Origin of the sequence: Amycolatopsis australiensis, from assembly GCF_900119165.1 — a bacterium.
Taxonomy (GTDB): Bacteria; Actinomycetota; Actinomycetes; order Mycobacteriales; family Pseudonocardiaceae; genus Amycolatopsis; species Amycolatopsis australiensis.
The window spans coordinates 4,335,855-4,392,236 of the sequence record NZ_FPJG01000006.1; the positions used below are offsets into that span (position 1 = coordinate 4,335,855).

The following is a 56,382-nucleotide window of genomic DNA, read 5'->3' on the forward strand; positions in this document are numbered from 1 at the left end:
CCGCAGATGTTGGAGATCGTCGCGGTCGGCGCGATCGCCATGACGTTGGAGTTGCGCATGCCGACGGTCTTGACGCGCTCGCGCAGCGGCGCCCAGTCCAGTGTGGTCGACAGGTCGACGTCGAGGTTGTCACCCCGGCGCGCGTCGATGAGCAGCTGCATCGAGTCGATCGGCAGGATGCCCTTGCTCCACAGCGAACCCTCGAACGACTGGTACTGGCCGCGCTCCTCGGCCAGGTCGGTCGACGCCGAGATCGCGTAGTAGGAGATGTGCTCCATGCTCTCGTCGGCGAACTGCACCGCGGCCTCCGACGACAGCGGCACGCCCAGCTCGAACAGCGCGTCCTGGAAGCCCATCAACCCCAGCCCGATCGGCCGGTGGCGCAGGTTGGACCGGCGCGCCTCCGGGATCGTGTAGAAGTTGATGTCGATCACGTTGTCCAGCATGCGGACGGCGGTGCGCACGGTCTTCTCGAGCCGCCCGGTGTCCAAACCGGACGGGGTGACGTGCTTGAGCAGGTTGACCGAGCCGAGGTTGCAGACCGCGACCTCTTCGCTGTTGGTGTTCAGCGTGATCTCGGTGCACAGGTTGGACGAGTGCACGACACCGACGTGCTGCTGCGGCGAGCGCAGGTTGCACGGGTCCTTGAACGTGATCCACGGGTGGCCGGTCTCGAACAGCATGGTCAGCATGCGGCGCCACAGGTCGACCGCGCGGACGCGCCGGAACACCTTGATCTCGCCGCGGTCGGCGGCGGCCTCGTACTCGCGGTAACGCCGGGCGAACTCGTTGCCGTACAGGTCGTGCAGGTCCGGGGTCTCGTTCGGCGAGAACAGCGTCCACTCCGCGTTGGCCTCGACGCGGCGGAGGAACTCGTCCGGCACCCAGTTCGCGGTGTTCATGTCGTGGGTGCGGCGGCGGTCGTCACCGGTGTTCTTCCGCAGGTCGAGGAACTCCTCGATGTCCACGTGCCACGTCTCGAGGTACGCGCACGCCGCGCCCTTGCGCTTGCCGCCCTGGTTGACCGCGACGGCGGTGTCGTTGGCGATCTTGAGGAACGGCACGACACCCTGCGACTGGCCGTTGGTGCCCTTGATGTGCGCACCGAGGCCGCGGACCGGGGTCCAGTCGTTGCCGAGGCCGCCGGAGTACTTGGCCAGCAGCGCGTTGTTCTTGTAGGCCTGGAAGATGGAGTCCAGGTCGTCGTCCACCGTGGTCAGGAAGCAGGACGACAGCTGCGGGCGCGTGGTGCCCGAGTTGAACAGCGTCGGGGTGGACGCCATGAAGTGGAAGCTCGACAGCAGCTCGTAGAACTCGATGGCGCGCGCTTCCCGGTCGTCTTCCCGGATGGCGAGACCCATGGCGACGCGCATGAAGAACGCCTGCGGCAGCTCGAAGCGGGTGCCGTCGTGGTGCTGGAAGTACCGGTCGTACAGCGTCTGCAGGCCGAGGAAGCCGAAGTCGAGGTCGCGCTCCGGGCGGATCGCGGCGGTGATCTTGTCCAGGTCGAAGCGCTGCAGCTCGGCGTCGACCAGCTCCAGCTCGATCGCGCGGCGCAGGTAGGCGCGGAAGTACGCGGGGTACTCGGCCGCCATCTCGTCCTGGCTGGCCTGACGCGGCTTGCCGGCCAGGTAGCTCAGCGCCTCGCCGCGCAGCTTGTCCAGCAGCAGCCGGGCCGAGACGTAGGAGTAGTTCGGCTCCTGCTCGACCAGCACGCGGGCGGCCATGATCTGGGCCAGGGCCAGCTCGTCGGCGCTGATGCCGTCGTAGAGGTTGCGCTTGGTCTCGGCCAGCACCGGCTCGGCGCTCACGTCTTCGAGACCGGCGACCGCCTCGCCCACGACGTGGGACACACGCGCCCAGTCGAGCGGACGCAGGACGCCGTCAGCGCCCTTGACGTTCAGCGCGGCCTCGGTCGCAGCCGGCTTCGCGGCCTCGCGGGCCTTCGCGCGCTCCTCGCGGTAAAGGACGTAGGCGCGGGCGACCTTGTGGTGCTCGCCGCGCATCAGTGCCAGCTCGACCAGGTCCTGGATCTGCTCGATGTGCAGGGCGGTCTCGGGGCCGGCGTGGCGCAGCAGGGACGCCTCGACCTGCTGGGTCAGCTCGGCGACGACGTGGTGCACGCGGGAGGACGCGGCGGCGTCGCCGCCCTCGACCGCGAGGAACGCCTTCGTCAGCGCGACCGAGATCTTCCCGGCGTCGAACGGCGACACGCTGCCGTCCCGCCGGATGACCCGGATCGCGGTGGGGGTGTCGGCGGCGGACGGCCGCTGACCGGTATCGACTGACATGCGTGTCTCCTGATTTCGGGCGCGTTCGATCGCCACACGGCCTCACGAGGCCGTGCGCAGGGGTTTCTCCAAAGCTGCCCGGCGACCCTCCGCAGCGGTCTCCCCGTCGCTGGGGGCTGCCGGTTCCCAGAGACTACATGTTGGGGTCGGTGTGTGCGCGGGACCCCAGATGGCGTGTCGCAAGGTCACCCTGGCGGGTTACGTGATCACCGAGAGGCGCTGCTCAGGCGCCCGGTGGTTCCACGGATCAGGCCGGTCCGACCGGTCCGACCGGAGTGAGGCTGGCGATCGCCCGCCGTACGTACTTCACCGAGCGGGTGGTCTCGGCGTATTTCCGGGAGATCTGCGGCAGCAGCTTCGGCCCGGCTTCGGTGGTGGTGAGCTTGCCCCGGGCGTGCCGGACCGCCAGGTGCGCGGCGGTCACCAGGGTCTCGGGATCGCTGGGCCCCAGGGTGCTCGCTCCGGCGGCCATGGTGGCGGCCAGGACGGCTTCGGCGTCCTCGTACCGGGCGAGTTGCTCGAGGACCCACCCGTGGCAGTAGCCGGCGGTCCTGGCGTGCTCGGCCGCCGGGTCGAGGAGACGGCCGAAGGTCTCGCTCACCGCCCGCAGCTCGGCCTCCGCTTCCTCATCTCCTCGAGCGCTTCGTCGTCGCGGTGGAGTCTTCGGAGCAGGTCGCCGCGTTCATGCCGGACGCGCAGCACGAAGTCGGCCGCGAGAGGCGCCGGGGATCTCAGGATGCGTTCGTAGACTGAGTTGGCGTCGCCGAGGCGTCCCAGTTCACGGAGGTTCGGGCGTAGCAGAGCTGAAGGTCGTGGAAGAGCCTGCCGTCCGTCTCGTTCCGCTCTTCCAGCTCTTCGAGAAGTGAGCGATACTCGTTGTCGGCCTCGGTCACGTCCGCCCGGACATGGTGTTCGAAACACTAACTGTCGAACTGCTCCGGGAACTGCGATCGCTCGAGAAGGAGCCGACCGCGGAAACCCGGCTCAGACCCCGAAGCGGAGGCTCGTCGAGGGCAGGGCGAGGCTCACGAACGGGCGCCGTCCGGCCAGGTAACCGAGCGGGCCGCCGGCGTTGATCGTCCAGTCGGCCGCCGCGAGGCGGGGGCGGATCTTCGCGGTGACGGGCGTCCGGACGGGCGTGCCGTCGCGGTGCTGGAGGACGTCGAACCGGCTCGGGAGCGCGAGCGGTGCACCCGGGCGACGGGTGAAGGCCGCGGTGGCGATCCAGTCGTCTCCGGTCGCCGCGGTGTACGTGCGGTCCGTGAACCGGAGTGCGGCGAGGTCCTTCGGGATGGCCCACAGCTCGCGGCCGCCGGCCAGGGAGACTTCGGAGTCCACCCAGATCTGCGTGATCGTGCACGTGGTGCGGCGCCCGCGGACCGGGACGGCGGCGAGCAGCTCGTGGTAGCTGAGCTGGCCGGGCTCGCGGTAGGCGATCCAGGCGGTGAACACGGTCGTGTGCCCGGCGACGGACAGGGCGGCCGGGTGCACGTCCCGCGCGGGGACGCGCCAGACCGACACGTGGGCGTCGGCGACCAGGTTCCAGGGCTGTGGCGGGTACGGGCTCATTTCTCCAGCCAGGGCAGGTAGTCGGGCAGGTCCTTGTCGACGCGCATGCCGAACGACGGCGGCCGCTTCTGCAGGAACGACATGACGCCTTCGACGGCGTCCGGGCTCGCGCCCAGGCCGCCGATCAGCTTCGAGTCCAGCTCGTGCACCGGGAACGGCGACTCGGCGCTCGCCATCCGGTAGAGCAGCTGGCGGGTCACCGCGACCGACACCGGCGCCGTCTTCGCCACGATCTCCCGTGCGAGCTCGTGCGCTTCCCCGAGCACGGTTCCGGCGGGGAAGACCTGGTGCACCAGCCCTTTTTCGAGGGCCTCGGCGGCGGGGAAGACGCGTCCGCTGATCATCCAGTCGAGCGCGGTGCCCATCCCGACGAGCCGGGGGAGGAACCACGCGGACGCGCCTTCGGGGTAGATGCCGCGGCGGGTGAACACGAAGCCGAACCGCGAGTCCTCCGAGGCGAGCCGGTAGTCGCAGGCGAGGGTGATCGTGATGCCGCCGCCGACGGCCGCGCCGTGCAGGGCGGCGATGACCGGCTTGTTCATGGTGAAGACCCGCTTCGAGCACCGGCCGGCGGGCTCCTGCCACGCGGCGCCGGGCCCGGTCGACGAGTCGAAGTCGAAGCCGCCCTGCGAGAGGTCGGCCCCGACGCAGAAGTCCTTGCCCGCGCCGGTCAGCACGACCACGCGGACGTCCTCATCGCGGTCGGCGCGGTCGAGCGCGTCGCCGAGTTTGTCGGCCATCCGGATCGTGTAGCCGTTGCGCGCTTCGGGCCGGTCGAGCGTGACGGTGGCGATCCGGCCGGCGACGGCGTACGTGATCTCGGCGTAGTCGGCCATGCCGACGAAGCTATGGCAACCGGACGCTACTGGCAAGGTGTCAATAGTGGGTCCGCAGCGTCCGCGGCGAAACAATCAGGCGTGCTTGATTTTTCTCCGGACCGGTGCGACGCTGGCCGCAGGACGCAAGGAGGCGGCGGATGGCGGATCTCGGCGTGATCCTCGGGGATCTCGACGCGGAGACACGGACGATCGACGACGTGGTGGCGGACCTGCCGGCGTCGGACTGGGCGCGCGCGACCCCCGCCGAGGGGTGGACGATCGCGCACCAGATCGCGCACCTGGCCTGGACCGACCGGAAGGCCCTGATCGCGGCCGCCCACCCGGAAGACTGGCAGGCCGAAGTCGAAGAGCTGCTCAAGGCGGGGTCGACCTACGTCGACGACGGCGCCGCGGCCGGGGCCCAGCGGCCGCCGCGGGAAATCCTCGAAGACTGGCGGTCCGGGCGAGCGGCGCTGGCCGAAGCCCTCGCCGCCGTACCGGACGGGCAGAAGCTGCCCTGGTACGGGCCGCCGATGAGCGCCGCCTCGATGGCGACCGCGCGGATGATGGAGACCTGGGCCCATGGCCAGGACGTCTTCGACGCGCTCGGCCTGACCCGCGAGCCGACCGCGCGGCTGTGGCACATCGCCCGCTTCGGCACCCGGACCCGCGACTTCGCCTACAAGGTCCACTCCCTCGCGCCGCCGGCCGAGCAGTTCCGCGTCGAGCTCACCGCGCCCGACGGCTCGACCTGGACGTTCGGGCCCGAAGACGCCGAGCAGAAGCTCACCGGCAGCGCCCTGGACTTCTGCCTGGTCGTCACGCAGCGGCGGCACCCGGCCGACACGGACCTGGTCGCCCACGGCGCCGACGTCGAAGAGTGGCTGGGCATCGCGCAGGCTTTCGCCGGCCCGCCGGGGAACGGCCGGAAGCCGGGGCAGTTCGCATGACCTACCGCATCGGCAACGCGTCCGGGTTCTACGGCGACCGGTTTTCCGCCGTCCGCGAGATGCTCACCGGCGGTCCGCTCGACGTCCTGACCGGCGACTACCTGGCCGAGCTGACCATGCTCATCCTCGGCCGCGACCGGATGAAGGACCCGAACCGCGGCTACGCCAAGACTTTCCTGCGGCAGATGGAGGAAAACCTCGGGCTCGCACGGGAAAAAGGCGTCAAGATCGTCGCCAACGCGGGTGGCCTCAACCCCGCCGGCCTCGCGGACGCCCTCCGTGAACTGGCGGCCGAGCTCGGGCTCGACGTCAAGGTCGCGCACGTCGAAGGCGACGACCTGGTCGCCCGCGCCGAGGAGCTGGACCTCGGGAAACCGCTGACCGCCAACGCCTACCTCGGGGCGTGGGGCATCGTCGAGTGCCTGAACGCCGGTGCCGACGTCGTCGTCACCGGGCGGGTGACCGACGCCTCGGTGATCGTCGGGCCGGCCGCCGCGCACTACGGCTGGGCCCGCGACGACTTCGACGCGCTGGCCGGCGCGGTCGCGGCCGGGCACGTCATCGAATGCGGCGCCCAGGCCACCGGCGGCAACTACGCCTTCTTCACCGAGCACTCGCTGGGCGTTCCCGGCTTCCCGATCGCCGAGATCGAGGCCGACGGCTCCAGCGTCATCACCAAGCACCCGGGCACCGGCGGGGTGGTGAACGTCGGCACGGTGACCGCCCAGCTGCTGTACGAGATCACCGGCGCCCGGTACGCCGGGCCGGACGTCACCACGCGGTTCGACACGCTTTCCCTGACGCAGGACGGGCCCGACCGCGTCCGCATCTCCGGCGTCCGCGGCGAAGCGCCGCCGCCCACGCTGAAGGTCGCGCTGAACACCCTCGGCGGGTTCCGCAACGAGACGACGTTCGTCCTCACCGGGCTCGACATCGAGGCGAAAGCCGCGCTGGTGCGCGAACAGCTCGAAGCTTCCTTGACGGACCGTCCGCCCGCCGACGTGCGCTGGACGCTGGCCCGCACCGACCACCCGGACGCCGGCACCGAGCAGACGGCCAGCGCGCTGCTGCACGTCGCCGTGAAGGACGCCGACCCGAAGGTGGCCGGACGGGCGTTCACCGGTGCCGCCGTCGAGCTGGCGCTGGCCAGCTACCCCGGCTTCCACGTCACCGCGCCGCCGTCCGACGCCTCGCCGTACGGCGTCTACACCGCGGCCTACGTGGACGCCGGGAAGGTGCCGCACGTCGCCGTGCTCCCGGACGGCATGCGTGTCGACATAGCGCCATCGGCGTCCACCCGCGAGCTGTCCGAAGTGGACGAACCGGCCCTGCCCGAACCCCTTGACCGCGGGCCGGTCCGGCGCGTGCCGCTCGGCCGGATCGCCGGTGCCCGCAGCGGCGACAAGGGCGGCAACGCCAACCTGGGCGTCTGGGTGCGTTCGGAAGAAGCCTGGCGCTGGCTGGTGCACCGGCTGACCGTCGCCGAGTTCAAGCTGCTGCTGCCCGAAACCGCCGGCCTGCCGGTGACCCGCTACCTGCTGCCCAACCTGTGGGCGATGAACTTCGTCGTCGAGGGCATCCTCGGCGAAGGTGTCGCGTCGCAGGCCCGGTTCGACCCGCAGGCCAAGGCGCTCGGGGAGTGGCTGCGGTCACGCGAGATCGACGTCCCGGAGGTCCTGCTGTGACCGATCCTTTCCGGACGCCCGAACGAACCGAGCTGCGCAAGACCGTCCGCAGGTTCGTCGAGCAGGAGATCCTGCCGCACCTCGACGACTGGGAACGCGCCGGTGAGCTGCCCCGGGAGCTGCACCGGAAGGCCGGGGACCTCGGCCTGCTGGGTGTCGCGTTCCCCGAGGAGGTCGGGGGCGGCGACGGCAACTACCTGGACGCGCTGGTCGTCGCCGAGGAGATGCACTACGCGGGCGGCTCCGGCGGGCTGTTCGCGTCGCTGTTCACCTGCGGCATCGCCGTGCCGCACATCGCCGAGGCGAACGACCCGGTGCAGATCGAACGCTGGGTGCGGCCCACGTTGGCCGGGGACAAGATCGGCTCGCTGGCCGTGACCGAGCCGGACGGCGGCTCCGACGTCGCCGGGATCCGGACGACGGCCGTCCGCGAGGGCGACGAGTACGTCGTCAACGGTGCCAAGACGTTCATCACGTCCGGCTGCCGCGCGGACTTCGTGACGACGGTCGTGCGCACCGGCGGCGACGGCGCCCACGGGCTCTCGCTGATCGTCGTGGAACGCGGCACACCCGGCTTCACGGTGTCGCGCAAGCTGGAGAAGATGGGCTGGCTCTGCTCCGACACCGCGGAACTGTCCTACGTGGACGTCCGGGTGCCGGTGGAGAACCTCGTCGGCCGCGAGAACAGCGGGTTCGCCCAGGTGGCCACCCAGTTCGTCACCGAACGGCTGTCGCTGGCGGTGCAGGCGTACGCGCACGCGCAGCGGGCGCTCGACCTGACGCTGGACTGGTGCCGGCTGCGCCAGACGTTCGGCCGCCCGCTGATCTCGCGGCAGATCGTGCAGCACAAGCTCACCGAGATGGCGCGGCGCGTGGACGTCGCCCGCACCTACACCCGGCAGGCCGCGATCCGGCACGTGTCGGGCGAAGAGGTCATCGCCGAAGCCTGTTTCGCCAAGAACACCGCCGTCGAGGCCGCCGAATGGGTGGTGAACGAGGCCGTCCAGCTGCACGGCGGGCTCGGCTACATGCGCGAGTCCGAAGTGGAGCGGCACTACCGCGACGTCCGGATCCTCGGCATCGGCGGCGGCACCACCGAGATCCTCACCGGCCTGGCCGCGAAGCGATTGGGATACACCTCGTGACTACTCTGAGGTCCACTGTGGACACGCGGGCCGCCGGGTTCGGCGCGAACCGCGAGGCGATGCTGGAAAAGCTCGCCGAGATCGACGCCGAGCACGCCAAGGCGGTGGCCGGTGGCGGCGAGAAGTACGTCGAGCGCCACCGCAAGCGCGGCAAGCTCCTCGCGAGGGAACGGATCGAGCTGCTGCTCGACCCGGACTCGCCGTTCCTCGAGCTGTCGCCGCTGGCGGCGTGGGGCACCGACTACCGCGTCGGCGCCAGCCTGGTGACCGGCATCGGGGTCGTGGAAGGCGTCGAGTGCCTGATCTCGGCCAGCGACCCGACGGTCAAGGGTGGCGCGAGCAACCCGTGGACGACCAAGAAGAGCTTCCGGGCCGCGGACATCGCCGCGCAGAACCGGCTGCCGACGATCAACCTCGTCGAGTCCGGCGGCGCGGATCTGCCGACGCAGAAGGAGATCTTCATCCCCGGCGGCCGGATCTTCCGCGACATCACACGGGCGTCGGCCGCGGGCTGCCCGACGATCGCGCTGGTCTTCGGCAACTCCACCGCCGGCGGCGCCTACCTGCCGGGCATGTCGGACTACGTCGTGATGGTCAAGGAACGCGCCAAGGTGTTCCTCGGCGGCCCGCCGCTGGTCAAGATGGCGACCGGCGAGGAGTCCGACGACGAGTCGCTCGGCGGCGCCGAGATGCACGCGCGGACGTCGGGCCTGGCCGACTACCTGGCCGTCGACGAGGCCGACGCGATCCGGCTGGGCCGCACCATCGTCAAGCGGCTCAACTGGACCAAGCACGGGCCCGCGCCGAAGCCGGACTACGAAGAGCCGTTGTACGACGCCGAGGACCTGCTCGGGATCGTGCCGACGGACCTCAAGGTGCCGTTCGACCCGCGCGAGGTCATCGCCCGCGTCGTCGACGGCTCCGACTTCGACGAGTTCAAGCCGCTCTACGGGTCGTCGCTCGTGACGGGCTGGGCGAGCATCCACGGCTACCCGGTCGGCATCCTCGCCAACGCCCGGGGCGTGCTGTTCGGCGAGGAGTCGCAGAAGGCCGCGCAGTTCATCCAGCTGGCCAACCAGATCGACACGCCGCTGGTGTTCCTGCACAACACGACCGGCTACATGGTCGGCAAGGAGTACGAGCAGAGCGGCATCATCAAGCACGGAGCGATGATGATCAACGCGGTGTCGAACTCGAAGGTGCCGCACCTGTCCGTCCTCATGGGAGCGTCCTACGGCGCCGGGCACTACGGCATGTGCGGCCGTGCCTACGACCCCCGGTTCCTGTTCGCGTGGCCGAGTGCGAAGTCCGCGGTGATGGGCCCGGCGCAGCTGGCCGGCGTGCTGTCCATCGTGGCCCGCGCCGCCGCCGAGAGCCGCGGCCAGGAGTACGACGAGGAGCACGACGAGGCCATGCGGGCCATGGTCGAAGGCCAGATCGAAGCCGAGTCCATGCCGATGTTCCTCTCCGGCATGCTCTACGACGACGGCATCATCGACCCGCGCGACACCCGCACCGTCCTCGGCCTGAGCCTGTCCGCGATCCACAATGGACCAGTGAAAGGCGCCGAGGGCTTCGGCGTCTTCCGGATGTGAGTGAGCGATGATCCAGAACCTGCTGGTCGCCAACCGCGGCGAGATCGCCCGCCGCGTCTTCCGCACCTGCCGCGACGCCGGCATCGGCACGGTCGCGGTGTTCTCCGACGCCGACGCGGCCGCCCCCCACGTCCTCGAAGCCGACGCGGCCGTCCGGCTGCCCGGAAACGCGCCGTCCGAGACGTACCTGCGTGCGGACCTGCTGGTGAAGGCCGCGGCCGACACCGGCGCCGACGCCGTCCACCCCGGCTACGGCTTCCTGTCCGAGAACGCCGCCTTCGCCCGCGCCGTCCTCGACGCCGGGCTGACGTGGGTCGGGCCGCCGCCGGCGGCCATCGAGACGATGGGCTCCAAAGTGGAGTCCAAGCGGCTGATGGCCGCGGCCGGTGTTCCCGTGCTGTCCGAACTGGACCCGGCGTCGGTCACCGAAGCGGACCTTCCGTTGCTGGTCAAGGCTTCGGCCGGGGGTGGTGGCCGCGGGATGCGCGTGGTCCGCTCGCTGGGCGAGCTGGCCGAGGCGGTGGAAGGCGCGAGCGCCGAGGCCGGGTCCGCGTTCGGCGACCCGACCGTCTTCTGCGAGCGGTACCTGGAGACCGGCCGGCACATCGAGGTCCAGGTCCTGGCCGACACGCACGGCACGGTGTGGGCGGTGGGGGAGCGGGAATGCTCGATCCAGCGCCGCCACCAGAAGGTCGTGGAAGAAGCGCCGTCGCCGTTCGTCGACGTCGCCATGCGCGAAGAGCTGTTCGAGGCCGCGCGCAAGGCCGCCAAGGCGATCGACTACGTCGGCGCGGGCACGGTCGAGTTCCTCGCCGGGCCCGACGGCCGCTTCTACTTCCTGGAGATGAACACCCGGCTGCAGGTCGAGCACCCGGTCACCGAGAACGTCACCGGCCTCGACCTGGTCGCGCTGCAGCTGCGGATCGCCGAAGGCGAGCGGCTGCCCGCCGACCCGCCGCCGTCGACCGGTCACTCGATCGAAGTCCGGCTCTACGCCGAAGACCCGGCGGCGGGCTGGCAGCCGCAGAGCGGCACGCTGCACACGTTCGAGGTGCCCGATGTGGACCGGGCGTTCACCCACGGGCCGGGCCTGCGGCTCGACTCGGGCTTCGAAACCGGGTCCGTCGTGGGCGTCCACTACGACCCGATGCTCGCCAAGGTGATCACGTGGGCGCCGACCCGCGCCGAAGCGGCCCGGCGGCTGGCGAAGGCGCTCGCGGCGGCGAAGATCCACGGCGTTGTCACCAACCGCGACCTCCTCGTGAACGTCCTGCGCCACGAGGCCTTCCTGGCCGGCGAGACCGACACGGCGTTCTTCGACCGGCACGGCCTCGACACCTTGGCGGCGCCGCTGGCCACTGCGGACACCGAACGGCTCTCCGCGCTGGCCGCGGCGCTGGCCGACGCGGCGGCGAACCGGGCGGCGGCCACCACGCAGGGCAGGCTGCCGAGCGGCTGGCGCAACGTCCGCTCGGCCGGGCAGCGCAAGGTCTTCACCGTCGCGGATCGCGAGTACGAAATCGTCTACTCGCTCACCCGTTCCGGGCTGGCGGCGGACGGCTTCGAGGCCGACCTGGTCAGCGCCGAACCGGGGCGGGTCGTCCTGGACGTCGCCGGGGTGCGCCGCGCCTTCGACGTCGCCCGGCACGACGCAGTGTCCTATGTGGATTCCGTGCTCGGGGCGGTGGCGCTCCAGGCGCAGCCGAGGTTCGCCGATCCGGACGCGGCACTGGCCGCCGGGTCGCTGGTCGCGCCGATGCCCGGCACGGTCGTCCGGCTCGCCGTCCGGGCCGGGGACCCGGTGAAGGCGGGCGACCCGCTGCTGTGGCTGGAAGCGATGAAGATGGAACACCGGATCGCCGCCCCGGCCGACGGCGTGGTGGCGGAACTGCCGGTGACGGTGGGACAGCAGGTCGAAGTGGGCACGATCCTCGCGGTGGTGGGAGACGAAGCATGAACGCCATGAACTTCATCGAGCCGGAGGAGCGGATCGCGCTTCGCAAGGCCGTCGCCGAGCTGGGCGCCAAGTACGGGCACGACTACTACGCCCGCAAGGCCCGCGCGGACGAGAAGACGCACGAACTGTGGGACGAGGCCGGGCGTCTCGGCTACCTCGGCGTCAACATCCCCGAGGAGTACGGTGGCGGCGGTGCGGGCATCGCCGACCTCGCCGCGGTGCTCGAAGAGCTGGCGGCCGCGGGTTCCCCGCTGCTGCTCATGGTGGTCTCGCCGGCCATCTGCGGCACAGTGATCTCCCGCTTCGGCACCGAGGAGCAGAAGAAGCAGTGGCTGCCGGGCATCGCCGACGGCAGCAAGCGGATGGTCTTCGCGATCACCGAGCCGGACGCGGGGTCGAACTCGCACAAGATCACCACCACCGCCCGCCGGGACGCCGGTGGCTGGGTCCTCAGCGGACGCAAGGTCTTCATCTCCGGCGTCGACGAGGCCGACGCCGTGCTCGTCGTCGGCCGCACCGAAGACGCCAGGACGGGCCGGCTCAAGCCCGCGCTGTTCATCCTGCCGACCGGCACGCCGGGCTTCGAGTACACGAAGATCCCGATGGACATCGTCGCGCCGGAGAACCAGTTCTCGCTGTTCCTCGACGACGTCAAGCTCCCGGCCGAGGCGCTGGTCGGCGAGGAGGACGCGGCGATCGCGCAGCTGTTCGCCGGCCTCAACCCCGAACGCATCATGGGCGCGTCGTTCTCGCTCGGCATCGCGCGGTACGCCCTCGGGAAGGCGGTCGGCTACGCGAACGAGCGAAAGGTCTGGGGTGCGCCGATCGGCACCCACCAGGGTCTCGCGCATCCGCTGGCGGAGATCAAGATCGAGCTGGAACTGGCGAAGCTGATGACGCAGAAGGCGGCGTCGCTCTACGACTCGGGCGACGACTTCGGCGCGGGCGAGTCGGCCAACATGGCCAAGTACGCCGCCGCCGAGGTGGCGATCCGCGCCACCGACCAGGCGGTGCAGACCCACGGCGGCAACGGCCTCGCGACGGAGTACGGCCTCGGCACGCTGGTGACGGCGGTCCGGCTGGGCCGGATCGCCCCGGTCAGCCGCGAGATGGTGCTCAACTTCGTCGGCCAGCACAGCCTCGGCCTCCCGAAGTCGTACTAGGGGCCGGCTTGACCGGCATCCGCGAACCCCAGCAGGAACGCAGCCGCACCACGCGGCGGCGGCTGATCGAGGCCGCGCTCGGCAGCTTCGGCGAGCGCGGCTGGCACGGCGTGACGGTGGCGGGCATCGCCGAGCGCGCCGGCGTCTCGCGCGGGGCGGCCCAGCACCACTTCCCGACGCGGGAGGACCTGGTGGTCGCGGCGGTCGACCTGCTGGGCCAGGCCCAGATCGACGAGCTGCGCGCCCAGGCGGCGGACCTGCCGAGCGGGGCGTCCCGCATCGAGCGGGTGGTGGAGATGGTGCTGAACCTGTACACGGGCCCGCTGTTCCGCGCGGCCCTCCAGCTGTGGTCGGTCGCGGCGACGGACGAGGCCCTGCGCGACGTGCTGGTGCCCTTGGAGGCCCGGGTCGGGCGGGAGGCGCACCGGGTGACGGTGGAGCTGCTGGGCGTGGACGAGTCCCGGCCGGGGGTCCGCGAACTGGTCCAGGCCACGCTGGACCTGGGCCGGGGCCTGGGCCTGGCGAACCTGTTGACCGACGACACCCGGCGGCGGCGCCAGATCGTGCGCGAGTGGGCGCGGACGCTGGAGCTGCGCCTCGGGGACGGCTGAGCGCCGCCCGGGCAGGGCCGGTGGCCGCGGGGTGGCGCGGAGTGCCGACCGGCTCGTGACTCGCGCCCCGTCCGCAGGATCCACGGCTGGTGCTCATGGGAAGGAGGGGCGGCCGGACGCGAGCCCCATCCCGTCTCGGCATGCGCCTTCCGGCGCAGCCCAGCGGCCGTTCGGCGCGTCTTCGTCACCCCACGGAACCTCATCCGCGGCCGAAGCGTCATAGTGCCGTAAGTAACACAATCGGCCCAATGGGCGAATGACTGGTTGTAGTGGTTTCGCAGAGGAAGGCAGTCCGGTGTCCGGATCAGCAGTCGAGCTCACCCACCGCGCCATGGCGATGCTGAAGGCCGTCGCCGAAGGGCGTGCGCAGATGTCGCGCAGCTGCGAGCCCGACCTCTTCATCGACGGATTCGCCTGTTGCGATCAGATCACCGCGCACGCCCTCGCGCACGGTGGCTACCTGCGTCCCGCCGTCGAAGGCGCCACCGGGCGCGTTCCCGCCGAGCTGACCGAGGCCGGCCGCGCCGCGCTGGAGGTCACCGCCGCCGCCTGAGCGTCACGCATTGTCGGGAGATCGAACAAGTGTTCGATCTCCCGCGCGTGGTCTCGACCTGGCAGGCTTGAGCCATGGCGGAGCACCCACCACCGGTGGACGACGAGGCGACGGTCTTCCTCCCCAGCGAGCTGCGCGGACCGCACTGGCCGACCCGCGACCCCGACGTCTCCCGGCGGCCCTACGACGAGTTCGCCACCCAGATCGTCGCCCGGCCGCCCGCCTCGCCGGTCACCGCCGGCCGCGGGGAAGGCGCCGGCTCGTCGCTCGCGCGCTCGAGCGGGCGGATGGCCGTCGCGTCGACCGTCAGCCGGATCACCGGGTTCGTCGCGAAGCTGCTGCTGGCCGCGGTGGTCGGCACCGGGGTCGTCAACGACTCCTTCACCGTGGCGAACACGCTGCCCAACATCGTGTTCGAACTGCTCTTCGGCGGCGTGCTGGCCAGCGTCGTCGTGCCGCTGCTGGTCCGCTCCCAGGACGACCCGGACGGCGGCCGTGCCTACACGCAGCGGCTGATCACCATGGCGCTGGTGCTGCTCACCGCCGGCACGGCCGTCGCGGTGGCGATCGCGCCGCTGTTCACCGCCGTCTACGTCGACAAATCGGCCGCCACGGCCAATCCGGGGCTGACGACGGCGCTGGCGTACCTCCTGCTGCCGCAGATCCTGTTCTACGGTCTCTTCGCGCTGCTCTCGGCGATCCTCAACGCGCAGAACGTCTTCGGCCCGCCGGCGTGGGCGCCGGTGCTGAACAACATCGTCGTCACCGGCACGCTGGTCGTGTTCGCGGTGGTGCCGGGCGAGCTGACGCTCGACCCGGTCCGGATGAGCGACCCGAAGCTGCTGGTGCTGGGCCTCGGCACGACGCTCGGCATCGTCGTGCAGGCGGCCGTGCTGATCCCGGCGCTGCTGCGCACCGGGTTCCGGTTCCGGTGGCGCTGGGGCTTCGACCCGCGGATCAAGGAGTTCGGCGGGCTCGCCGCGTGGATCCTCGGCTACGTCGTGGTCAGCCACGTCGGGTTCGTCGTCACGACCCGGGTGCTGACCCACGGCTCCACGGGCGGCGTCACGGCCTACAGCTACGCGTCCCTGCTCTTCCAGCTGCCATACGGGATTCTCGGCGTCTCCCTGCTGACGGCGCTCATGCCGCGGATGAGCCGTGCGGCCGCGGACGGCGACACCGTCGCGCTGGTCGGTGACCTGTCGCTCGCGTCGCGTGTCTCGACCGTGCTGTTCGTGCCGATCTCCGCGGTGCTGGCCGTGGTCGGCACCCCGGTCGGCATCGCGATCTTCACCTGGGGCCGCGGCACGCTGGAAGACGCCGAGCGGCTCGGCCAGACGCTCGCCGTCTCCGCCGTCGGGCTGCTGCCGTTCGCGCTGGTCATGTTGCAGCTGCGCGTGTTCTACGCGATGAAGGACGCCCGCACGCCGACGTTGATCATGCTCGTGATGACCGCGGTGAAGATCCCGCTGCTGCTGCTGTGCCGCGGCCTGCTCGACGGCGAGCACGTCGTCTACGGAGTGATGCTGGTGAACGGCGCCGGGTTCATCGTCGGCGCGGTGCTGGGCCAGGTGTGGCTGTGGGTCCGGCTCGGGCACCTGCGCAGCAAGCGGTCGCTGCGCGTCGGGCTGATCACGTTGGGCGCGAGCGCGCTCGGCGGCGGGGTGGCGGTGCTGGCGGGCTACGCGGTGCCCGGCTCGCTCGGCGAGATCGCCGGCGCGTGGGTGAAGCTGCCGGTCCAGACCTTGCTGGGGATGGCGGTGCCGTTCGGGTTGCTGGCGGTGCTGAAGCTGCCGGAGTTCACCCCGGTGACCCGCCGGGTGGGCGGATTGTTGCGGCGCTTCGCGGCTCGTTGACGACTACGGCCGGGAACGCGATCCGGATGTCTCGGAACGATAACGAGACCGCTGCGATCAGCGCGTTTACATTTCCGGCGCCGGTTTCTACGATCCACCCGGATCGGCGAAGGGGGTCGTGCATGACGCGCAGGGCGCGCAGACGGGACCGCATTTCGGTGGACGAGCTGCTGCGGCGGACCGGAACGCGGCCCCGACGGCCCGGCTCACGCTCGGCCGAGGCCGCGCGCCGCGACCCGGGTTTCGAGCCGCGCGGAGGTGTGGATCGGCGCGAGCTGCGGGGTGGTGTGGCCGGGCAGGCCGCCGGTTCCGGGCGGCTTGGTGGCGCGGACGGGCGCGATCCCGGCGGGGAGGTGCGCGGTGGGGCGGCCTGGCAGGCCGCCGGTTTCGGGCCGTTCGGTAGCTCCCACCGGGACGATCCCAGCCGCGAGCAGTGCGCCCCCGCGCGGCGTTCCCGCTTCGAGTCGCACCGCGCCGCCGTCCGGGATTCCGGCTTCGAACCCCGCGGGGCCGCCGGGCGGATCGCGCTCGCGTCGGCTGTCTTCGTCGTGCTCGGTGGGGTCGTGCTCGCCCTTGCCACGCGGCCCGATCCCGTTCCCGGGTCCACTCGGTTCCCGCAGCTGCCGCCCGCCACCGGCCTGCCGACCTCGACCGCCGTCGCCGCGCCTACGCGCACCACCACTCCCTCGCCGGTCGTCATGCATGCGCGGAAGACCCCGACCCCCACGCCGACCGTCACCGTGCTGCTACCGCCGTCGCCCACCACCACCGTCACCCTGCCGCCGCCGACCTGGGACTACGGCTGCCATCCCTACGGCTGCCGCAGCGGCGGCACCCCGGTGCGCTGACGGCGCAGCCCCCAGTACGTGGCGGCCGCCAGCACGAATCCCGCCGCGAACGTCAGGTCGCCCACCGCGGGGACCGCCTTCGGGATCGGGGCCGTGTACAGCGCCTGGTTCGCGAACAACCCGACCGACACCACCAGCCCGGCGGCGAACGCCGTGAACCCGGCGACGTTGCGGTGCGCCCGATCCGCGAGCAGCTCGCCGAACTCGCTGCCCCGGCGCAGGTGGTGGTCGACCAGCAGCACGCCCAGCCACGGGCCGATCCAGTAGGCGATGACGAGCAGGAAGTTCTCGTACGCCTGGCCCGCGTCGGCCAGCCCGAACCACGCCAGCACGAACCCGATCGCGCCGAACGCCAGCGCGACGGCGGCGCGGCGCCACGCCAGCGGCAGGCGGACGCCCAACGCGAGAAACGCGAGCGCGCCGGAATAGACGTTGAGGACGTTCGCGGCCACCGCGCCGAGCGTGATCGCCAGCAGCGTCGCCGCGGCGAGGAAACCGGGCAGGTGGCCGGTGAACGCCGTCGCCGGGTTCGCGTCCGCCGCGCCGCCGAGGGTCGTCGATGCCGCGCCGACCAGCATCAGCAGGGTCGTCGAGACGAACAGGCCGCCGCCGGCGTGGAGGCCGATCGCGCGCTTCGACGCCGTCTTCGGCAGGTACCGCGTGTAGTCCGCGGCATACGGGTTCCAGCCGGCGGTGTAGCCGAACGCGGTGCCGACGGCGAGGAGGAAGCCGCCGCCGCTGCCGGTGTTGGCCGTCGGCCCGGACTTCGCGAAGATCACGACGCTCGCGGCGGCGAACACGACGGCGAGGACGACGAAGACGTACCTCTCGTACGCCTGGACGAGGTTGTGCCCGAAGAAGGCGATCACGATCTGCAGCGCGACGACCAGCACCAAACAGGACACGGTCGGCCACCCCGTGAGGCTGGCCAGCGCGAACGCGCCGCTGACGCTGTTGACGGCGAACCAGCCGACACCCGCCATGACCGACATGAGCGCGGCCGGCAGCAGGTTCCCGCGGTAGCCGAAGGCGGCGCGCCCGAGCACCATCTGCGGCACGCCGTAGCGCGGGCCGCGGGCGGAGAGGACGCCGTGCGCGACGGCGCCGAGCCCGTTCCCGATGACGGCGGCGAGCGCGGCCTGGGTGAAGGAGAGCCCGAACGCGGTGACGGCGAGGACGCCGACGAACACGGTGGCGAACTCGAGGTTGGGGGAGGCCCAGGTCCAGGCCAGCTGCCGGGGCGTGCCGTGCCGGTCGGCGTCGGCCACGGGCTCGATGCCGCCTGGCTCGACGGCGACGACCTTGTCGCCGTAGCGGGGTTCGCTCGTCATGCGAAGACGGTAGGCGACCGACATTGCGGCCGTGTGACGCTTGTCCCGGTCACCGGGAAACCCGGACCCGCGAAGGCCCCCTCACCGGCCCCGATGCCGGTGAGAGGGCCTCCGACAGCCCCACTACGGGCCCGATGTCAGCCGGTGTAGCCGGCGACGATCTTGGTGAACGCGTACTTGTCCTGGCTGATGCCGCTGCATTCGCCGCCACCGCCGCAGTCGCGGTTGGTGGCCCAGAACGTGAAGCGGGCCAGGTGGTGGCTCGCCGCGTAGCTGCGGATCGAACTGAAGTTGGCCACCGTGACCGTCTCGCCCGGGTTGTCGGTCTTGCCGTTCATCGAGGAGAGGCCGCTGTGCCGGTAGGCGGTGTCGTCGCTCCAGCCGAAGGTCGACTTGAGCTGGTTCTTCAGCCCGTCGACCGCGGACTTCGTGTGCGCGGCCATGTCGCCGCCGCTGGAGAAGTCGAACGGCATGACCGACCACACGTCGACGTTCGCGCCGATCGCCTTGGCTTGGCTGATCAGGCGCTTGCCCCAGGTGTTCGGGCCGGTGGTCTCGGTGCCGATCGTGATCACCACGCGCAGGTTCGGGTTCTTCTGCTTGGTGAGCTTGACCGCGTTGAGGATCCGGTCCTGCACGGTGGCGTTTTCGAACTCGTCGGTGTTTTCGATGTCGAGGTCGATCGCCTTGAGGCCGTAGGCGTCGATCACCTTCTGGTACGCGCCCGCCAGCGCCGAGGCCGACGTGCACTTCGAGCCCAGCTTCGTGCCGGACCAGCCGCCGAAGGAGGGGATCACGTCCCCGCCCGCGTTGCGGATGTTCTGGATCATCGTCTTGTCCGAGCCGGTCAGCGAGCGGGTGCCGTCCCACTTGGGGTTGCAGCCGCCGTCCGACAGGACGAACGCGAGGGTAAACGCTTTCACGCCGGTGGCGGACATCGCCGCCGTCGGGCTGGTCTGCCCGCCCCACTGGTACAGGTAGGGGGAGGCGAGCACCGGGTCGACGGCGGCCATCGCCTGCGGGGCGAGGCCGACCGCGGTCGCCAGCGCGGCCGAAGCCGCGGCGGCGAGGGTGACCAGTCGGCGCACTGTTTTCATGGGGGTCCTCCAAACGTGCAGGGTGGAGCACCTCCGGTTTGAGGCGGCGGGATCAACCCTGGAGGAGCACTGTGTGCCACCACACAGTGGACTAGACCAATGTTGTGTGTCAACCCTTCTTCCGGTCGGAAAATGACCCACGGCGGCGGAATGTGAAATTCCCCTGAAGGCGGAGTGACAGCGCCCGCCGTTCCGGCTACTTTGCCGAAATGGTGGGGGATTCGGTCGCCGCCGGCGGAGGACGCCGCGCCGGCCGGTTCGTGCCCGCTGTCGTCCTCGCGCGCTGGGCGCTGTGGCGGCTGCCGCGCCGCGGCCACGTGTGCTACCTCGTCGCGATCGACGCCGTCGCCGTCGTGGCCGTCGTGCTCGCCGCCGTCCGGTACCCGCCGCTCGCCGCGATGCTGCCGCCGTTCGCGCTGCTGCTCGGCGGGATGCTGGTGTCCGCGGAACTCGCCAGGAGCGTCGAGCGCCACCGCGAGGACACGCTGCTGGGACCGGGGGTCGACACGCCGTGGATCTTCGCCGGGGTCCTGGTGCTGCGGCCCGGCCTGGCCGCTGCCCTGATCGTGGTCTCCGCGCTGCACCAGTGGTTCCGGGTCCGCAGAAGACCGGTGTACCGCCAGGTGTTCGGCGCCGCGGCGACGGCACTGGCCTGCCTCGTCGCCGGTGCGTTCCGCACGGCGACCGGCGCCGGGCCGCTGAGCACGGTCCTCGACACGCGCACGGTCGCCCTGCTGGCCGCCGCGGGCGCGGTGTTCCTCGCGGTGAACGCCGCGCTCGTCACCGCCGCCGACGGCCCCCGCCGTCCCCGCGAAGCCCTGCCCGGGCTCGCGTTCGACGCCGCGATGACGGCGTCCGCGCTGCCGCTGGCGTGGGCGGCCGAAGCCGCGCCGGCGCTGGTCCCGCTGCTGGCCGGCGCCACCGTGGTCCTGCACCGCGGCGGGCTGGGCCGCGGCCGCCGCGACCACGTCACCCTCGATCCCGGCACCGGCGTGCTGACCGCGGCGTCGTGGCGCGGCGCGGCCGAAGCCGAGCTGGACCGGCTCGGCCGCCACGGTCCCGGCCCGGCGGTGCTGCTGCTCGACCTGGACCACTTCCGCCGGCTCAACGACCGCTACGGCGTCCGCATCGGCGACGCGGTCCTGCGCGCGGTGGCCGACACGCTGCGCGACGAGGTCCGCGCGGCCGACTTGGTCGGCCGCTCCGGCGGCGAGGAGTTCGCGGTGCTGCTGCCGGGCACGGGCCGTTTCGACGCGATGGCGATCGCGGAGCGGATCCGGCTGCGGGTCGCCTCGACGCTGGTGGCGCTGAAGGCCTCGGGAGACGGGCCGCAGTTCGTGGGCGTGACGGTGTCGATCGGCGTGGCGGACTGCCCCGATGGCCTACTCGAGGACGCGCTGCTGGCGGCGGAAGCGGCCCTGCTGCGCGCGAAGGCGGCGGGCCGCAACCGCACGATCTGCGCCGAACCGGAATCGTGAGTGAGAGCGCTCAGGTGACCGTGATCGCGGTCAGTTTCTCCCGCAGGTAATCCGACGCGATGACCTCCGGATACACCGTCTTGCCCAGTGGCGGGGCCAACGACGTGATCCGGGCGTCGTGGTCGGTCTCGTAGAAGAAGATCAGCGAGACCAGGTCCTCGTCCGGTGCCGAGGCCGCCGGTGGGAGGACCCGGTGGCGGGTCGAGCGCCAGCGGTCGCCCGTCCAGCGGGCCATCAGGTCGCCGATGTTCACCGTGAACGCCGCCGGGTCGAACGGGGCGTCCGCCCACTCGCCGTCGGCCGTGTACACCTGCAGGCCGCCCACTCCGGCCTGGCGGTCCAGGACCGTCACCGTGCCGAAGTCGGTGTGCGGGCCGATCCGGAACTGCTCCGGCTCCGGGGTGCCGACGCGGGTCATCGGCGGGTACCAGTTGATGTTGAACGTGTACGTCGGATGCCCGGTGTGCCGGGTGAAGTGGCTCTCGGCCAGGCCGAGCGCCGCGGCGAAGATCTCCAGCAGGTGGTCCGACAGCGCGCGCATCCGGCGCATGTACTCGGTGGCCGTCTCCGCGAAGCCGGGCACCTCGTCCGGCCACACGTTCGGCTGGAACCAGAACCCGTCGATCTCGGCCACGCCCACCCCGGCGTCCGCGCCCGCGGAGAACGACTCCTTCAGGTCCGGCGGCGTCTCGGTGCCTTCGGCGTAGCCGTTGGCCTCGACACCGGGCGGCAGCCAGCCGCGGCCGCCGACCGTGACGGCGTAACGCTGCTTGACGTCCTCGGGCAGCCCGAAGAACTCCCGCGCCAGCTCGCGGGTGCGGCGGCGCAGGTCGTCCGGGACGCCGTGCCCGGTGACCAGCAGGAACCCGGACTCGCGCAGCGCGCGGTCGATCCGCGCCGCCACCTCGGCCCGGCCCTCGGAGGTGCCCGCGAACCACGGCGACAGGTCGACGAGCGGAACGGTTGACGGCATACCGGCTCCTATCCGGGCTTCTCCGCCCCGATGTCTTCGAACCACAGATCCGGGCGCTCGGCGATGAACTCCGTCATCAGCGCGGTGCAGGCCGGGTCGTCGAGCAGGGTGATCTCGACGCCGTGCTCGGCGAGCCAGTCGTGCCCGCCGTGGAACGTCGCCGCTTCGCCGATGACGACCCGCCCGATCCCGAACTGACGGACGAGCCCGGAGCAGTACCAGCACGGCGAGAGCGTGGTGACCATGATCGTGTCGCGGTAGTGCGGGCGGCGCCCGGCGTTGCGGAAGGCCGCGGTTTCGGCGTGCATCGACGGGTCGCCGTCCTGCACGCGCCGGTTGTGCCCGCGGCCGAGCAGGGTGCCCGCGGTGTCGAACAGCGCGGCCCCGATGGGGACGCCGCCTCCGGCCTTGCCCAGCTCGGCTTCTTCGCGGGCGACGGCGAGCAGGGCGTGCGGGTCGATCGGCATGCGCCACTCTTTCCGGCCGGGGGCGGTGGCCGCAAGGGCGCCACCCCGATCGAGGACCGGAACTGTCCGCGATCTCTGGCACACTGCGTCCATGTACGGGACCTCGGAACGGCTGCTCAGGCTGCTCTCACTGCTGCAGGCCCGCCGTGACTGGCCGGGCGCCGACCTGGCGGCGCGGCTCGAGGTCGACGTCCGCACGATCCGCCGCGACGTCGAACGGCTGCGGTCGCTCGGCTACCCCGTGCACGCGACACCGGGGGTGGCCGGCGGCTACCGGCTGGGTGCGGGCGCCGCGCTCCCGCCATTGCTGCTGGACGACGACGAGGCCGTCGCGGTCGCCGTCGGCTTGCGCACGGCGGCGAGCGGCACGGTCAGCGGCATCGAAGAGGCGTCCGTGCGGGCGCTGGCGAAGCTGGAGCAGGTGCTGCCGGCGCGCCTGCGCCCGCGGGTGGGCGCGCTGCACGCGGCGACGGTGTCGCTGCCCGGCGGCGGCCCGACGGTCGACGCCTCGGTGCTGACGGCGATCGCCGCCGCGTGCCGCGACCACGAGCGGCTGCGCTTCGGCTACGGCGACCACGCGGGCGCGGAGACGGAACGGTCGGTCGAGCCGCTGCGGCTGGTCCACACGGGACGGCGCTGGTACCTGGTCGCGTTCGACCTCGACCGCGCGGACTGGCGCACGTTCCGCGTCGACCGGATCACCGGCGTGCCGGTGGCGGGCTTCCGGTTCACCCCGCGCGAACCGCCGGCGGAGGACCTGGCCGCCTACGTCTCCAGCCGGATCTCGACGGCGCCGTACCCGCACCGGTTCGTGCTGCGGGTCGCCGCGCCGGCGGCGGTGCTGGCCGCCCGCATCCCGCCCACGTCCGGTGTCGTCGAGGCGGTGGACGAGCACAGCTGCCGCGTGCGGACCGGGGCGAGCACGCTCGACACGGTGCCGTACTACCTCGCCCAGTGGGGGTTCGACTTCGTGGTGGAGGAGGCGCCGCCCGGTCTGGTGGAGCGGTTGCGGGAGGTGGCCGCGCGGTTCGCGCGGGCGGTCGGTTAGCCGGCGATGCGCAGGCGGTCGTGCTCGCCGTCGGAGAGGAAGCGCGCCAGTGCGCTGCCCTCCTCCGTGACGTCCCGGCTTTCGGTCTTGGCCAAGCGCCGCACCGGCGTGACGACGACCGCTCCGGCGTCGACCGTCCACGTCCCGGCGACCCGGCCGTCCACCAGGACGACCCGCTCGCCGGCGACGGAGAGGCCGCGGTGGGCGTCGTCGACGATGCGGGTGCGGTCGGCGTAGCCGAGGATCGCGTTGTCGAACGCGGGCAGGAACCGCACGGGCGCGGGTGTCGCGGGATCGGGCCGCGGCGCGCCGGGCAGGTCGAGCAGCTCGCGGCCCCGCTCGTCGCGGAACACCACCAGCTCGTCGCGCACTGCCCGCACCGCGGCGGGCAGGCCGGGCAGGCCGCACCACGCCCGCAGGTCGGCCGACGCCGCCGGGCCGAACGCGGCCAGGTAACGCCGCACCAGCGCCGGCCCGACGCTGTCGCTGTCGCCGTCCGGGGCGGGTTCGCGGCCCAGCCAGTCCGAGAGCGGGCGGTTGCGCACGCCGGCCTTGACGCGCCACAGCCCGCGCGGCGGCAGCTGCGCCATCGGGATCAGGGCCGCGACCAGCATCTCGCCGAGCGCGCGGGTTCCCGAAGCCGGCCAGCGGTCCGCGACCGCCCTGGCGAGCTCGGTCATCGAGCGGGGCTCGCCGTCGGCCAGTACCTCGCGGCCGGCCGCCGCCAGCTCGTCGAGGTCGACACCGTCGAGCTCACGGCGGTAGGTGCCGAGCACGCGCCGGCGCAGCATCGGGCCGAACCGGGTCCGCCAGGCGAGGACGTCTCCGGCGGTGAGCAGGTGGACGGTCCGGCGCATGAGGTGCGTCCGCACCACGCGCCGCTCGGCGAGCAGGTCCGACAGCACCGCCGGGTCGAACCCGCGCAGCCGCGACCACAGCCCGGTGAACGGTTCCTGCGGCTCCTGCGCCTGCAGGCCGCAGAGGTGCGCGACGGCGTCGTGCACGGGCAGGGTGGCGCGCTCCAGCAGGAGCTGCCGGGCGAGCGTCGCGCGGTTGAGCGTCCGGACGTCCAGCACTTCGGTCATGGGACCACTCTGGCCGAAGTAGCGGACAGGATGTGTCCGCTACCGCGGGCAGAATGCGCGGCATGCCGAAAACCTCAGCGCGCCTGCTGGCGCTGCTCTCGCTGCTCCAGGCCCGGCGCGACTGGCCGGGGCCGCTGCTGGCCGAGCGCCTGGAGGTCAGCGCGCGCACGGTCCGCCGTGACGTCGACCGCCTGCGAGAACTCGGCTACCCGATCACGACGACCAAGGGCCCCGAGGGCGGCTACCGGCTCGGCGCGGGCACACAGCTGCCGCCGCTGCTGTTCGACGACGAGCAGGCGGTCGCGCTCGCGGTGGCGTTGCGGACGGCGACCGGCGCCGGGCTCGGGGACGCCGCGGCGCGCGCCCTGAACACCGTCCGGCAGGTGATGCCGGCCAGGCTGCGCCACCGCGTCGACGCGCTGCAGGTGACCGCCGTCGCCGCGGCGGGGCCGTCGGTGGACCCCGCGGTGCTGGCGGCGCTGAGCGCGGCCGTCCACGCCCGCGAGGTGCTGCGGTTCGGCTACGCCGCCGCGGACCCGCCGCGGCGCGTCGAGCCGCACCACCTGGTGACGCGCGGCGGCCGCTGGTACCTCGTGGCCTGGGACCTCGACCGCGGCGACTGGCGCACGTTCCGCGTCGACCGGATCACCCCGCGGATCCCGACAGGCCCCCGGTTCGCGGCGCGCGACCTGCCCGGCGGCGACGTCGCGGCGTTCGTCGAGGCGCGGTTCTCGGGCCGGGACGCCGGCGGGGCCTGGCCGTGCCGCGGCGAGGTGATCCTCGGCCTGCCCGCGGACGTGGTGTCGCCGTACGCCGGCGACGGCGTCGTGGAAGCACTGGGTGCCGGCCGCTGCCGGCTCGTGCTGGGGGCCTGGTCCTGGACCGGGCTGGCGGCCGGCCTCGGCCGGTTCGACGCCGGCATCGAGGTCGTCGGGCCGCGGGAGCTCAAGGACGCGTTCGCGCTCCTGGCGCGCCGCTACGCCGCGGCTAGTTCGTGACCGCGGGCTCCGCGACGCCGAGCATGCGCAGCACCAGCCCGCCGTACTCCTTGCCGAGCGCGGCCGGTGTCTGGCGGGCGCGGTCGGTGTACCAGCGGGCGACGTCGACGCCGAGGGAGAGCACGGCGCGGGCCGCGACGTGCGGGTCGGACACCGTGAACGCGCCGGACGCGACGCCGTCCGCGATGACCTCGCGCACGATCCGCTCGATGCGCCGCCGCAGCTCGGCGACCACCTGGAACTCCTGTTCGGGCAGCGCCTGCAGCTCGTACTGCACCACCCGGGCGACGGTGTGGCGCCGCGCGTGCCAGGCCACGAAGTCCTCGACGATGAGCCGGATCCGCTCGACCGGGTCGGCTTCCTTGGCGACCACGTTCTCGACGAGGGCCAGCGTCTGCTCGTGCCCGTACCGGCTGATCGCGAACAGCAGCGCGGCCTTGGAGGGGAAGTGGACGTAGAGCGCGGCGGGACTCATCCCGGCGGCCCCGGCGATGTCCCGCGTGGTCGTGGCGTGGTAGCCCCGCTGGGCGAAGGCCTCCACCCCGGCGAGCATGAGCCGCCGCGCGGTCTCCGGCTGCACGTCCGGCCACAGTTCCGCCGACAGCGACATCGTCATCCGGTGATCCTCCCAGATCGCCCCGCCGGGTAGCCGGCTCCGATCGCCACCATTGTAAGCGGCCGCTAAGTGCGCAGGTCGGGTCAGCTGCAGCCCGCCGGCCGGGTGATCCGGGCGGCCGGCCGCCCGGTGGCGCCGGTGCAGGTCGGGCGGAGGAACCGGCGTGCGGCGCACCCCAGGCCGAAGTGCCCGCGGCCGATCCGAGGGTCAAGCGGTTCGCGCGGCGGGAGTCGCCTCACCGGCGAGCACCCGCTCGGCACGCAACGCGATCCGCAGGCTGAGCCGTTCCTCGGGATCGTCCAGACGCGTCCCGAAGAGAGTGCGCAGCCGGCGGAGGCGGTTGCGTGCCGTCTGCGGGTGGATGCCCAGGCGGCTCGCGACTTCGGGGGCGCCGCCGCGGGCGTCGAGTGTTGCGCCGAGGGTTTCGGCGAGCTTGCCGCGCTGGTTCGGCGACAGCCCGTCCAACGGCGCCAGGCTGCGCGCGGCGAGCGCGCTCGTCAGCAGCTCGTTCGTGAGCAGCCAGTGCGTGGTCAAGTGGTCGGGCCAGCGGACGAGGCCGTCACGGGGCAGGACGCCGCGGTCCCGCAGCTCCCACGCCCGCCGGGCCCAGCGCAGCGACGTGGCCGCTTCGACCGGCGGGACGGCCGGTCCGGTCGCCGCCGGGCCGTGGCCCACCAGCCGCGTGACGTCGGCGTCCGCGGGGAGCAGCAGGTACGGGGGCTCGGCGGCGAGGTCGGCGAGCATATCCGGGTGGAACGCCGCGATCCGCGCACCCGCGGCCACGACGACGGCCACCACGCGCTCCGGCGGCGTCCAGCCGGCGCGGGCGGCCAGGGCGGGCCACGGGCGGCCGGTCATCAGGTCGCGCAGCAGGTCCTGGCGCAAGCCCGCGGCAGACGGCGTCTGCGCGGCCCGGAACGCCTCGGTGGACAGGCGGATCAGGACGTCGACGCACCGGAACACCGCTTCCACCCCGGTACCGACGACACCCTCGTCCACCCGGCGGCCCAGCTCCGCCAGGATCGGGAGGGCCCGGCGCGCGCCCGCCTGGTACGCACGGGCGAGCCGGTCGGGGTCGCCGCCTGACGCGTGCTCCGCGACGCCGGCGCGGCGGAAGACGTCCGCGCCCGGCGCCGGCCGGGACCCGCTCAGCAGCGCCGCCACGAACTCCGTGGCGCCCGCGTCGAACAGCGCGGCGTGCTCGGGAAGGGCGTGCCGGATGCCGGCGACGACGCCACGCGCGATCGGCGTCGCGGCGCCGCCGGGCACGGGCTGGGGGACGGTCATCCTCGACCTCCGGAGCGGGCGGGCATCGCTGGAGCGCCGAGTCTGGCCCGCCGTGGCCGCCGGGCGCGTCGGCAGAAACACGTAAACCCCGCGTGCGTACCGTCGCCGCCGAGACCCGCGCCGGGTGCCGGGCCGCGTGGACAAGGGGTCCGGGACAGATCAAGATGTGTGCCGGTGATGGGATGACGACGGACGACCTGACGAGCTACGTGGGCCGCGCCGGAGACGAGACCGAGGTGCGGCGCCTGCTGGGCGAGGCCCGCCTGGTCACGTTGACCGGCCCCGGCGGAGTGGGCAAGACCCGGCTCGCCGGCCGCGTCGCCAGCTCGGTGACCCGGGCGTTCCCCGACGGCGTGATCGTGGCCGGCCTCGCCGAGCTGCGCGACGGCACCCTGGTCACCCGCACCCTCGCCGACTGCCTCGGCCTGCACGACACGGCCGCCCGGACCGCGCTGGACACCGTGCTGGCCCACCTGCGTGACCGGCGGACGCTGCTCGTGCTGGACAACTGCGAGCACCTCGTCGGCTGGTGCGCCGAGCTGGCCGGCGTCCTGCTCCGGCAGTGCCCGGACCTGGTGGTCCTGGCGACGAGCCGGTGTTCGCTGGGGGTCGCCGGGGAGCGGGTCATGCCGATCGCGCCCCTGGCGGTGCCGCCCGAGAGTGCCCGGACCGTCGGAGACGCGATCGCCTACGACGCGGTCCGGCTGTTCGTCGACCGGGCGACCGAGGTGCTGCCGTCGTTCCGGCTGACCGAGGACAACGCGGCCGCCGTGGCGGGGTTGTGCCGCCAGCTGGACGGCCTGCCGCTGGCCGTCGAGCTGGCCGCGGCGCGCATCCGCGCCCTTTCGCCCGGCCAGATCGCCGACCGGATGAGCGCCGGCCTGGCGCTGCTGACCACGGGTGCGAGGTCGCTGCCCGCGCGTCAGCGCAGCTTGCGGGCCACCATCGAGTGGAGCCATTCCCTGTGCACGGACGCCGAGCGAGCGGCCTGGGAGTGCTGTTCGGTGTTCGCGGGGGCGTTCGACCTGGCCGCCGCCGAGGACGTCTGCGCGGCCCGGCTCGACGGCTTCGCGGTGCTGGACGCCGTGGACGGCTTGGTCGACAAGTCGGTTCTGCTGCGCGTCGAAGGCGCGACCGGGGTCCGGTTCCGGTTGCTGGAGGCGCTGCGCGAGTTCGGCCAGGAACGGCTGGCCGCCGCGGGAACCGCCGGGTCCGTCGCCCGGCGGCACCGCGACCACCACGCCCGCCTGCTGGCGCAGGCCGATGCGGAATGGTTCGGCCCGCGGCGCGACGAGTGGTTCGGCCGCCTGTCGGACCGGCACGCGGACATCCGCGCGGCGCTGTCGTGGTCCCTGCGCGAGGCCGGCGAGGCCGTCGTCGCGCTCCGGATGGCGAGCAGCGTGATCGAGTACTGGTTGGCCCGCGGCGCGGCGTGGGAGGTCCGGGAGTGGCTCGACCGCGCGCTCGCCGTCGCCGCCGAAGACGCCCCGGGGCGGGCGACGGCGCAGGCCAGGGCGGCGCTGTGCGCCGCACTGCACGCGGACCTGGAGGGCGCCAGGCAGCGGCTGGAGCTCGCCGAAGCCATCAGCGACGAAGACGCCGTTCCCTATGTCTGCCACGCGCGGGCCTTCGTGGCGTTGCTCGCGATCGAGCCGCACGCGCTGGAGAACGCGGCCGAAGCCGTGCGGATCTTCGGCGAGCGGGGCGAGGTGCGGAAACAGCTGCACCCGATGTTCATCCAGGCGGTGGCCACGGCGTTCCGCGGCGACCTCGCCGGCGCCCGGCGCCTGCTGGACGTGATGCTGCACCTGTGCGAATCCGCGAAGGACGAGTCCTACCGGTCCATGGCCCTGTTCGGGCTGGGCACGGTGGAGATCTTCTTCGGCGGCGACCTCGGCGTCGGCGAGCAGGCGATGCGCGACGCGCTGGAGATCGACCTGCGGGGGCCTGACGTGCTGTCGGCGGCGTACCGGGTGGACGGGCTGGCGTGGGCGTCGGCCCGGCGGGAAGACTGGCCGAGCGCGGCGAGGTTGTTCGGCACGGCGGCGACGTTGTGGGAGCGCTGCGGAGCGGAGCCGGACATCGCCGTGTCGCTGGCGCACCGGGAGCTGCTGGCGGCGACGCGCGGCGCGCTGGGCGAAGCGCGGTTCGAGGAAGCGTTCGCCGAAGGGCGGCGGCGGAATCCGCACGACATCCTGGCGGCCCCGGCGTGCTCGGAGCCGGCCGGAACCGCTGTGCTGCCGCCGCTGACCCGGCGCGAGTCGGAGATCGCCCGGCTGGTCGCGACCGGGCTGAGCAACCGCGAGATCGCCGTCCGCCTGGTCATCGCCCAGCGCACCGCGGAAACCCACGTCCAGCACATCCTGAACAAACTCGATCTGGCGAACCGGACCCAGGTCGCCATCTGGGTGAACGAGCGGGCCGAACCCGGGTCCGGTCCGGCGTGATCAGTTCAGCGGGCAGGTGCCCCGGTACGTGGCGATCGCCGGGTCACCCGTGGGCAGCGGGCAGAGGAACTGCTCGTACCGGGCGTCCTGGTCGACGAAACGCTTCAGCCAGGAGATGCTGTACTCCGCGATCGTCGTGTTCGGCCTGGTCGGGGCGAGGTGCCCGGCGCCGGCGAGCAGCAGGTACGCCTTGTCCAGCGAAGCCGGCAAGCTCTGGTAGAACGGGCGTGAGAACGTCCCGTCCGGGGCGATGAGGTCGTTCTGGGCGCTCACGACGAACGTCGGCACGCTGACATCGGAAAACGTCGTGTTCGGGCTCCAGCCGGTCAACGGGATCGCGGCTTTCAGCGTGGGCGTCTTCCGCGCGGCGATCAGTGTCCCGCCACCGCCCATCGAATGCCCCATGACGGCCAGCCGGTTCCGGTCGACGCGTCCCTTGGCCTGGCTCGCATCGGTGACGTAGCGCAGTGCGGCGAGCAGTTCTTCCGAGCGGGCGTCCGGGGTGTCCCACACGCTGTTGGTGGAAATGGTGATGACGACGAAGCCCTGGGAGGCGAGCCGCGGGCCGTACCAGGCAATCGCGGACTCGCTCTCGAGAAACCCCGGAGCGACGGCGACAGCGCCGAAAGTGCCCTGGCTGGTGTCGGTCGGGAAGGAGATCGTCCCGCCACCGAAACCCTGACCGGCACCGACCGTTTCGGTGGCGACCGCGAACGGGCCGCGTTCGGCCCGGACGGAAGCTTCGGTCGGGGCGGGTCCGCGCGCGAAGGGGCTGTCACCGCCGAGGCCGGGTGACGCGAGAGCGGTACCGGTCATGCCCGACGCGGCGAGCAGCACAGCACCGAGGGCGACCGATGACTTCCAGCGTGGTTTCCGCAGCATTGCGAACGTCCTCTCGGGAATCCTCCCGCTGAACACGGGAGGCCCAGGTATAGCGATCGCGTCGCCCGCTGCGCGTCGGCGAAATTACGTAAACGCGGGTGAGCCGGATCCGGGGAATGTGTGAATTGTGTGCCTTGTGACGGGCGGATTGGCGCGTTTTGTCATGGCCGTGCGTTTTCGAGGTCGCTTTGTGACCGCCGGATGGACATCCGCTTGAACGGACCGGCCATTGACCCGGTCCGGGCCGACCTCGGCCGGCTGACCGTTCCGCTCGCGGTGATCCTCCGCGGCCGATGCGTGCGCGGCCGTCGTTGACGCGCAGGGTATGAGAGCCGCCTAGTACTTTCGGCCGATGATCGCACGTCGAAAACCCGCCGAACGACGTGCGCCATTCCGGCGTTCCTGTCCCGGTGCCGGTTCGGTGGCCGATCACCGTCCTAGTGTGGCGGTGGTTGGTGATCTTGGACCGGACCAGAAGAGGGGAACCACCTTGCCGAACCGCACCCGACTTCTCGGCAGAACACTCATGGCAGCGGGCACCGTGGCGGCGCTCGCGCTCGCCACCGCCGTTCCCGCCGCCGCGGCGGAACCGCCCACTGTCGACCAGGACGTCGCGCAGCTGTACCAGGACGTCGTCGACCTCTACAACGGCCTGCCCGCGGACGCGCTGCGCGATGTCGACCGGCTCGTCGAGTCGCCGATCCCGCGGATCGGTCCCCGGACCCAGGCCGCGCAGGACCCGATCCCTGGCTGCACCGAGGGTTCGCTGCTGACGTACGCGAACAAGCTCGCGGCCCAGCTCACCCCGCTCGAGAACAAGGCGTTCGACGCGCTGTCGGGGCTCAGCCAGCTCTACGTCCAGGGGGTCGCTTCGGACAAGACCCCGCAGGTCTTCGGGACCGACGGCCAGTACACCCCGCGCGCCACCGAAACGATCGACAAGCTGCGCGGCTTCTGGGACATCGAAAGCTGGAACATCCAGCTCGTCGCCTGGAAGGGCACCGATCTCGGCAGCCAGGCGAAGATGGCGCAGACTTTCAGCCTCGGCCTCGCGCCGGCGAAAGTGAAGAACGCGGCCGCGCTCGCCACCAAGGTGCTCTACGAAATCCCGGCACTGCAGGGCGGCCGCCACCCGCTGCTGACCCTGAACGCGTTCTCCGCTCCGGCCGGCAGCCTCGGCGGCAAGCGCGTGGCGCTCGGCGACGGCCTCCTCGACACGGTCGATCTCCTCGGCTTCGACGACGTGTCGGTCGAGTCCGTGATCGGCCACGAGTACGGCCACCAGGTCGACTTCGCCCACGACAACCACCCGCGCAACGAGTCCTCGGAGATGGGCCCCGACGCCTACGGCGGCTACTTCGTCGCGCACGCCAAGGGGTACGCCTGGAACGCCCGCACCCAGCAGGAGGTCACCTACCTCGACGCGTCGATCGGGGATTGCTATCACAGCCACGGCACCCCCGACCAGCGCAAGGCCGCCGGCGCCTGGGGCGAGAAGCAGGCGACGAGCCAGGCCGACCCGAACCGGATCATCCCGTCCGCCACGATGATCGAGAAGTTCCAGAGGGAATACCCGAAGCTGATGCCGCCGGCCACGGACCAGCCGGCTGCGGCGGCGGTCGCCGCGGCTCGCGGCTGATCTCCGGCGCCGTTCCGCGGGCCGTCTCCCGTGAACCGGGGAGGCGGCCCGCTCGGCGAATACCCGCGTTACTTGCCCGCGGCCGCGTCCGCGGCACGGTCCAGCAGCTCGGCGGTCGCCTCCCACAGGCGCCGCTCGCGGTCGCGGTCGTGGGCCACCGGCCGGACCTCCGTCAGCTTGGTCTTCACCACGAACGCGCCGTCACGCAGGTGCGCCCACCGGTCGTCGAGGGCCATCGCCGCCAGCAGCGGTCCCGAGCGCCGCGGTGTCGAGACACCGGGAATCCGGCCCAAGGCGCGGCTCATCGCCTGGAACACCGGGGGAGCGCCGCGGCCCAGCGCGGTGCCGGGCATCCACCCCGGTTCGAACACGGACACGGCGATCCCCGGGCCGGCCTGGCGCTGCAGTTCGTGGGCGTAGTAGAGGACCGCGAGCTTGGCGTTGGAGTACGCGACGCCCGAGGCCGCCATGCCCGGGTTCTGTTCGCCGCCGGCCGGACGGGCGAGTTCGACGGGGTCGGCCCACTGGGCCTCCGGCACGTGCAGCAGCTTGCGCCAGAAGTTGGCCTGGTAGGTGCTCGAGCCGACCAGCACGACCCGCGCCGGGGCGGTGAACGACGCGAGCAGGTCGCCGATGAGCTGCGCGTGGGCGAGGTGGTTGACGGCGAAGGTCAGCTCGTAGCCGTCGGCCGAGGCGCGGCGCGTGTCGGCCGACATGGTGCCGGCGTTGGCGACCAGGGCGCGCAGCGGACGGACGGCGCCATCGGCGAGCAGGCCGCGGGCGGTGGCCGCCGCGGCACGGACGTCGGCCAGGCTCGCCAGGTCGCAGCCGATTGCGCGGACGCGCGCCCCGAGGGCGCGAGCTTCGCCGGCGACCGCGGTCAGGTCGCGCCCGGCGCGGCCGACGAGCAGCAGGTCGGGACGCTGCCCGTCCGGGCGGCCGGCCATGGCCAGCACGGCGTGGCGCCCCAGGTTGCGCGTGGGGCCGGTGATGAGGACGGTTCCGGGTTCGGTCATGGCGCCAGCCTGCGAGCCCTGCCGGGGCACAACCAGCCGTCCGGTTTTCGTAGGACTGCCAGGACCAGGACACGCGGTGCCTGATCGTCCAGAATGGACAGCGTGGAAACGTGGGAGTTCGGCCGGGCGGTGCGCCGCTGGCGCGACCGGCTGGCCCCGGAGGCCGTCGGCGTCCCGGCGGGCGGGCGGCGCCGGGCCAGCGGGTTGCGCCGCGAAGAACTGGCCGCGCTCGCCGGCATCTCGGCCGACTACCTGACCCGCCTCGAGCAGGGCCGCGCGACGGCGCCGTCGACGCAGGTCGTGGAGTCGCTGGCCCGCGCGCTGCGCCTGACCGGCGCCGAACGCGACCTGCTCTACCGCCTGGCCGGGCACGCCCCGCCCGGCCCGGACGTCGTGCCGTCGCGGATCACGCCGAGCGTGCAGCGGCTGCTCGACCGGCTCTCGCACACGCCGGTGGTCGTCTACGACGCAACGTGGACGCTCCTGCTGGCCAACGCGCCGTACCACGCGCTCATGGGTGACACGACGACGTGGCGCGGGCTGGAACGCAACGCGGTCTGGCGCAACGTCACCCGCTTGCCCTCACGGGTGGTGCACACCCCGCAGGAACAGGCGGACCACGAGGCCCGGCTCGTGGCCGATCTGCGCCTGACGGCGTCGCGCTACCCGGCGGACCGCGCGTTGCGGCGCCTGATCGCCGAGCTGACCGCGGGCAGCCCGCGGTTCGCCGAGCTCTGGGACGCGGAAGCCCCGCCGTCCCTGGCCGACCCGTCCCGCCGCAAGACGATCGACCACCCGGCGGTCGGCCCGATCACGCTGGACTGCGACACACTGCTCGTCGCGTCGGACGACTTGCGGATCAGTGTGTACACCGCCGAGCCCGGCACCGAGGACGCCGAACGCCTGGCTCTCGCTACGGTCCTGGGCACCCAGTCGCTCCGGCTCTGAGGCAGCGACTTCGCAGGGCTCACCGGTGCACTTTGGACCGCAGCCCGTCGAGCAGCAGTTCGATGCCCGCCTCGAAATCGCCGCCGCCGGCCGGCTCCCAGTCGATCGCGCCCGCTCCCGCGGCCTGGAGTGCCGCCTGTTCCTCCGCCGTGTAGCCGAACGTCAGGTGCAGCAGCGCGCGCGTCCCCACCTCGGCGACGTTGCCGCTCAGCCCGCCTTCGCGCAGTGCCTCCCGCAGTTCGCCCGCCGGTTCGCTCGCGCCGAGGCCGAACGTGTACGCCGTGATCACCACGTCGGCGCCGTCCCGGTAGGCCAGCATCGCGTCCCGCAGGTTCGCGCAGACCTCGACCGCGCGCCTGTCCCAGTCCGCGGCCCGGCGTTCTCGCCGGCCACGGCGGAGGATTTCGTCCGCGATCGCCGCCAGCAGCGTCTGCTTGTTGGGCACGTGGTGGTACAGCGCGCTCGGCTGCAGGCCGAGTTCGGCGGCGAGCCGGCGCATGGTGAGCGACTCCAGGCCGTACTCGTCGAGGACCTCGATCGCTCGCCCGACGACGTCTCGCAGGTGATAGCCCACCCCCGGCTCCTCCCGTTGACCCGTCCGCGGCGGCCAGTGTAGCGTCAGCGCCCGCCGACAGAACACCGTTCAGGTTGTAGTCACGTGATCACGCCAAGTCAGGGAGAAGTGATGGGCTCCAGGTTCGAGCAGCTGGCCGACGCCGTCCTCGCCGGGAGTCCCGCGACGCCGGAAGACGCCCTTGCCGTCCTGCGGGCCGACGACGCCGACGTCCTGGCCCTCGTCGCCGCGGCCGGCCGGCTGCGCCGCGCGCACTTCGGCAACACCGTGAAGGTGAACTACCTGGTCAACCTGAAGTCCGGGCTGTGCCCCGAAAACTGCAGCTACTGCTCCCAGGCGCTCGGTTCCGCCGCGCCGATCCTCAAATACTCGTGGCTGTCCGCCGAGGAGGCGCTGAAGCAGGCCGGCGCCGGGATCGCCGGCGGCGCCGGCCGGGTCTGCCTGGTCTCCTCCGGCCGCGGGCCGTCGAACCGGGACATCGACCGGGTCACCTCGATGGTCGGGGCGCTGAAGGAAGAACACCCGGACGTCGAGGTCTGCGCCTGCCTCGGCCTGCTGTCCGACGGGCAGGCCGAGCGCCTCAAGGCCGCCGGGGTCGACGCCTACAACCACAACATCAACACCGCCGAGAGCAACCACGACAAGATCGTCCAGACCCACACCTACGCCGACCGCGTGGACACCGTCGAGAAGGCGAAGCGCGGCGGGCTTTCCCCGTGCTCCGGCCTGATCGCCGGGCTCGGCGAGTCCGACGAGCAGCTCGTCGAAGCCCTGTTCGCGCTCAGGGAGCTGGACGCGGACTCGATCCCGGTCAACTTCCTGATGCCCTTCGACGGCACTCCGCTCGAAGACACCTGGGAGCTGACGCCGTTGCGGTGCCTGAAGATCCTCGCGATGGCGCGGTTCGTCTGCCCGGACAAGGAGATCCGGATCGCCGGCGGCCGCGAGCTGCACCTGCGGTCGCTGCAGCCGATCGCGCTGCACGTCGCCAACTCGCTGTTCCTCGGCGACTACCTCACCTCGGAAGGGCAGGCCGCCGAGGCGGACCTCGCGATGATCCGGGACAACGGCTTCGTCGTGCTCGGGTCCGAAGAGGACCGCGTGCGGACCGAACCCGCCGATCCGGCGATCCGCCGCCGCGGCGCCGGCACCGGCCTCGTCCCGAACGCCTGAGCCGATGACGCCGGACCAGCTCCTCGCCTTCGACCGCGAGCACCTGTGGCACCCGTACACCTCGATGACCGCCCCGGCGCCGACCCGGCTGGTCACCGGCGCCGCCGGCAGCCGGATCACCCTCGACGGCGTCGGTGCCGTCGTGGACGGGATGGCGTCGTGGTGGTCGGCCATCCACGGCTACCGGCACCCGGCGCTCGACGACGCGGCACGCCGCCAGCTCGGCAAGATGGCGCACGTGATGTTCGGCGGCCTCACCCACGAGCCTGCCGTCGAGCTGGCCGCGCGGCTGGTCGAGCTCACCCCCGCCGGCCTCGAGCACGTCTTCCTCGCCGACTCCGGGTCGGTGAGCGTCGAGGTGGCGATGAAGATGGCGATGCAGTACCAGCGCGGCGCCGGCCGTCCCGAGCGGTCCCGGTTCCTCACGGTCCGGGGCGGCTACCACGGGGACACGTTCGACTGCATGAGCGTCTGCGATCCCGAGGGTGGCATGCACACGATGTGGTCCGGCGTGCTGCCACAGCAGGTGTTCGGCGAGCGTCCGCCGCGGCTCGACGAGGACGTCGACGCCTGGGCCGCGGGGTTCCGCACGCTCGCGGCCGAGCACGCCGGGCGGCTCGCGGGGCTGATCGTGGAGCCGCTGCTGCAGGGCGCCGGCGGCATGCACCCCTACTCCGCGCGCTGCCTGCCGGTGTTCCGCGAGGTCGCCGACGAGCACGGCCTGGTGCTGATCTTCGACGAGATCGCCACCGGGTTCGGCCGCACCGGAACCCTGTTCGCCGCCGAAGCCGCCGACGTGGTGCCGGACGTGCTGTGCGTCGGGAAGGCCCTCACGGGCGGCTATCTGTCGCTGGCCGCCGTGCTGGCGACGACGGACGTCGCGCGCGGGTTGTCCGCGAGCGAGTCCGGTGTTCTCATGCACGGCCCCACGTTCATGGGAAACCCGCTGGCCTGCGCGGTCGCGTCGGCGAGCCTCGACCTGCTGTCCACAGGGGACTGGGCGGCCGACGTGCGCCGGATCAACACGGGATTGCAGGCACTGCACGAAATCGAGGCCGCCGATGTGCGCGTGCTCGGTGCGGTGGGCGTGGTCCAGCTCGACCACGAGGTCGACGTCGTCAAGGCCACGGAAGCGGCGCTGGCGCACGGCGTGTGGCTGCGCCCGTTCCGCGACCTGATCTACACGATGCCGCCGTACGTGTGCACCGACGACGACGTCGCCCGGGTCTGCGGGGCGATCGCGGCCGCGGCGGCGGTCGCATGAGCGGCTGGGCGGAGTGGTTCGCGGCGCAGCGGGCCGCGCGGGAGACGGCCGGCCTCCAGCGCGCGCTGCGGCCGCGGGCGGCCGGCGACGACCTGATCGACCTGGCCAACAACGACTACCTGGGCTTGAGCGGCCGCCCCGAGGTCCGGCGGGCGGCGGCCGGCGCCGCCCTCCGGTGGGGTGCCGGCGCGGGTGCGTCCCGCCTGGTCACCGGCACGACGACGCTGCACGCGGAACTGGAGCGTGAACTGGCCGGGTTCACCGGCCGCCCGGCCGCGCTGGTGTTCTCGACCGGCTACCACGCCAACCTCTCGGCGGTGTCCGCGCTGGCGGACCGGGAGACGCTGATCGTGTCGGACGCGCATGTCCACGCCTCCCTGATCGACGCCGCGCGGCTGTCCCGGGCGACGATCCGCGTGGTCGCCCACAACGACGTCGCCGCGGTCCGTGACGCGCTGTCCGCGGCGGGCGGCCGGCGCGCGCTGGTGCTCACCGAGTCGGTCTTCTCGGTGCTCGGTGACGCCGCACCGGTGGACGACCTCGCCGCGGCGTGCGCCGAGCACGACGCCCTGCTCGTCGTCGACGAGGCACACGGGCTCGGCGTGCTCGGCGACGGCGGCCGCGGCCTGCTGCACAGCCGCGGTCTCGGCGGCCACCCGAACGTGGTGATGACCGCGACGCTGTCCAAGTCGTTCGGCGCCATGGGCGGCGCGGTCCTCGGCTCACCGGCGCTGATCGACCACCTCGTCAACCGCGCGCGGCCGTTCATCTTCGACACGGGCCTGGCGCCGGCGGCCACCGCGGGAGCGCTCGCGGCGCTGCGCGTGCTGCGGGCCGAGCCCGGCCTGCCGGCCCGCATCCACGAGCGCGGTGCCGCGCTGGCCGACCGGCTCGGCGTCCCGCGCTCGGCGGGCGCGGTGCTGTCGGTGCCGATGCCGTCCCCGCAGCGGGCCGTGGCGGCCCAGGCGGAAGCCCTCGCGGCGGGTGTGCGCGTCGGCTGTTTCCGACCCCCTTCGGTGCCGGACGGCATTTCCCGGCTCCGGATCACCACCCACGTGGGCCTCGACGACGCGCGCTGGGCGCACGCCGTCGACGTCGTGGCGCGGGTCGTCGAGAGCCGGCCGGCCCTGGTCTGATCCGGCGGTCAGCCGACGTCCGCCGACGCGCCGGGGGCCAGCCGCACGTAGGGACTGCCGGTGCCGGGGCCGTTGCCGCCCAGCAGGCCGCCGACCATCGCGCCGCCGACGTCGTTGAGGGCCCCGTCGTGGACGCCGACGACCTGGCGCGGGGCCACTTCCCGCACGTAGTCGATCAGCTGGCCGGTGGTGGACCAGGGGCCGTGGACGGGCAGCAGCAGGGTGTCGACGGCGGTGTCCGGGACGGTGAGGGCGTCGCCGGGATGGAACAGGGCGCCGCCGACCAGGAAGCCGATGTTGGGCACGCGCGGGATGTCGGGGTGGATGACCGCGTGCCAGGTGCCGTGGACGCGCACTTCGAGACCGGCCGCGGTGAAGACCTCTCCTTCGCCGACGACGGTGACGCGCGCGCCGAGGTCGGCGAGGTCCGCGCCGACGGCGGTGTTCGTCCAGACGTGCAGGCGGGGGTTCTGCTGGAGAGCCTGGCGCAGGGTGTCCGCGGAGTAGTGGTCGAAGTGCTCGTGGGTGATCAGGACGGCGTCGGCGCCGTCGAGCGCGCGGGGGTCGGTCAGCCCGCCCGGGTCGATGACCAGGCGGTGCCCGGCGGATTCGACGCGGACGCAGGCGTGCCCGAACTTGGTGAGCTGCACGGTGAACCTCCGGAAATATACAACCAAATTGTACAACTAGACTGTACAACTTGGCTGCGCGCAGGAGGTAGGCTGGGGAGGTGGACGACACACTGGCGGAAGAGCTGCGCCAAGCGATCGGGACGCTGGTCCGCGCGGTGCGCGCGGTCGACACCATGCCGGGCGGCGAGGCCGCCATCCTGGGTTACCTGGACCGCGACGGCCCGCAGACCACGGCGGAGCTGGCCCAGCGGCGGATGGTGAGCCACCAGTCGGCGGCGAAGTCGGTCAAGGAACTGCTCGGCGCCGGCCTGGTGCGCGCCGAGCCGCATCCCGGCGACGGCCGCAAGGTGCTGCTGGCGATCACCGACGCGGGCCGGACCCGCCTGGGCCGGGAACGAACCCGGCGCGCGACATCCCTGCACGAGGCGATCGACGAGACACTCACGGCGGCGGAGCAGCGAAAGCTGCGTGACTGCGTACCCCTGCTCACCCGGCTCAGCGCGCACCTGACGGGCCGATGACGGTGCGGGCCGTGGTCGCCACGGCCCGCACCGTCCGGGTTGATCAGGAGCAGGAAGTCCCGTTGAGGGCCGGCGACGCGAACGGTGGCGTGCCGCCGTTGTAGCTCGCGTTGTACCCGATCGTCGTCGACGCGCCGGTGGCCAGGTTTCCGTTCCACGACGCGCTGTCCACCTTGACCGTGTCGCCCGTGTCGGTCCAGGTTCCGTTCCAGCCCTGGCTGACCGTGACGCCCGGGGCCGAGAACGTCAGCGTCCAGTGGTCCAGCGGGCCCGCCAGGTTCTGGATGACGATCTCGCCCGTGTAGCCCGTCGGCCACGAGCTGACCACCCGGTGCGTGACCTTGCAGCTCCCGGACGGCTGCGGGGTGGTCGTGATCGGCGTCGTGGGTGTCGTGGTTGTCGTCGGCGTGGTGGGTGTGGTCGGTGCCGTGGGCGTGGTGGTCTGGACCGGGCCCGCCGCGATCGCGAGGTCGTAGGCCCGCTGGGGCACGAACTGGCCCGCCGCGGCGATGCAGCCGTCCGCTTCGCCCGGCGGCTTGACCCAGAGGAACGCGGCGATCTGGCTGTCGCCGGTCTGGTCGGTGCTCGGCGTGCCGATCGCGCGGCCGGCCGGGTCGCACCACTCGCTGCCCTGCGGGCCGTTGCCGTTGCGGCTCGTGTCGACCACGGCCTTCAGTCGCCCGTCGCCGAGCTGGCCGAGGATCGCCTTGTCGTAGGACACCTCGTCCGAGGTCGCGCGGTAGTTGGACACGTTGGTGGAGAAGCCGTCCGCGCTGTTCGAGACGTCGGCGGCGCGCAGCCGGGCGGCGGCGTCGCCCGGCGACAGCCACGCCGAGTGCCCGATGTCGAAGTACACCTTGGCCTGGGCCGAGCCGGCCTTGAGTTTCTTGCCCGCGTAGGCGATCGAGGCGGTCGTCTGGCTTTGCTGGTCGCTGCTCTGGCAGCTCGTCATGAGCGCGAGCACGTCGGGTTCGAGCACGATGGCCGCTGGCCGGCCGGCCAGGCCCGCCGCGACCTGGTCGATCCACGCGCGGTAGGCGTCGTGGGACGGCGCGCCGCCGCTGCTCGCCCCGCCGCAGTCGCGGTTCGGGATGTCGTAGACGACCATGATCGGGATCTTCCCGGCGGCGGCCGCCGCGCCGACGTAGGAGTCGACTTCGCCGCGCACGGTCGAGGTGTTCGTGGTGGTGAACCACCGCGCCTGCGGCACCGCGGCGATGCGGTCGCGGATGACCGCGGCGCGCGAGTCGCCGGGGTTCGCCGCGACCCACTGGGCCGCGTTGGTGCCCGGATCGACGTAGAACACCGACCCGGTGGCTTGCGTGCCGGCCCACGTCGTCGTGACGACGACGCCGCTCGCGGCCAGCGCGGCGAGCGCACCGGCGGCCACTGTCCTGCTTCGCATGGAACGTTCTCCTTAACAGCTGGGTGGCGCTTCGGACTCGGCTGGGAGCGCTCCCAGTGCCCCGGGACTGTAGCCGGGGAAGCGAGACGGGGAAAGGGGCCGTTCCGGTGTCTGCGTCGTGCCGCCGGCCGTCGGCGCGCTCACGACGAGCGTGTGTTCTTCCAGCCGGTCGCCGTCCAGGTGATGCCGTGAACGCGTTCTCGTTCGGCACGAGCAGCCAGACGTCGTTGCTTTCGTTGCAGTTGTCGTAGAAGAAGGCGCCCGCGGTGTAGTTGTCGGTGACAGCCGCGAAGATGCCGGTGTCGACTTCGGGCCGTCCGCGACGGCCGCCGGATCCTTGCCGGCACCCAAATGCTCAGCAGAATGGCGCCGCCGCCGACGATGGCCGGCAAGATCTGGCGGGGCACCGAAGAAACGACGGAACGTCGACCCCGGCGGCCGCTCCCAGGCACCGCGGCGCGCTGGTGCGATTCTTCCAGGTTCCGGGCCTGCGGTGGGAAGACCCGGTTTCCGGAATCAATTCCTCGCCCCCGGGCAGGCCCGGGTGCCCGTCACGTACCGGCGGGTTTCGCACTCCCGCGCGAGAGGTCCTCGCGGTAACGTCCGGGGGCGACGCCGAATTCGCGCTTGAACGCGTGCGAGAACGCGAACGGCGAGGCGTACCCGACCCGGCGGGCGACGGCCGCCAGGCCGAGGTCGGTGTCGTGCAGCAGGCGGGCCGCGAGCGTCATGCGCCAGTGCGTCAGGTACGTCATCGGCGCCTGGCCGACCAGTTCCGTGAACTTCCGGGTGAGCGTGGTGCGGGAGAGACCGGCTTCCGCGGCCAGGTCTTCGATGCGCCACGGGCGGTCCGGCGCGCCGTGCATCGCTTCCAGCACCGCGGTGACGGCCTGGTCCCGGAGCGCGCGCGGCCAGCCCAGGTCCGCGTGGTCGTCGAACCAGGCGCGGATCAGGTAGACGAGCAGGAGGTCCAGCAGGCCGGCGAGCGCCGCGTCCCGGCCCGGGCGCCGGGTCGTCGTCTCCGCGGCCAGGAGGTCGAGCGCGGCGCGCAGGCGGGCGTGGCCGCCGGTGTGCGTCGGCAGGTGCACCACGGCCGGGAGCGTGGCCAGCAGCGGATGCGTCCGCCGCCGGTCCAGCCGGTACTTCCCGCACAGCATCTCGATCGTGCCCGCCGGATCCGGCACCGCCGTCTCGAACGGCACGGGGCGGGCCGCGCGCCGCGCCTCCGACAGCACGTGCTCCTGCCCGGCGGGCAGGAGCACCGCGTCGCCGGGGCCGAGCTGCACCGGGTCCCGGCCGGGCATGAGCAGCCAGCCCGAACCGCGCAGCAGCACGTGGAAACCGGCGCCGTCGTACGGCGCGAACCGGTACGACCACGGAGAGCCGACGCGCATCCGGTTCGCCGAGGGGCGCCCGGTCCGCATGACCCCGATGATGTCGCTGAGCAAGTCCACCTCATGCATGCTACTCCCACGCGATGGTACGAACGCGTATGTGATCGGGCCGATCGATCATTCAACGACCCACCAGATCGGCTTAGCGTGGAGTCATGAGTGATTTCACGATCGGTGCCGTCGAAGTGACGAAGGTGCCCGAATGGACCGGCGAGATCGCGGCGGCGCGGTTCATCGTCCCCGACAGCACGCCCGAGATCTGGCGGGACAACGAAGCCTGGCTCGCGCCCGACCACTGGAACCCGGCGACGGACGCCTACCACGGGGCCGTGCAGACGTGGGTGCTGCGCAGCGAGGGCAAGACAGTACTCGTGGACACCGGGGTGGGCAACGGCCGCGACCGGCCGCAGATCCCGCTGTTCGACCACCTCGACACGGACTTCCCCGACCGGCTCGCCGCGGCCGGGGTCCGGCCGGAGGACGTGGACGTCGTCGTCAACACGCACATCCACTACGACCACGTCGGCTGGAACACCCTCGGCGGCGCCCACGGCTGGGAACCGGCCTTCCCGAACGCGACCTACCTCATCCCGGCGGTCGACCAGCGCTACTTCGCGCCCGAAAACGCCGGCCGCCGCCCGGTGCCCCGCAACGACCACGAACGCTTGCGGCGCAAGGGAAGCCTGCTCGTCTACGCCGACAGCATCGCGCCGGTGCTCGGCCGGGCGACGCTGTGGGAGGACTCGTACCGGCTGGACGCCGACCTGACGCTCGAACCGGCGCCCGGGCACACGCCGGGGTCGTCGGTGCTGCGCGTGCGTTCGGGCGGCGACAAGGCGGTTTTCGTGGGCGACATCCTGCACAGCCCGGTGCAGATCCTGGAGCCGTCGTGGAACAGCTGCTTCTGCGAGGACCGTCCCCAGGCGGCGGCGACCCGCCGCCGGCTGCTGGAGCAGGCGGCGGACGAGCGGGAGATCGTGGTGCCCGCGCATTTCGCGGGCGCGGGCGCGCTGGAGGTCAAGCGGGACGGGAGCCGGTTCAAAGTGGACCGCTGGGTCGGCGCCTGAGCACGTCAGCCCAGCGACGCCGTCGCCGCGCGCAGATCCTGCAGGGCGGCCAGCGCGTACGGAGCCAGCCCTCGTCGGTCGTCGCGGTCGGCTTCCGACCACTGGGTGTAGCCGCGCTTGAACGCGAGCACGCCCAGTTCCGCGGCCAGGTGCGCGGTCGCGTCCGGGACGCCGCGGGCGGTGAGGGCCGCGGTCATCGCCGCCGCGAGCCCGACGTTCTTGAGGGCGTCGCGCTCCTGCAGTTCGGTGCTGGCCGCCACCGCCGCTTTCAGGCGGGGGCCCAGCTCGCGGTTCGCCGGCCCCATGGCGCCCGACGCGCGTTCGAGGCCGGCCGCGACCGCTTCGAGCGGGCTCGCGTCCGCCGGTGCCTCGGCGATGCCCTCGGCGAGCAGCCGGCTCAGGGTCTCCTGGCCGGCGACCAGCAGCTCCCGCTTGTCGGCGAAGTGCCGGAAGAACGTGCTCTTCGTGACGCCCGCGCGTTCGGCGATCTGCGCGACGGTGGTGGCGTCGTAGCCCTGCTCGGTGAACAGGTCGACGGCCGCGACGACGAGCCGCTGGGTGGTCTCGGGTTGCCATCGGGCCATGCCGCCATCATAGGTGATGGGACAAAGGTCCCGTCGATGTGTAAGGTGATGGGACAAAGGTCGCATCACTTCGGGAGCATCGCATGCAGGTTTTCGTCACCGGCGGTACCGGCACCATCGGCTCGGCGGTCGTCGCCGAGCTGCTCGACGGCGGGCACACCGTGCTCGCGTTGGCCCGCTCGGACAAGTCCGCGCAGGCCCTCACCGACGCCGGCGCCCGGGTGCTGCGCGGGCAGCTGGCCGATCTCGACGTCCTGCGGGCCGGGGCCGCGCAGTCCGACGGCGTGATCAGCCTGGCGTTCGGCAGTGACTACAGCACCGCGGACGCGCTCGCGCGGTCGATCGCCGAGGAAAGCGCGGCCATGGCCGCGCTGGGCGAGGAACTCGCCGGCAGCGACCGCCCGATCGTCACCGTGTCGGGCACGCCGTGGGTGCCGGGCCGCGCCGCCACGGAGTCCGACCCGCTGCCCACCGACGGCCCGGTCGGCGGCCGCGGCCGGTCGGTCAACGCGCTGCTGGACATGGCGTCCCGCGGAGTCCGTGCGACGGCGGTCCGCATGCCCCGCACGGTGCACAACGAGGGCAAGGGCGGGTTCGCGGGGCTGCTGACGGAGCAGGCGCGCCGAACGGGCGTGGCGGGTTACCCGGGCGACGGCACGCAGCGCTGGCCGGCGGTTCACGCCCGCGACGCGGCGGTGCTGTTCCGGCTGGCACTGGAGTCGGCGCCGGCGGGAACGTCCTGGCACGCGGTGGCCGACGAGGGTGACCAGGTCCACGCCATCGCGGCCGTCATCGGGCGGCGCCTCGGCCTGCCGGTCGAGCCGGTGCCGCCGGAGAACTTCGGGCCGTTCGGCCCCATTTTCGCCATGGACCAGCCTGCTTCCAGTGCCCGCACCCGCGAGGTCCTCGGCTGGCGGCCCACCCACCCGAGCCTGCTGGAAGACCTGGAGAACATCCGGCCGTGAGCCTTCGCCGCCGGGCGCGCGCCTGATCGGCCGGCTTCCACCACGGCTCGCCGGCCGTGTGCTCGGCGTCGGCGACGTGCGGCACCTCCCGGATGCACGTCGCTCCCCGCGTGACGACCGGCGGCGCCCTGGCGCGGCTCGGGGGCCGCCGGGCGCTAGAGTTGCTCGTCCCGCAGGAATGCCTCGATCAGTTTTTGATCACGGCCACTGCGGGCGCCGGTGATTTCCAGCGATCGGCCGTCCTTGCGGATGATCAAGGAACGGTCTTTCGCCCGGCCGACCCAATCGCGCAGGGTGCGGCCGAGGATGATCAGCACTGGGGAGGAGCTGAGGGTGACGACGAGGGACAACGTCGAGGCGTCGACCCCTTTCGCGCCTTCGGGCGGCGTCCGGCCGGGGCCGAATTCGACCGAATCCACGTCGAGCCCGAGCAGTTCCTCGCGCAGTTGCCGGAGCTGCTCGTCGGCGAGCGCGGGATCGTCTTCGACGACTGTCACCGAAATGTCCGTCACGCTCCGCACGATATCCCACGCGCGGGTGTTCCGGTGACGCCTGGCGGCCGGCGCCTGGCCCTGCTCGTCGCCACCGGCGAGTACGCCGACCCGGGCCTGAAGCCGTTGCGGGGACCGGTGAAGGAAGCCGGCGAACTGGCGCGGTTGCTGGCGGATCCGGACATCGGCGGCTTCGAAGTGCAGGTCGTCGCGGACGGGTCCAGCCAGCAGCTCCGGGTGGCCATCGGCCGGTTCTTCACCGAGGCCACCCGGCACGACCTGCTGGTGCTGCATATTTCGGGCCACGGCGTCAAGGACACCCGCGGCCGGCTCCACTTCGCGGGCACCGACACCAGGCTCGACCTGCTGAACGCCACCGGCGTCCCGGCGGAATTCGTCCGCGACGAGGTCGACCGCAGCCCGGCGCGGCAGGTGGTGTTGTGGCTCGACTGCTGTTTCAGCGGCGCATTCCCCGCCGGGCACGTCCCCAAATCGGGACGCCGGGTCGACGTGGTGGACCAGCTGTCGGCGAAATCGGGCCGTGGATGCCTGGTGATGACGGCCTCGACCCACCTCGAGCACGCATTCGAGACGGGAACCGGCCATTCCCCGATCGGCCCGGAGGTTCCGTCGATCTTCACCGAAGCGATCATTTCGGGATTGCGAAGCGGCGACGCGGACCTGGACGCGGACGGCCGCATCGAGGCGGCCGAGCTGTACAACTACGTCTACGAACGAGTCCGTTCCAGGACGCCCCACCAGACCCCGACGCGGAACGACCGGGGCAGCGGGCCGGTGTACCTGGCGCACAGCCGCAAGGGGCTGTCGTTGCCGCATGGGTTGGACCCGGACCTGCGGGCGGCGCTGCTCAGCAAGCGGGACAGCCTCCGGAGCGAGGCGTGGAAGATCCTGCGCGGGTCGGCGGCGGCCGGTGACCCCACGGCCATCGAGACGTTGCGGAGGCTGGAGAGCGACGAGCGCGCCCGGCTGCTGGCGCCGGAGCCTGCCGGGCCGGAGCCGCCCGCGCTGGAGCCGGCCGGATCGGGGCTGGCCGGGCCGGGGCTGGCTGGGCCGGGGCTGGCTGGGCTGGAGCCGGCCGGATCGGGGCTGGCCGGGCCGGGGCTGGCTGGGCTGGAGCCGGCCGGATCGGGGCTGGCCGGGCCGGGGCTGGCTGGGCTGGAGCCGGCCGGATCGGGGCTGGCCGGGCCGGGGCTGGCTGGGCTGGAGCCGGCCGGATCGGGGCTGGCCGGGCCGGGGCTGGCTGGGCCGGAGCCGGCCGGATCGGGGCTGGCCGCGCTGGAATCGGCTGGATCGGGGGCGGTCGCGGTGGAGTCAGCCGGATCGGAGCCGGTCGAACCTGAGCCGGCTGGGCCTGGCCGAGACAAGGCGCCCGCCGAGTCGGCGGTGGCCGCGCCTGAGCCGGTCCAACCGGGGCCGGTCCAACCGGGGCCAGCCCTGCCCGGGCCGGCCGGGCCGCAGCCGGCCGTGCCCGAACCGGGCGGGCCGGCCGGCCGGCCGACCTCCGCCGACCTCAGCCGAGCCGCGACCGCCTTGGTCGGCCTGCCTTCCCCGCCGGCCAAACGTCCTCGATGGCTGCCCGGCCGCCGGCCTGACCTGCAGCGAGAACTCGACCAGCTCCACAAAGCGACCAAGCCCCCGATCCTCGGCACCCGTCGCAAAGCCCGGCTGATCGCACGCAGCGCGTTACTGATCGCAGCACTCCTAGGCGCCGCCGGGATGATCGGGCTCAGCCTGTACCTGTCCGCCGACGACGGCCCCGTCGTCCCCGAGAACGGTTACGAGCTGACCTGGGCGGCCGGCGGCACCCCGGACGGGCAGACCGCCGGCGCGACCGTCGACCGGCACGTGCCCGTCACGCTCGGCTCCCCGACCGACCGGCCCGAGCTGGCCATGACCCTCCGGGCGCACGGAACCCCGCCGTCCGGCCCGTATCTGCGAGGCACCGTGAGCGTCGACGAAAAAGCCAAGCTGTGCGGCCCGGTGACCATCCTCCTCGGAACCGGCAAGGCTCTCGTCACGCTGCACGTCGGAATGGGCGCCGGCACCAGCGTCGCCGTGCCGTCGTCGATCGGGCCCCTCGCGGGCAGCGACCGGATCTCCATCACGATCGACCCCTCGGCCGCGACCGCTCCGCCGTGCGGTGCCGTGACCCTGAACTTCGACAACTTCGTCGTGACCGGCTGACGACCCGTCACCGCAGCACCGGATGCGCACGGATCCGGTCGGCGAGTTCGCGCGCTTCCCGGGAACTTCGGAAGGGCGGGCTGTCGAGCGTCTCGCAGATGCCGGACAGCCGCGTGGCCAGGTGGGCGACGCCGGCGGTGGCGGACGTCCCGATCACCGGGTCGAGCGCGACGTCGGCCGCGTCCAGCTCCCGCAGGGCCAGGTACCCGTCGGTCATCTCCAGCCGGGTCGACGCCTCGCCGCCGTACCGGCGGGTGCGCTCGGCTTCCGACGCGTACAGGCGCAGGGCACGCTCGGCGGCTTCGACCGCCAGCACCGGCTTGCCCACCTGCACCCAGGCACCGGCGTTGCAGAAGGACTGCCGCGCCTCGTCGAACCCGAACTCGCCGCCGACGACGTCGTGCAGCTCGTCGGGCTCGGTCGCCTGCTCCCGGGCCCGGTGGCCCATGCCGATCACCCGCTGGGTCTCGCGGACGTCACCGAGGTGCGCCCACGCCCGGCTTTCGATGTTGCACAGCCGCACGAAACCCGTGCCCTGCCGCAGGTGCTCGCGGCCGGCCTCGGCCAGCTGCGCCGCCTCCCGCGGGTTGCCCGACCAGAACGCGATGAGCGCCTGCGTGCCGCGCAGCCACGCCTTGAGTCCATTGTGGCCGATGATCTCCGCGTAGACCCACGCGGCGCGCGACTGCTCGGCGGCCGCGCCGTAACAGCCCAGCTCCATGCTGGCGCTCGCGAGCAGCCCGCACGTCTGGCCGGCCAGCAGGTACAGGTGCGTCTGCTGGGCCGGGTGCGCGCGCCGCCGCAGCAGCTGGAAGACGCGGTCGCGCACGCGGACGAGCTCGCCGAAGATCTCGGCCGGCTGCAGGTGCATGGCCGTGCGCGCGAGCTGGACGACGTCGTGGTCCAGCTGCTCGAGCGTGATCGCGCCGACCTCGGTGACCTCGGCGAGCTCGGCGTGCGCCCCGGACGCGTGGGCGGCGGCGCGGACCGCGGCGGCGCTGAGACCGCCGGCCTCGGGTTGCGGGGCGGCGGGCTCCGCCGCCGGAAGCTGGTCGAGCACCAGCCGCTCGGACTCGGGCAGCAGCGGCAGCTCGTCGTCGGCGAGCAGAGCGCGGGGCACGGTGCCGTAGACCCGGGCGAGCAGGGCGAGCACGTGCACGGTCGGGCGGATGCCCCGCTGCGGCCACGCCTCGTATTCGCTGATCCGCTTGCCGGTCATCGGTGCCCGGCCGTCGCCGAGCAGGTCGTTGCAGCGGGCCGCGACCGCCGTCTGCGACAGGCCGTGGGTGTAGCGCCAAGCCTGACGCGGGTTGAACTGCCAGCGGCCGGCCATCTCGGCCGCGATCCGGGCGGGGTCGCAGCCGGCGGCGAGCAGCTGGTGCCGCAGCCGTTCACGGTCCGGTTTGCTCCCGGGCTTCGCTCCGCTGGTTCCCATGATGCCGCTCCGAGACCGAATGGGGTGACCGCCGACGGGCCACCGTAGCGCATCACGGCTTTCCGGCGCAGCACGGCGATTTTCTCCGGCGGGCGCGGGCGAAAATCCGGCGGAAACTCCCGTCCGGCGGGAATCCGCCGGTCCGGTCCGGTCCGGGATGCTGGTCCGCCGTACCGAGCCCCGTGGAGGATCCGTGTCCCGTCGTCGCGACACCGCCGGCCCGTGGAGCCGGTCATGACCGTGCGCTGGGTCGAAAACGCCCGCGGCGGCCGGGCCCCGCGCGACCGCACGCCGTCGACGCCGGACGCGCTCGCCCGCGCGGCCGCACCGGCGTCCGGAACGGCCCGGCAGGCCACGGCCGGGCGGGACCGCCGGTGACGAGCGTCGAGGCCGGGTTGCGGTCGCTGGTCGCCCGCGGGTTCCGGTTCCAGCACATCGCCGACCGGCAGGGCGAGCTGACCATCATCGTCGGCACGTACGGCTGGCCGGGGTGCTGCGACCGCATCGAGATCCACGGCGAACACGAGGCATCGGCGGTCCGCACGAGCGCCGAGACGGTGGCGTGGAGCCAGGACGGCGACACGCTGTCGGTGATCGCGGCCCTGCTCGAGCTGCCACCACCGGCGGAGCCGTCCTTTGTGGACAGCGCAGGCCGCGCCGGCTCGCCGTGACTCAGCCGCGCAGCGCCTCCACCGGCTCGATCGACGCCGCCCGCATCGCCGGGTAGGCCCCGGCCAGCAGGCCGACCACCGCGCCGACCAGCGGGGCCGGGAACACCGCCAGCGGGTCGAGGACCGCCGTCCAGTCACGGGCCAGTGCCACGAACACCACCGTCAGCACGCCGATGCTGGCGCCCGCCAGCCCGCCGAGCAGGCCCAGCACCCCGGACTCGGCCACGAACTGCACGGCGATGTGCCGCCGCCGCGCCCCGAGCGCCCGGCGCAGGCCGATCTCCGCCGCCCGTTCCATCACCGAGACCAGTGTCGTGTTCGCGATCCCGACGGCGCCGATCACCAGCGCCAGCCCGGCCAGCAGCAGGAACAGGCTGTCGACGTCGGCCGTGACGCTGTCGCGCAGCGTCCGCGGGTCGGGCGGGGCCGCCGCCGAAAGCAGCTGCGGGGCGTCCGGGCGCAGCGCGAGCGGCAGCTGGCCCGCCACCAGCTGCGCACTGCCCAGCCGGGTCTCGACCAGCATCTTCGCCGGGTCGTCCGGCGACGGCACGCCGTAGCGCGCCACCGCCGTGCCCGCCGGGATCAGCACGCCGAGCCCGGCCTGCGGCAGGCGCTGCGGGGTGCCGACGATTCCGATCACCGTGTACGCGTCGTTCCCGACGAACACCGCGGGCTGCGAATCCAGCCTGCTGATCCCGAGCTGGGCCGCGGCGGCCGCGCCGAGCAGCGCCACGCGTTCGGCGCGCCGCTCGTGGAACTCGTCGAACAGCGCGCCCGCGGTCACCGGCGTGTGCGCCGCCCGCAACGCGCCGGGGGAGACCGCGTAGACGTCGAGCCCGCGGGCGTCCCGCGCGGCGGGCAGGGCCCGGGCGCTCACCTGCGTGCCCGGCGGCACGGGCACCTTCCAGTACCGGCCCGCGTCGACGACGCCGTTCAGCGCCCGCGCCCGCTGGTCGGCGTCGGCCGGGAAGTCCAGCACGGGCTCCACCGTGCGGGTCTTCGCGCCGGCGTCGGTGACGGTGACCTCGGTGGCCGACAGCACCGTGAACCGGGCGCTGATCTGCCCCGCCGAAGTCGCGGTGAAACCGAGGATCGCCACCAGCGACGCCGTGCCCACGACCGTGCCGAGCATCGTCAGCAGCGAGCGGGCCGGCCGCTGGAGCAGCCCGGCCAGCGCCTCCGCGGCGAGGTCCTTGCCGGCGAACGCCGAACGCTTCACCGCCCGCGCTCCCGGAGCCTGCCGTCGGAGATTTCGACGACCCGCCCGGCGCGGGCGGCCACCACCGGGTCGTGCGTGATCAGCACGATGGTCAGCCCGTCGGCGTGCAGCCCGCCGAACAGGTCCAGCACCGTCCGCGTCGTCGCCGTGTCGAGGTTGCCGGTCGGCTCGTCGCACAGCAGCAGCCGGGGCCGGTTCACCAGCGCCCTGGCCACCGCCACCCGCTGCCGCTCGCCACCGGACATCGTGGTCGGCAGCGCGTCCAGGCGGTGCGCGAGCCCGACGCGTTCGAGTGCTTCGCGGGCGAGCCCGGCCCGCCGCGCCCGCGGGGTGCGGTTGTAGAGCATGGCGAGTTCGACGTTCTCCGTCGCGGTCCGGTGGGCCAGCAGGTGGAAGGCCTGGAAGACGAACCCGATCGCGGTGCCGCGCAGGGTGGTCCGGTCGGCGTCCGGAAGCGCCGCCACGTCCCGGCCGTCCAGCTCGTAGACGCCCTCGGTCGGCGCGTCGAGCAGCCCGAGCAGGTGCAGCAGCGTCGACTTGCCCGACCCCGACGGGCCGACCACCGCGACGTACTCGCCGCCGTGCACGACGAGGTCCGCCGGGTGCAGCGCGTGCACCGGCGGCGTGCCGGGGTAGGTCCGCCGCACGCCGCGCAGCGCGATCACCGGAGCCGTCACCGGCCGACCACCACCCGGTCGCCTTCCGCCAGCCCGCCCCCGACCGGCTCGACCTCGACCAGCCCGGCACCGGACTTGCCCGCGCGGACCTCGACGGTGCGCTGGGTGCCGCCGGGCGCCGCGACGACGACGTGGGTGCGCCCGTCCGCCGACGACGTGATCGCGGCCGACGGCACGGCGAGCACCGGGCCCGCGGTCTGGGCGAACTTCAGCGTCAGCCGGACGTCCTGGCCGATCAGGCCGGCGTCGAGCGGCTGGTCCGGGACGATCGTCACGGGCACAAAGGACTGGCCGGACGCCTGCCCCTGCGTCTGGTTCTGCTGCGCGCCCTGCTTCGCGTCTTCCTGCGCCTGGCCGACCTCGGTGACCTTCCCGGTGCCGTGGAACCCGGTGACCTCGGCGTCGATGTCGGCCGTCGCGCCGGGCCGCACCAGCGTCCGGTCCGCCGGGTCGAGCCGGCCCGCCACCACCAGCTGCCCCGACGACAGCGTGACCAGCGGGGCTTCGACCGGCGCGCCGACCTTCCCGCCGAACTTCGTGACCCGCGCCGGGAACGACGGCAGGAACACGACTTCGGCCAGTGGCACCATCGGCCCGGTGCGGGCCCGCAGGTCGGCCAGCCGGTTCCGGGCCGTGGTGAGGTCGGCCTGCGCGTCGGCGGCGGCGTTCGGCGGCCCGCCCGCCTTCGCGTCGCGCAGCCGGCGCTCGGCCTGGGTGACGGCGTCCTCGGCCGCCTGCAGCGCCGTCTCGTCCTGGCCGGTGGCCCCACCGGTGCTGGGGGCGCTGAAGCCGAGCCGGCGGTAATAGTCGGTGACGGCGCGTTTCGTCGCCGCGCCGAAGACGCCGTCCGCGTCGCCCGCCGACGGGAAACCCAGCTCCCGCAACGCCTGGCGCAGCTGGGCGACGTCCTTGCCGCTGTCGCCGGGGCGCAGGTCGCGGTAGGCCGGCTCGCTGCCGTGCAGGGCGGTGAGCGGACGTCCGGCGACCTCGGCGATGACGGTGCCGGCGCCGACCAGGTCGCCCGCCTGCGTGCGCACGGCGGTGACCAGCGGCTTGGCGCCCGCCGCGGGCTCGCCGCCGCCGGTGGGCGCGGGCGTCACCTCGACGTCCTGGGCGCCGGCCACCGTGCCGCGCAGGACCACGGTGGCCCCGACGACCTGCCGCGTCACCGGCGCGGTGAGCACCGACGGCGCCACCGGGGCCTGCTCAGCGGCGACCTGGGCGGGCGACCTCACGAACGCGGCGCCCAGCACGCCGCCGACGGTCAGCAGCGCCAGCCCGCCTGCCGCCAGGAGCAGGACCCGGCGACGGCGGCGCAGCACGCTGCCGCCCGGGACCGGATCGTCAGCCACCGGCCGCGACGATCTGCTCGGCGTTCTTCAGCACGCCCTGCCAGGCGTCCTGCAGCTGCTTCAACGCGGGCGCGTTCTGCTCGACCAGCGTCTGCTGGTACCCGGTCTGCACGGCGAGCCAGATGCCGGCGAGGTTGGTCCGCGCCTTGCAGTTCACGTCGGCGACCGCGGTCGCGATCTCCGCAGCCGACGGCGGCGACGGCCACTTCTGCCGCCGCGGCTCGGCCGGCGAGCGGTACGAGAACCCGGAATCCGCCATGCAGGCGCTCCACGCGCTCAGCGCGGCGACCACCCGGCTGTCGCCCTGGGTCCGCTCGCTCGCCTGGCCGGCCAGCCGCCCGGGCAGCTCCTTGTCGAGCTTGTCGTACTCCGGGGCGCTGACCACCGCCGTGCTCAGGCAGCCGTCCGAGCCCGAGGTGTCGGGCGGCAGGAAGCCGTAGAGCGCCTTGACCCACGCCGCGCCGTGGTCCTGCACGAGCTTGTCCAGCGTCGGGATGCGGCCCTGTTCGGCGGCCACCTGGATGCTGCCGCCGCCGGGCGGCGAATACCCGGATTCGCGCGCGGCCTTGAGGTCGTTGAGCCCGTAGTCGGGCAGCGGCGCGTTCTGCTGCGCGGCGCCGCCTCCGCCGCCGTCCGCCGGCTGGTAGGGGAATCCCTTGTCGCGCATGCACTTCGTGATGAGGATCGCGTTCGCCTTTTCGAGCGTCTCCCGGTGGCCCTTGGCCAGCCCGAGGTACGGGTCGAGCGGCAGGTGCACCTCGGCGGCGGACGCGGGTGCCGGTGGGGGGTTCGCCGGGATGGCGGGTTCGGGCAGCGCCGCGGCGGCGCCCGGGTCGCCCGCGGGCGGCGCCGAGCACGCGGTGCCCAGGACCAGAAGCGCCCCCAGGACCGGAAAGAGAACCGAAAATCGCTTCATGCGGCTTCACGCTACCACTCGGGGAAAGGGCCGGGAACGGAATACGTCGACGGGCTCCGGGGCGGGCGCGGGCCCGTCCCGGAAACCGTTCTGCGTTCAGCGCGATTCCCGCCGGGAATCGCCGGGTGAATCGTCAGAAGCTGCAGCCGCCGCCGTCGACGCTGAGGTAGTCACCGCGGCTCCAGCCGATGACGTGCGTGCTGTCGTTGCGGTGGTAGCCCCAGTAGTAGCCGTCGCTGGCCAGCTGGGCGACGGTGGTGCATTCGCCCTGCCCGGGGTAGCCGAGGCCGTTGACGGAGCCGGACACCGGGGCCGAGCGGATGCGGATGCCGCTGCCCAGGTAGTCGCCGTGCCAGCCGGCCGAGGCGACGCCGGTGCCGATCATGAGGAACGCGGCCGCCGCCGCGCCCACCGTGACAATGGTTTTGCGCATGGTTTCGATATCCCCATCTCGAATAGCAATCGTTACGCGGCGGGCGCGGCGGTGGATCCGTGCCGGTGCTCGCCGCCCGTCGACTTCCATCGCGCCGTCGAGCGTCCATCACCCCCTCAGGTTCGCGGCTCGACGCCTGAACCGGGGGAGGAGTGCTCCGGGAAATCGCGGAAGTTTCGGCGAACCCGGGTGCGTGCTACGGATTTCGTGGCATTTCCGCGCGAATTCCCCAACGCGTGTCCGCCGAATCCGTCGCCGGAAAACCCTCCCCGCCGGGAAACATAGCGCAGAATCGGGCCATCCGGTCACGATCCCGGCACCGCGGGGCCAGGTTCACCCCATCGGCGGAGCCGCGCCGGTGGCCGGGAAGTCGTTGCACGGCAAGGGTTACCGGCCACGGGAACGAATTTCAGCGCCGGCCGGGCGCGGGCAGGCCGGCCGCGGTCAGCGCTGCCCAGAGCGGCCGCGCGTCGAACCGCCGGACGCCGAGCCCGTCGACGAACCGGCAGCCGAACCCGGCGGCGTCGAGGGTGGTGGCCCGGCCCCGGGTGTCGACGAACCGGAGTTGGTAGGCGGGCCCCATTTCGGCGGTGCAGGCGACGTCCGGCGGCGGAGCGGGCAGCGAGCAAGCGGCGGCGGCGACCTTGCGGATCGCGCCGGGGTCGGTGCTCCGGGCTTCCCCCGGCGCGCGCCCGGACGCGATGGGCGGCGGCGAGTAGCAGGGACCCAGGACGACAAGCTCCCGCGGCTCGTAGGAGGGCGAGCAGAGCGCCTCCCCGCTTTCGGGCACCTGCCGGTCGCGTCCGCAGCCGACGGCACCGAGCAGGAGCAGCACGCAGGCGACGGCCGGGATTCGCATGCCTTCCGGACGGAACCACCCGGCCGTCCGGTTGCATCGGCGCCCCGGGCCGATCCCCGGTGGCGGGCGCGACCCCCCAACGGCGCGCCCGCCACCGGGAGCCCCCCGCCTTCCCCCGCTTTCGCCGTGCCCCTAGGGTTCCGGACGCCGTCCTCGTTTCGTCCTCGCGCCGGCATCCGCGCTTCACCTGCGCGTTTCCGAGCGGGACGGGTGGGGGCGCGGCCGGGTGGACGAGGGGCAGCGATGAGGTTCCGGATTCTCGGGACGCTGGAAGTGGAAGCGCCCGGGGGCCGGGTCACCCTGGCGAGCCCGCGTCAGCAGCGCGCGCTCGCCGCGCTCCTGCTCAATCCCGGCTCGGTCGTCCCCGTCGAGCGGATGATCGACGCGCTCTGGGCGGACGAGCCGCCGGCCACCGCCGTCAAGCAGGTGCGCAACTGCGTCTCCGCGCTGCGGGCACGGCTCGGCGACGCCGGGGCGGCGATCGTCACCGACGGGCCCGGGTACCGCCTGCGCGTCGGCGACGGCGATCTCGACTCCCTCGTCTTCCGCCGCCACGTCACGGCCGCGCGTGCGCTCGCCGGGCAGGGGAAGCTCGTCGACGCCGTCGAAGAGATCCGGGCCGGGCTCGCCCTGTGGCGTGGCCCGGCGCTGGACGGGTTGCGGGCGACGACGCTGGCCGGCCGGGCCGCCCTGCTCGACGAGCAGCGCGCCGACGCCGTCGAGCTGGGCGCCGGATGGCAGCTGCGGCTCGGCGAAACCGGTGAGGTCGTGCGCGAGCTGACCGCGTTCTGCGCCGAGCACCCGACGCGCGAGCTGGCCCACCTGCTCCTGATGCGCGCCCTCGCGAAGGAAGGCCGCTACGCCGAGGCCTCGACGCTCTTCCACGGCCTGCGCCGCCGGCTGGCCGACGAGCTGGGCGTCGACCCGAACCCCGACCTGCGGCGCCGCCACGAAGAGATCCTCGCCGAGGCCCCGCCCGAAGCGACGGCCGACGGTGGCGATACGACGGCCGGAACCGAGCCGGAGCGCCACTTCGGGCGCGCGGTCACCGAACTG

51 protein-coding genes (2 of these 51 running past the window's edge) are annotated in these 56,382 nt (G+C 72.9%); 26 read left to right on the forward strand and 25 right to left on the reverse strand.

Annotated elements, in window-relative coordinates; all coding sequences use genetic code 11:
• The 4 genes from BT341_RS21615 to BT341_RS21630 all read right to left on the reverse strand — a co-directional run.
• Window positions 1-2,291, reverse strand: partial view of a ribonucleoside-diphosphate reductase subunit alpha gene (locus BT341_RS21615; protein ID WP_072478015.1) — the 5' portion only. Its footprint begins 598 nt before the window's first position; 2,291 of the gene's 2,889 nt are visible here — the first part of the coding sequence; the start codon lies at window positions 2,289-2,291; its stop codon lies beyond the left edge, outside the window.
• 247 nt (window positions 2,292-2,538) lie between these two features.
• Window positions 2,539-2,892, reverse strand: coding sequence for a hypothetical protein (locus BT341_RS21620; RefSeq protein WP_072478016.1), 354 nt, complete (start codon window positions 2,890-2,892; stop codon window positions 2,539-2,541).
• A gap of 383 nt (window positions 2,893-3,275) precedes the next feature.
• The gene (locus tag BT341_RS21625; protein ID WP_072478017.1) at window positions 3,276-3,860 is read right to left on the reverse strand and encodes an acetoacetate decarboxylase family protein; all 585 of its coding nucleotides are present in this window, start codon (window positions 3,858-3,860) and stop codon (window positions 3,276-3,278) included.
• Entirely contained in the window at window positions 3,857-4,696 is an 840-nt protein-coding gene (locus tag BT341_RS21630; RefSeq protein ID WP_072478018.1) for an enoyl-CoA hydratase-related protein, read from the reverse strand. The genes BT341_RS21625 and BT341_RS21630 overlap by 4 nt, the downstream gene beginning before the upstream one ends.
• Before the next feature lie 140 nt (window positions 4,697-4,836).
• On the opposite strand from BT341_RS21630, the gene BT341_RS21635 reads away from it, so the two are divergent.
• From BT341_RS21635 to BT341_RS46575, 10 genes are all read left to right on the forward strand, one after another.
• Window positions 4,837-5,628: a TIGR03084 family metal-binding protein gene (locus tag BT341_RS21635; protein WP_072478019.1), complete on the forward strand. Its 792-nt coding sequence runs from the start codon at window positions 4,837-4,839 to the stop codon at window positions 5,626-5,628.
• Window positions 5,625-7,313: an acyclic terpene utilization AtuA family protein gene (locus tag BT341_RS21640; RefSeq protein WP_072478020.1), complete on the forward strand. Its 1,689-nt coding sequence runs from the start codon at window positions 5,625-5,627 to the stop codon at window positions 7,311-7,313. The genes BT341_RS21635 and BT341_RS21640 overlap by 4 nt, the downstream gene beginning before the upstream one ends.
• A complete protein-coding gene (locus BT341_RS21645) occupies window positions 7,310-8,458 on the forward strand; it encodes an acyl-CoA dehydrogenase family protein (protein WP_072478021.1) in 1,149 nt (382 codons plus the stop codon). Before BT341_RS21640 ends, BT341_RS21645 begins: the two co-directional genes overlap by 4 nt.
• Entirely contained in the window at window positions 8,455-10,053 is a 1,599-nt protein-coding gene (locus BT341_RS21650) for an acyl-CoA carboxylase subunit beta (protein ID WP_177328872.1), read from the forward strand. The genes BT341_RS21645 and BT341_RS21650 overlap by 4 nt, the downstream gene beginning before the upstream one ends.
• A 7-nt stretch (window positions 10,054-10,060) precedes the next feature.
• Entirely contained in the window at window positions 10,061-12,010 is a 1,950-nt protein-coding gene (locus BT341_RS21655; RefSeq protein WP_072478023.1) for an acetyl/propionyl/methylcrotonyl-CoA carboxylase subunit alpha, read from the forward strand.
• Window positions 12,007-13,173, forward strand: a complete 1,167-nt coding sequence (locus BT341_RS21660) for an acyl-CoA dehydrogenase family protein (RefSeq protein ID WP_084742954.1) — start codon at window positions 12,007-12,009, stop codon at window positions 13,171-13,173. Before BT341_RS21655 ends, BT341_RS21660 begins: the two co-directional genes overlap by 4 nt.
• A gap of 8 nt (window positions 13,174-13,181) precedes the next feature.
• A complete protein-coding gene (locus BT341_RS21665; protein WP_072478024.1) occupies window positions 13,182-13,784 on the forward strand; it encodes a TetR/AcrR family transcriptional regulator in 603 nt (200 codons plus the stop codon).
• Window positions 13,785-14,079: 295 nt separating this feature from the next.
• The gene (locus BT341_RS21670; RefSeq protein WP_143168614.1) at window positions 14,080-14,337 is read left to right on the forward strand and encodes a hypothetical protein; all 258 of its coding nucleotides are present in this window, start codon (window positions 14,080-14,082) and stop codon (window positions 14,335-14,337) included.
• A 74-nt stretch (window positions 14,338-14,411) separates the two neighbouring features.
• A complete protein-coding gene (murJ, locus tag BT341_RS21675; RefSeq protein WP_245805047.1) occupies window positions 14,412-16,193 on the forward strand; it encodes a murein biosynthesis integral membrane protein MurJ in 1,782 nt (593 codons plus the stop codon).
• 122 nt (window positions 16,194-16,315) lie between these two features.
• The gene (locus BT341_RS46575) at window positions 16,316-17,041 is read left to right on the forward strand and encodes a hypothetical protein (RefSeq protein WP_072478027.1); all 726 of its coding nucleotides are present in this window, start codon (window positions 16,316-16,318) and stop codon (window positions 17,039-17,041) included.
• On the opposite strand, the gene BT341_RS21685 is transcribed toward BT341_RS46575, so the two are convergent.
• Together BT341_RS21685 and BT341_RS21690 are read right to left on the reverse strand one after the other, a co-directional pair.
• Window positions 17,005-18,372 (reverse strand): purine-cytosine permease family protein, encoded by a 1,368-nt coding sequence (locus BT341_RS21685; protein ID WP_084742955.1) that lies wholly within the window; start codon window positions 18,370-18,372, stop codon window positions 17,005-17,007. The two genes, BT341_RS46575 and BT341_RS21685, sit on opposite strands and share 37 nt — an antisense overlap.
• Window positions 18,373-18,509: 137 nt before the next feature.
• Entirely contained in the window at window positions 18,510-19,469 is a 960-nt protein-coding gene (locus BT341_RS21690; protein ID WP_177328873.1) for a chitinase, read from the reverse strand.
• Between the two features lie 209 nt (window positions 19,470-19,678).
• Between BT341_RS21690 and BT341_RS21695 the strand changes: the two genes are divergently transcribed.
• Complete coding sequence (locus BT341_RS21695) at window positions 19,679-20,947, forward strand: GGDEF domain-containing protein (protein WP_072478030.1); 1,269 nt, start codon at window positions 19,679-19,681, stop codon at window positions 20,945-20,947.
• Window positions 20,948-20,957: 10 nt separating this feature from the next.
• Here the strand turns inward: BT341_RS21695 and BT341_RS21700 are convergent, their stop codons facing one another.
• Together BT341_RS21700 and BT341_RS21705 are read right to left on the reverse strand one after the other, a co-directional pair.
• Complete coding sequence (locus tag BT341_RS21700) at window positions 20,958-21,920, reverse strand: isopenicillin N synthase family dioxygenase (RefSeq protein WP_072478031.1); 963 nt, start codon at window positions 21,918-21,920, stop codon at window positions 20,958-20,960.
• Window positions 21,921-21,928: 8 nt separating this feature from the next.
• Window positions 21,929-22,387 (reverse strand): nucleoside deaminase, encoded by a 459-nt coding sequence (locus tag BT341_RS21705; protein ID WP_072478032.1) that lies wholly within the window; start codon window positions 22,385-22,387, stop codon window positions 21,929-21,931.
• Between the two features lie 91 nt (window positions 22,388-22,478).
• Here BT341_RS21705 and BT341_RS21710 point away from each other — a divergent pair, with 91 nt between their 5' ends.
• Window positions 22,479-23,435, forward strand: a complete 957-nt coding sequence (locus BT341_RS21710; RefSeq protein ID WP_072478033.1) for a helix-turn-helix transcriptional regulator — start codon at window positions 22,479-22,481, stop codon at window positions 23,433-23,435.
• Here BT341_RS21710 and BT341_RS21715 read toward each other — a convergent pair.
• Window positions 23,432-24,520, reverse strand: coding sequence for a winged helix DNA-binding domain-containing protein (locus BT341_RS21715; protein ID WP_072478034.1), 1,089 nt, complete (start codon window positions 24,518-24,520; stop codon window positions 23,432-23,434). The two genes, BT341_RS21710 and BT341_RS21715, sit on opposite strands and share 4 nt — an antisense overlap.
• Window positions 24,521-24,582: 62 nt before the next feature.
• On the opposite strand from BT341_RS21715, the gene BT341_RS21720 reads away from it, so the two are divergent.
• Window positions 24,583-25,518 carry a helix-turn-helix transcriptional regulator gene (locus BT341_RS21720; protein ID WP_177328874.1) on the forward strand — a complete coding sequence of 312 codons (936 nt, stop codon included), beginning with the start codon at window positions 24,583-24,585 and terminating at the stop codon, window positions 25,516-25,518.
• Here BT341_RS21720 and BT341_RS21725 read toward each other — a convergent pair.
• Entirely contained in the window at window positions 25,508-26,134 is a 627-nt protein-coding gene (locus BT341_RS21725; RefSeq protein WP_072478036.1) for a TetR/AcrR family transcriptional regulator, read from the reverse strand. The genes BT341_RS21720 and BT341_RS21725 overlap by 11 nt on opposite strands.
• A 207-nt stretch (window positions 26,135-26,341) precedes the next feature.
• Window positions 26,342-27,421, reverse strand: coding sequence for a helix-turn-helix domain-containing protein (locus tag BT341_RS21730; RefSeq protein WP_072478037.1), 1,080 nt, complete (start codon window positions 27,419-27,421; stop codon window positions 26,342-26,344).
• Between the two features lie 182 nt (window positions 27,422-27,603).
• On the opposite strand from BT341_RS21730, the gene BT341_RS21735 reads away from it, so the two are divergent.
• A complete protein-coding gene (locus BT341_RS21735) occupies window positions 27,604-29,868 on the forward strand; it encodes an ATP-binding protein (RefSeq protein WP_084742956.1) in 2,265 nt (754 codons plus the stop codon).
• Here BT341_RS21735 and BT341_RS21740 read toward each other — a convergent pair whose 3' ends face one another.
• Complete coding sequence (locus tag BT341_RS21740) at window positions 29,869-30,750, reverse strand: poly(ethylene terephthalate) hydrolase family protein (RefSeq protein ID WP_072478039.1); 882 nt, start codon at window positions 30,748-30,750, stop codon at window positions 29,869-29,871.
• A 526-nt stretch (window positions 30,751-31,276) separates the two neighbouring features.
• Between BT341_RS21740 and BT341_RS21745 the strand changes: the two genes are divergently transcribed.
• Window positions 31,277-32,389 (forward strand): M48 family metalloprotease, encoded by a 1,113-nt coding sequence (locus BT341_RS21745; protein WP_245805048.1) that lies wholly within the window; start codon window positions 31,277-31,279, stop codon window positions 32,387-32,389.
• 68 nt (window positions 32,390-32,457) lie between these two features.
• Here the strand turns inward: BT341_RS21745 and BT341_RS21750 are convergent, their stop codons facing one another.
• Window positions 32,458-33,405: an SDR family NAD(P)-dependent oxidoreductase gene (locus tag BT341_RS21750; protein ID WP_072478041.1), complete on the reverse strand. Its 948-nt coding sequence runs from the start codon at window positions 33,403-33,405 to the stop codon at window positions 32,458-32,460.
• A 93-nt stretch (window positions 33,406-33,498) separates the two neighbouring features.
• On the opposite strand from BT341_RS21750, the gene BT341_RS21755 reads away from it, so the two are divergent.
• A complete protein-coding gene (locus tag BT341_RS21755; protein ID WP_218177754.1) occupies window positions 33,499-34,353 on the forward strand; it encodes a helix-turn-helix transcriptional regulator in 855 nt (284 codons plus the stop codon).
• Window positions 34,354-34,372: 19 nt separating this feature from the next.
• Here the strand turns inward: BT341_RS21755 and BT341_RS21760 are convergent, their stop codons facing one another.
• The gene (locus BT341_RS21760) at window positions 34,373-34,927 is read right to left on the reverse strand and encodes a TetR family transcriptional regulator (RefSeq protein ID WP_072478042.1); all 555 of its coding nucleotides are present in this window, start codon (window positions 34,925-34,927) and stop codon (window positions 34,373-34,375) included.
• 111 nt (window positions 34,928-35,038) lie between these two features.
• Here BT341_RS21760 and bioB point away from each other — a divergent pair, with 111 nt between their 5' ends.
• The 3 genes from bioB to BT341_RS21775 are packed head-to-tail and all read left to right on the forward strand — an operon-like array spanning window position 35,039 to window position 38,500.
• On the forward strand, window positions 35,039-36,100 hold the full coding sequence (bioB, locus tag BT341_RS21765) for a biotin synthase BioB (protein WP_072478043.1): 1,062 nt from the start codon (window positions 35,039-35,041) through the stop codon (window positions 36,098-36,100).
• A gap of 4 nt (window positions 36,101-36,104) precedes the next feature.
• Window positions 36,105-37,364 (forward strand): adenosylmethionine--8-amino-7-oxononanoate transaminase, encoded by a 1,260-nt coding sequence (locus BT341_RS21770; protein ID WP_072478044.1) that lies wholly within the window; start codon window positions 36,105-36,107, stop codon window positions 37,362-37,364.
• A complete protein-coding gene (locus tag BT341_RS21775; RefSeq protein ID WP_072478045.1) occupies window positions 37,361-38,500 on the forward strand; it encodes an 8-amino-7-oxononanoate synthase in 1,140 nt (379 codons plus the stop codon). The genes BT341_RS21770 and BT341_RS21775 overlap by 4 nt, the downstream gene beginning before the upstream one ends.
• An 8-nt stretch (window positions 38,501-38,508) precedes the next feature.
• Here the strand turns inward: BT341_RS21775 and BT341_RS21780 are convergent, their stop codons facing one another.
• Window positions 38,509-39,150, reverse strand: coding sequence for an MBL fold metallo-hydrolase (locus BT341_RS21780; RefSeq protein WP_072478046.1), 642 nt, complete (start codon window positions 39,148-39,150; stop codon window positions 38,509-38,511).
• Between the two features lie 80 nt (window positions 39,151-39,230).
• Between BT341_RS21780 and BT341_RS21785 the strand changes: the two genes are divergently transcribed.
• Window positions 39,231-39,653, forward strand: a complete 423-nt coding sequence (locus BT341_RS21785; RefSeq protein WP_072478047.1) for a MarR family winged helix-turn-helix transcriptional regulator — start codon at window positions 39,231-39,233, stop codon at window positions 39,651-39,653.
• A gap of 43 nt (window positions 39,654-39,696) precedes the next feature.
• Here the strand turns inward: BT341_RS21785 and BT341_RS21790 are convergent, their stop codons facing one another.
• Together BT341_RS21790 and BT341_RS21795 are read right to left on the reverse strand one after the other, a co-directional pair.
• The gene (locus BT341_RS21790; RefSeq protein ID WP_072478048.1) at window positions 39,697-41,043 is read right to left on the reverse strand and encodes a glycoside hydrolase family 6 protein; all 1,347 of its coding nucleotides are present in this window, start codon (window positions 41,041-41,043) and stop codon (window positions 39,697-39,699) included.
• A 566-nt stretch (window positions 41,044-41,609) separates the two neighbouring features.
• Window positions 41,610-42,512, reverse strand: a complete 903-nt coding sequence (locus tag BT341_RS21795; protein WP_072478049.1) for an AraC family transcriptional regulator — start codon at window positions 42,510-42,512, stop codon at window positions 41,610-41,612.
• Window positions 42,513-42,607: 95 nt separating this feature from the next.
• On the opposite strand from BT341_RS21795, the gene BT341_RS21800 reads away from it, so the two are divergent.
• Window positions 42,608-43,519, forward strand: a complete 912-nt coding sequence (locus BT341_RS21800; protein WP_072478050.1) for an MBL fold metallo-hydrolase — start codon at window positions 42,608-42,610, stop codon at window positions 43,517-43,519.
• A 5-nt stretch (window positions 43,520-43,524) separates the two neighbouring features.
• Here the strand turns inward: BT341_RS21800 and BT341_RS21805 are convergent, their stop codons facing one another.
• Window positions 43,525-44,103, reverse strand: a complete 579-nt coding sequence (locus BT341_RS21805) for a TetR/AcrR family transcriptional regulator (protein ID WP_072478051.1) — start codon at window positions 44,101-44,103, stop codon at window positions 43,525-43,527.
• Between the two features lie 83 nt (window positions 44,104-44,186).
• Here BT341_RS21805 and BT341_RS21810 point away from each other — a divergent pair, with 83 nt between their 5' ends.
• Both BT341_RS21810 and BT341_RS21820 read left to right on the forward strand, forming a co-directional pair.
• Entirely contained in the window at window positions 44,187-45,068 is an 882-nt protein-coding gene (locus BT341_RS21810; protein ID WP_072478052.1) for an SDR family oxidoreductase, read from the forward strand.
• 110 nt (window positions 45,069-45,178) lie between these two features.
• On the forward strand, window positions 45,179-47,764 hold the full coding sequence (locus BT341_RS21820; protein WP_084742957.1) for a caspase, EACC1-associated type: 2,586 nt from the start codon (window positions 45,179-45,181) through the stop codon (window positions 47,762-47,764).
• 7 nt (window positions 47,765-47,771) lie between these two features.
• Here the strand turns inward: BT341_RS21820 and BT341_RS21825 are convergent, their stop codons facing one another.
• On the reverse strand, window positions 47,772-49,199 hold the full coding sequence (locus BT341_RS21825) for an NsdA family TPR-like regulatory protein (protein ID WP_084742958.1): 1,428 nt from the start codon (window positions 49,197-49,199) through the stop codon (window positions 47,772-47,774).
• 234 nt (window positions 49,200-49,433) lie between these two features.
• On the opposite strand from BT341_RS21825, the gene BT341_RS45445 reads away from it, so the two are divergent.
• Window positions 49,434-49,577 (forward strand): hypothetical protein, encoded by a 144-nt coding sequence (locus BT341_RS45445; RefSeq protein WP_177328875.1) that lies wholly within the window; start codon window positions 49,434-49,436, stop codon window positions 49,575-49,577.
• The gene (locus BT341_RS21830; RefSeq protein ID WP_072478055.1) at window positions 49,574-49,870 is read left to right on the forward strand and encodes a hypothetical protein; all 297 of its coding nucleotides are present in this window, start codon (window positions 49,574-49,576) and stop codon (window positions 49,868-49,870) included. Before BT341_RS45445 ends, BT341_RS21830 begins: the two co-directional genes overlap by 4 nt.
• A gap of 1 nt (window position 49,871) precedes the next feature.
• Here the strand turns inward: BT341_RS21830 and BT341_RS21835 are convergent, their stop codons facing one another.
• The 6 genes from BT341_RS21835 to BT341_RS21860 all read right to left on the reverse strand — a co-directional run bounded on the left by BT341_RS21835 (window position 49,872) and on the right by BT341_RS21860 (window position 55,326).
• Entirely contained in the window at window positions 49,872-51,089 is a 1,218-nt protein-coding gene (locus tag BT341_RS21835; RefSeq protein WP_072478056.1) for an ABC transporter permease, read from the reverse strand.
• Window positions 51,086-51,766, reverse strand: coding sequence for an ABC transporter ATP-binding protein (locus tag BT341_RS21840; protein WP_072478057.1), 681 nt, complete (start codon window positions 51,764-51,766; stop codon window positions 51,086-51,088). Before BT341_RS21840 ends, BT341_RS21835 begins: the two co-directional genes overlap by 4 nt.
• Window positions 51,763-53,118 carry a peptidoglycan-binding protein gene (locus BT341_RS21845; RefSeq protein ID WP_072478058.1) on the reverse strand — a complete coding sequence of 452 codons (1,356 nt, stop codon included), beginning with the start codon at window positions 53,116-53,118 and terminating at the stop codon, window positions 51,763-51,765. Before BT341_RS21845 ends, BT341_RS21840 begins: the two co-directional genes overlap by 4 nt.
• Window positions 53,111-54,034, reverse strand: a complete 924-nt coding sequence (locus BT341_RS21850; protein ID WP_072478059.1) for a hypothetical protein — start codon at window positions 54,032-54,034, stop codon at window positions 53,111-53,113. Before BT341_RS21850 ends, BT341_RS21845 begins: the two co-directional genes overlap by 8 nt.
• A 133-nt stretch (window positions 54,035-54,167) precedes the next feature.
• Complete coding sequence (locus BT341_RS21855; protein WP_084742959.1) at window positions 54,168-54,467, reverse strand: hypothetical protein; 300 nt, start codon at window positions 54,465-54,467, stop codon at window positions 54,168-54,170.
• A 409-nt stretch (window positions 54,468-54,876) separates the two neighbouring features.
• Entirely contained in the window at window positions 54,877-55,326 is a 450-nt protein-coding gene (locus BT341_RS21860; RefSeq protein ID WP_072478061.1) for a hypothetical protein, read from the reverse strand.
• A 243-nt stretch (window positions 55,327-55,569) separates the two neighbouring features.
• Here BT341_RS21860 and BT341_RS21865 point away from each other — a divergent pair, with 243 nt between their 5' ends.
• A protein-coding gene (locus tag BT341_RS21865; protein ID WP_245805050.1) for a BTAD domain-containing putative transcriptional regulator crosses the window boundary here: on the forward strand, window positions 55,570-56,382 show its 5' end (the start). The gene runs 1,149 nt beyond the window's last position; 813 of the gene's 1,962 nt are visible here — the first part of the coding sequence; the start codon lies at window positions 55,570-55,572; its stop codon lies beyond the right edge, outside the window.

Excerpts from the sequence above, each read along its gene's own strand:
- BT341_RS21690 (WP_177328873.1), bottom strand. The coding sequence starts at position 19,469 with ATGAAAACAGTGCGCCGACTGGTCACCCTCGCCGCCGCGGCTTCGGCC.
- BT341_RS21640 (WP_072478020.1), top strand. The coding sequence starts at position 5,625 with ATGACCTACCGCATCGGCAACGCGTCCGGGTTCTACGGCGACCGGTTT.
- BT341_RS21695 (WP_072478030.1), top strand. The coding sequence starts at position 19,679 with ATGGTGGGGGATTCGGTCGCCGCCGGCGGAGGACGCCGCGCCGGCCGG.
- bioB (WP_072478043.1), top strand. The coding sequence starts at position 35,039 with ATGGGCTCCAGGTTCGAGCAGCTGGCCGACGCCGTCCTCGCCGGGAGT.
- BT341_RS21735 (WP_084742956.1), top strand. The coding sequence starts at position 27,604 with ATGACGACGGACGACCTGACGAGCTACGTGGGCCGCGCCGGAGACGAG.
- BT341_RS21850 (WP_072478059.1), bottom strand. The coding sequence starts at position 54,034 with ATGAAGCGATTTTCGGTTCTCTTTCCGGTCCTGGGGGCGCTTCTGGTC.
- BT341_RS21700 (WP_072478031.1), bottom strand. The coding sequence starts at position 21,920 with ATGCCGTCAACCGTTCCGCTCGTCGACCTGTCGCCGTGGTTCGCGGGC.
- BT341_RS21710 (WP_072478033.1), top strand. The coding sequence starts at position 22,479 with ATGTACGGGACCTCGGAACGGCTGCTCAGGCTGCTCTCACTGCTGCAG.
- BT341_RS46575 (WP_072478027.1), top strand. The coding sequence starts at position 16,316 with ATGACGCGCAGGGCGCGCAGACGGGACCGCATTTCGGTGGACGAGCTG.
- BT341_RS21630 (WP_072478018.1), bottom strand. The coding sequence starts at position 4,696 with ATGGCCGACTACGCCGAGATCACGTACGCCGTCGCCGGCCGGATCGCC.
- BT341_RS21705 (WP_072478032.1), bottom strand. The coding sequence starts at position 22,387 with ATGCCGATCGACCCGCACGCCCTGCTCGCCGTCGCCCGCGAAGAAGCC.
- BT341_RS21625 (WP_072478017.1), bottom strand. The coding sequence starts at position 3,860 with ATGAGCCCGTACCCGCCACAGCCCTGGAACCTGGTCGCCGACGCCCAC.
- BT341_RS21635 (WP_072478019.1), top strand. The coding sequence starts at position 4,837 with ATGGCGGATCTCGGCGTGATCCTCGGGGATCTCGACGCGGAGACACGG.
- BT341_RS21655 (WP_072478023.1), top strand. The coding sequence starts at position 10,061 with ATGATCCAGAACCTGCTGGTCGCCAACCGCGGCGAGATCGCCCGCCGC.
- BT341_RS21745 (WP_245805048.1), top strand. The coding sequence starts at position 31,277 with ATGGCAGCGGGCACCGTGGCGGCGCTCGCGCTCGCCACCGCCGTTCCC.
- BT341_RS21740 (WP_072478039.1), bottom strand. The coding sequence starts at position 30,750 with ATGCTGCGGAAACCACGCTGGAAGTCATCGGTCGCCCTCGGTGCTGTG.
- BT341_RS21730 (WP_072478037.1), bottom strand. The coding sequence starts at position 27,421 with ATGACCGTCCCCCAGCCCGTGCCCGGCGGCGCCGCGACGCCGATCGCG.
- BT341_RS21855 (WP_084742959.1), bottom strand. The coding sequence starts at position 54,467 with ATGCGCAAAACCATTGTCACGGTGGGCGCGGCGGCGGCCGCGTTCCTC.
- BT341_RS21770 (WP_072478044.1), top strand. The coding sequence starts at position 36,105 with ATGACGCCGGACCAGCTCCTCGCCTTCGACCGCGAGCACCTGTGGCAC.
- BT341_RS21715 (WP_072478034.1), bottom strand. The coding sequence starts at position 24,520 with ATGACCGAAGTGCTGGACGTCCGGACGCTCAACCGCGCGACGCTCGCC.
- BT341_RS21800 (WP_072478050.1), top strand. The coding sequence starts at position 42,608 with ATGAGTGATTTCACGATCGGTGCCGTCGAAGTGACGAAGGTGCCCGAA.
- BT341_RS45445 (WP_177328875.1), top strand. The coding sequence starts at position 49,434 with ATGACCGTGCGCTGGGTCGAAAACGCCCGCGGCGGCCGGGCCCCGCGC.
- BT341_RS21825 (WP_084742958.1), bottom strand. The coding sequence starts at position 49,199 with ATGGGAACCAGCGGAGCGAAGCCCGGGAGCAAACCGGACCGTGAACGG.
- murJ (WP_245805047.1), top strand. The coding sequence starts at position 14,412 with ATGGCGGAGCACCCACCACCGGTGGACGACGAGGCGACGGTCTTCCTC.
- BT341_RS21685 (WP_084742955.1), bottom strand. The coding sequence starts at position 18,372 with ATGACGAGCGAACCCCGCTACGGCGACAAGGTCGTCGCCGTCGAGCCA.
- BT341_RS21805 (WP_072478051.1), bottom strand. The coding sequence starts at position 44,103 with ATGGCCCGATGGCAACCCGAGACCACCCAGCGGCTCGTCGTCGCGGCC.
- BT341_RS21860 (WP_072478061.1), bottom strand. The coding sequence starts at position 55,326 with ATGCGAATCCCGGCCGTCGCCTGCGTGCTGCTCCTGCTCGGTGCCGTC.
- BT341_RS21775 (WP_072478045.1), top strand. The coding sequence starts at position 37,361 with ATGAGCGGCTGGGCGGAGTGGTTCGCGGCGCAGCGGGCCGCGCGGGAG.
- BT341_RS21810 (WP_072478052.1), top strand. The coding sequence starts at position 44,187 with ATGCAGGTTTTCGTCACCGGCGGTACCGGCACCATCGGCTCGGCGGTC.
- BT341_RS21660 (WP_084742954.1), top strand. The coding sequence starts at position 12,007 with ATGAACGCCATGAACTTCATCGAGCCGGAGGAGCGGATCGCGCTTCGC.
- BT341_RS21750 (WP_072478041.1), bottom strand. The coding sequence starts at position 33,405 with ATGACCGAACCCGGAACCGTCCTCATCACCGGCCCCACGCGCAACCTG.
- BT341_RS21725 (WP_072478036.1), bottom strand. The coding sequence starts at position 26,134 with ATGACGATGTCGCTGTCGGCGGAACTGTGGCCGGACGTGCAGCCGGAG.
- BT341_RS21755 (WP_218177754.1), top strand. The coding sequence starts at position 33,499 with ATGGACAGCGTGGAAACGTGGGAGTTCGGCCGGGCGGTGCGCCGCTGG.
- BT341_RS21720 (WP_177328874.1), top strand. The coding sequence starts at position 24,583 with ATGCCGAAAACCTCAGCGCGCCTGCTGGCGCTGCTCTCGCTGCTCCAG.